The 56354-nt window shown below is 65.1% G+C and carries 50 protein-coding genes, 1 tRNA gene and 1 pseudogene (1 of these 52 running past the window's edge); 34 read left to right on the top strand and 18 right to left on the bottom strand.

What is annotated here, in order from left to right; genetic code table 11:
* Positions 1-602, bottom strand: partial view of a DNA-processing protein DprA gene (gene dprA / locus I6F09_RS03885; protein ID WP_225187494.1) — the 5' portion only. The gene continues 541 nt to the left of window position 1, outside the view; the window shows 602 of its 1143 coding nt (coding positions 1-602); the start codon lies at positions 600-602; its stop codon lies off the left edge, out of view.
* Positions 603-693: 91 nt separating this feature from the next.
* Here dprA and I6F09_RS03880 point away from each other — a divergent pair, with 91 nt between their 5' ends.
* Positions 694-1938, top strand: a complete 1245-nt coding sequence (locus I6F09_RS03880) for an amidase (RefSeq protein WP_036025548.1) — start codon at positions 694-696, stop codon at positions 1936-1938.
* Here the strand turns inward: I6F09_RS03880 and I6F09_RS03875 are convergent.
* From I6F09_RS03875 to I6F09_RS03860, 4 genes are all read right to left on the bottom strand, one after another.
* The gene (locus I6F09_RS03875; protein ID WP_225125092.1) at positions 1930-3120 is read right to left on the bottom strand and encodes a patatin-like phospholipase family protein; all 1191 of its coding nucleotides are present in this window, start codon (positions 3118-3120) and stop codon (positions 1930-1932) included. The genes I6F09_RS03880 and I6F09_RS03875 overlap by 9 nt on opposite strands.
* Before the next feature lie 310 nt (positions 3121-3430).
* Positions 3431-4027 (bottom strand): glycerol-3-phosphate 1-O-acyltransferase PlsY, encoded by a 597-nt coding sequence (gene plsY, locus I6F09_RS03870; RefSeq protein WP_036015094.1) that lies wholly within the window; start codon positions 4025-4027, stop codon positions 3431-3433.
* Between the two features lie 47 nt (positions 4028-4074).
* Positions 4075-5376: a dihydroorotase gene (locus I6F09_RS03865; protein ID WP_036015131.1), complete on the bottom strand. Its 1302-nt coding sequence runs from the start codon at positions 5374-5376 to the stop codon at positions 4075-4077.
* 5 nt (positions 5377-5381) lie between these two features.
* Positions 5382-6329, bottom strand: coding sequence for an aspartate carbamoyltransferase catalytic subunit (locus I6F09_RS03860; protein WP_036015092.1), 948 nt, complete (start codon positions 6327-6329; stop codon positions 5382-5384).
* Positions 6330-6554: 225 nt separating this feature from the next.
* Between I6F09_RS03860 and I6F09_RS03855 the strand changes: the two genes are divergently transcribed.
* The 4 genes from I6F09_RS03855 to I6F09_RS03840 are packed head-to-tail and all read left to right on the top strand — an operon-like array spanning position 6555 to position 11114.
* The gene (locus tag I6F09_RS03855; protein WP_225187493.1) at positions 6555-7901 is read left to right on the top strand and encodes a caspase family protein; all 1347 of its coding nucleotides are present in this window, start codon (positions 6555-6557) and stop codon (positions 7899-7901) included.
* Entirely contained in the window at positions 7898-8662 is a 765-nt protein-coding gene (locus I6F09_RS03850) for a M15 family metallopeptidase (protein ID WP_225187492.1), read from the top strand. The genes I6F09_RS03855 and I6F09_RS03850 overlap by 4 nt, the downstream gene beginning before the upstream one ends.
* A 20-nt stretch (positions 8663-8682) precedes the next feature.
* The gene (locus I6F09_RS03845; RefSeq protein WP_225140113.1) at positions 8683-10326 is read left to right on the top strand and encodes an acyl-CoA dehydrogenase family protein; all 1644 of its coding nucleotides are present in this window, start codon (positions 8683-8685) and stop codon (positions 10324-10326) included.
* A 23-nt stretch (positions 10327-10349) separates the two neighbouring features.
* Complete coding sequence (locus I6F09_RS03840; protein WP_225140112.1) at positions 10350-11114, top strand: type II CAAX endopeptidase family protein; 765 nt, start codon at positions 10350-10352, stop codon at positions 11112-11114.
* Between the two features lie 129 nt (positions 11115-11243).
* Here the strand turns inward: I6F09_RS03840 and I6F09_RS03835 are convergent, their stop codons facing one another.
* Together I6F09_RS03835 and ruvX are read right to left on the bottom strand one after the other, a co-directional pair.
* Positions 11244-12167 carry an AEC family transporter gene (locus I6F09_RS03835; protein WP_225187491.1) on the bottom strand — a complete coding sequence of 308 codons (924 nt, stop codon included), beginning with the start codon at positions 12165-12167 and terminating at the stop codon, positions 11244-11246.
* Between the two features lie 3 nt (positions 12168-12170).
* Positions 12171-12662, bottom strand: coding sequence for a Holliday junction resolvase RuvX (gene ruvX / locus I6F09_RS03830; protein WP_036025537.1), 492 nt, complete (start codon positions 12660-12662; stop codon positions 12171-12173).
* 47 nt (positions 12663-12709) lie between these two features.
* Between ruvX and I6F09_RS03825 the strand changes: the two genes are divergently transcribed.
* Positions 12710-12925, top strand: coding sequence for a hypothetical protein (locus I6F09_RS03825; protein WP_036039246.1), 216 nt, complete (start codon positions 12710-12712; stop codon positions 12923-12925).
* 58 nt (positions 12926-12983) lie between these two features.
* Here the strand turns inward: I6F09_RS03825 and I6F09_RS03820 are convergent, their stop codons facing one another.
* Together I6F09_RS03820 and I6F09_RS03815 are read right to left on the bottom strand one after the other, a co-directional pair.
* Complete coding sequence (locus tag I6F09_RS03820) at positions 12984-13919, bottom strand: cyclase family protein (RefSeq protein ID WP_036025535.1); 936 nt, start codon at positions 13917-13919, stop codon at positions 12984-12986.
* A 200-nt stretch (positions 13920-14119) separates the two neighbouring features.
* Positions 14120-15010, bottom strand: coding sequence for a LysR family transcriptional regulator (locus I6F09_RS03815; protein WP_036025534.1), 891 nt, complete (start codon positions 15008-15010; stop codon positions 14120-14122).
* Between the two features lie 99 nt (positions 15011-15109).
* On the opposite strand from I6F09_RS03815, the gene I6F09_RS03810 reads away from it, so the two are divergent.
* The 8 genes from I6F09_RS03810 to I6F09_RS03775 all read left to right on the top strand — a co-directional run bounded on the left by I6F09_RS03810 (position 15110) and on the right by I6F09_RS03775 (position 23007).
* Entirely contained in the window at positions 15110-16153 is a 1044-nt protein-coding gene (locus I6F09_RS03810) for a nitronate monooxygenase (RefSeq protein ID WP_225148414.1), read from the top strand.
* 118 nt (positions 16154-16271) lie between these two features.
* Positions 16272-17348 carry a nitronate monooxygenase family protein gene (locus I6F09_RS03805; protein WP_036015068.1) on the top strand — a complete coding sequence of 359 codons (1077 nt, stop codon included), beginning with the start codon at positions 16272-16274 and terminating at the stop codon, positions 17346-17348.
* 76 nt (positions 17349-17424) lie between these two features.
* A complete protein-coding gene (gene gatC / locus I6F09_RS03800) occupies positions 17425-17712 on the top strand; it encodes an Asp-tRNA(Asn)/Glu-tRNA(Gln) amidotransferase subunit GatC (protein WP_036025530.1) in 288 nt (95 codons plus the stop codon).
* Between the two features lie 14 nt (positions 17713-17726).
* Positions 17727-17939, top strand: coding sequence for a hypothetical protein (locus I6F09_RS03795; protein WP_109143519.1), 213 nt, complete (start codon positions 17727-17729; stop codon positions 17937-17939).
* Positions 17936-19411 carry an Asp-tRNA(Asn)/Glu-tRNA(Gln) amidotransferase subunit GatA gene (gene gatA, locus I6F09_RS03790; protein WP_225187490.1) on the top strand — a complete coding sequence of 492 codons (1476 nt, stop codon included), beginning with the start codon at positions 17936-17938 and terminating at the stop codon, positions 19409-19411. The genes I6F09_RS03795 and gatA overlap by 4 nt, the downstream gene beginning before the upstream one ends.
* A complete protein-coding gene (locus tag I6F09_RS03785; RefSeq protein WP_085974545.1) occupies positions 19402-19704 on the top strand; it encodes a hypothetical protein in 303 nt (100 codons plus the stop codon). Before gatA ends, I6F09_RS03785 begins: the two co-directional genes overlap by 10 nt.
* Positions 19701-21179, top strand: coding sequence for an Asp-tRNA(Asn)/Glu-tRNA(Gln) amidotransferase subunit GatB (gene gatB, locus I6F09_RS03780; RefSeq protein ID WP_225187489.1), 1479 nt, complete (start codon positions 19701-19703; stop codon positions 21177-21179). The genes I6F09_RS03785 and gatB overlap by 4 nt, the downstream gene beginning before the upstream one ends.
* Positions 21180-22740: 1561 nt before the next feature.
* Positions 22741-23007 carry a hypothetical protein gene (locus I6F09_RS03775; protein WP_036025525.1) on the top strand — a complete coding sequence of 89 codons (267 nt, stop codon included), beginning with the start codon at positions 22741-22743 and terminating at the stop codon, positions 23005-23007.
* A gap of 59 nt (positions 23008-23066) precedes the next feature.
* On the opposite strand, the gene I6F09_RS03770 is transcribed toward I6F09_RS03775, so the two are convergent.
* Positions 23067-25088, bottom strand: a complete 2022-nt coding sequence (locus I6F09_RS03770) for a tetratricopeptide repeat protein (protein WP_225187488.1) — start codon at positions 25086-25088, stop codon at positions 23067-23069.
* A 535-nt stretch (positions 25089-25623) separates the two neighbouring features.
* A tRNA-Ser gene (locus I6F09_RS03765) sits at positions 25624-25716 on the bottom strand.
* 747 nt (positions 25717-26463) lie between these two features.
* Between I6F09_RS03765 and I6F09_RS03760 the strand changes: the two genes are divergently transcribed.
* Complete coding sequence (locus I6F09_RS03760; protein WP_036015052.1) at positions 26464-27993, top strand: porin; 1530 nt, start codon at positions 26464-26466, stop codon at positions 27991-27993.
* 170 nt (positions 27994-28163) lie between these two features.
* On the opposite strand, the pseudogene I6F09_RS03755 reads toward I6F09_RS03760, so the two are convergent.
* Positions 28164-28389 (bottom strand): annotated as a pseudogene (locus I6F09_RS03755) (DUF3551 domain-containing protein).
* 145 nt (positions 28390-28534) lie between these two features.
* Complete coding sequence (locus I6F09_RS03750) at positions 28535-30955, bottom strand: lytic transglycosylase domain-containing protein (protein WP_225187757.1); 2421 nt, start codon at positions 30953-30955, stop codon at positions 28535-28537.
* Between the two features lie 281 nt (positions 30956-31236).
* Between I6F09_RS03750 and dapA the strand changes: the two genes are divergently transcribed.
* From dapA to I6F09_RS03730, 4 genes are read left to right on the top strand one after another with little or no spacing between them, the layout of a single operon-like run.
* Positions 31237-32127, top strand: a complete 891-nt coding sequence (gene dapA / locus I6F09_RS03745) for a 4-hydroxy-tetrahydrodipicolinate synthase (RefSeq protein ID WP_036015047.1) — start codon at positions 31237-31239, stop codon at positions 32125-32127.
* Positions 32128-32180: 53 nt separating this feature from the next.
* A complete protein-coding gene (gene mscL / locus I6F09_RS03740; RefSeq protein WP_036025563.1) occupies positions 32181-32594 on the top strand; it encodes a large conductance mechanosensitive channel protein MscL in 414 nt (137 codons plus the stop codon).
* Positions 32595-32653: 59 nt separating this feature from the next.
* Complete coding sequence (smpB, locus tag I6F09_RS03735; RefSeq protein ID WP_025036727.1) at positions 32654-33127, top strand: SsrA-binding protein SmpB; 474 nt, start codon at positions 32654-32656, stop codon at positions 33125-33127.
* A 4-nt stretch (positions 33128-33131) separates the two neighbouring features.
* The gene (locus I6F09_RS03730) at positions 33132-33725 is read left to right on the top strand and encodes a peroxiredoxin (RefSeq protein ID WP_225187487.1); all 594 of its coding nucleotides are present in this window, start codon (positions 33132-33134) and stop codon (positions 33723-33725) included.
* Between the two features lie 85 nt (positions 33726-33810).
* On the opposite strand, the gene I6F09_RS03725 is transcribed toward I6F09_RS03730, so the two are convergent.
* On the bottom strand, positions 33811-34485 hold the full coding sequence (locus tag I6F09_RS03725; RefSeq protein ID WP_036025518.1) for a uracil-DNA glycosylase: 675 nt from the start codon (positions 34483-34485) through the stop codon (positions 33811-33813).
* A complete protein-coding gene (locus tag I6F09_RS03720; protein WP_036015038.1) occupies positions 34466-35110 on the bottom strand; it encodes an NYN domain-containing protein in 645 nt (214 codons plus the stop codon). Before I6F09_RS03720 ends, I6F09_RS03725 begins: the two co-directional genes overlap by 20 nt.
* A 329-nt stretch (positions 35111-35439) precedes the next feature.
* Here I6F09_RS03720 and rpoZ point away from each other — a divergent pair, with 329 nt between their 5' ends.
* The 13 genes from rpoZ (at position 35440) to I6F09_RS03655 (ending at position 49778) form a co-directional block, all read left to right on the top strand.
* Positions 35440-35832: a DNA-directed RNA polymerase subunit omega gene (gene rpoZ / locus I6F09_RS03715; RefSeq protein ID WP_007603391.1), complete on the top strand. Its 393-nt coding sequence runs from the start codon at positions 35440-35442 to the stop codon at positions 35830-35832.
* A 205-nt stretch (positions 35833-36037) separates the two neighbouring features.
* Positions 36038-38326 carry a bifunctional (p)ppGpp synthetase/guanosine-3',5'-bis(diphosphate) 3'-pyrophosphohydrolase gene (locus tag I6F09_RS03710; protein WP_036015037.1) on the top strand — a complete coding sequence of 763 codons (2289 nt, stop codon included), beginning with the start codon at positions 36038-36040 and terminating at the stop codon, positions 38324-38326.
* Positions 38327-38371: 45 nt separating this feature from the next.
* Positions 38372-39124, top strand: coding sequence for a pyridoxine 5'-phosphate synthase (locus tag I6F09_RS03705; protein ID WP_057029760.1), 753 nt, complete (start codon positions 38372-38374; stop codon positions 39122-39124).
* Positions 39121-39540 carry a holo-ACP synthase gene (gene acpS, locus I6F09_RS03700; protein ID WP_025036721.1) on the top strand — a complete coding sequence of 140 codons (420 nt, stop codon included), beginning with the start codon at positions 39121-39123 and terminating at the stop codon, positions 39538-39540. The genes I6F09_RS03705 and acpS overlap by 4 nt, the downstream gene beginning before the upstream one ends.
* Before the next feature lie 249 nt (positions 39541-39789).
* A complete protein-coding gene (gene lepB / locus I6F09_RS03695; RefSeq protein ID WP_036015031.1) occupies positions 39790-40554 on the top strand; it encodes a signal peptidase I in 765 nt (254 codons plus the stop codon).
* Positions 40551-41372 (top strand): ribonuclease III, encoded by an 822-nt coding sequence (rnc, locus tag I6F09_RS03690; RefSeq protein ID WP_109143526.1) that lies wholly within the window; start codon positions 40551-40553, stop codon positions 41370-41372. Before lepB ends, rnc begins: the two co-directional genes overlap by 4 nt.
* On the top strand, positions 41362-42288 hold the full coding sequence (era, locus tag I6F09_RS03685; protein ID WP_225156967.1) for a GTPase Era: 927 nt from the start codon (positions 41362-41364) through the stop codon (positions 42286-42288). The genes rnc and era overlap by 11 nt, the downstream gene beginning before the upstream one ends.
* Positions 42289-42309: 21 nt before the next feature.
* On the top strand, positions 42310-42690 hold the full coding sequence (locus I6F09_RS03680; protein WP_036015023.1) for a hypothetical protein: 381 nt from the start codon (positions 42310-42312) through the stop codon (positions 42688-42690).
* A 120-nt stretch (positions 42691-42810) separates the two neighbouring features.
* A complete protein-coding gene (gene recO / locus I6F09_RS03675) occupies positions 42811-43563 on the top strand; it encodes a DNA repair protein RecO (protein ID WP_225187486.1) in 753 nt (250 codons plus the stop codon).
* Between the two features lie 101 nt (positions 43564-43664).
* The gene (locus I6F09_RS03670) at positions 43665-43949 is read left to right on the top strand and encodes a hypothetical protein (protein WP_036015015.1); all 285 of its coding nucleotides are present in this window, start codon (positions 43665-43667) and stop codon (positions 43947-43949) included.
* 64 nt (positions 43950-44013) lie between these two features.
* The gene (gene parC, locus I6F09_RS03665) at positions 44014-46272 is read left to right on the top strand and encodes a DNA topoisomerase IV subunit A (RefSeq protein WP_225152477.1); all 2259 of its coding nucleotides are present in this window, start codon (positions 44014-44016) and stop codon (positions 46270-46272) included.
* Positions 46273-46678: 406 nt separating this feature from the next.
* Complete coding sequence (locus I6F09_RS03660; protein WP_225187485.1) at positions 46679-48229, top strand: ABC transporter substrate-binding protein; 1551 nt, start codon at positions 46679-46681, stop codon at positions 48227-48229.
* A 4-nt stretch (positions 48230-48233) separates the two neighbouring features.
* Positions 48234-49778 (top strand): GMC family oxidoreductase N-terminal domain-containing protein, encoded by a 1545-nt coding sequence (locus I6F09_RS03655; RefSeq protein ID WP_225135653.1) that lies wholly within the window; start codon positions 48234-48236, stop codon positions 49776-49778.
* 619 nt (positions 49779-50397) lie between these two features.
* Here I6F09_RS03655 and I6F09_RS03650 read toward each other — a convergent pair.
* From I6F09_RS03650 to I6F09_RS03640, 3 genes are all read right to left on the bottom strand, one after another.
* Entirely contained in the window at positions 50398-50661 is a 264-nt protein-coding gene (locus I6F09_RS03650; protein WP_225187484.1) for a hypothetical protein, read from the bottom strand.
* Positions 50662-50751: 90 nt separating this feature from the next.
* The gene (gene chrA, locus I6F09_RS03645; protein ID WP_225187483.1) at positions 50752-52134 is read right to left on the bottom strand and encodes a chromate efflux transporter; all 1383 of its coding nucleotides are present in this window, start codon (positions 52132-52134) and stop codon (positions 50752-50754) included.
* Positions 52134-52952, bottom strand: coding sequence for a chromate resistance protein ChrB domain-containing protein (locus I6F09_RS03640; RefSeq protein WP_225187482.1), 819 nt, complete (start codon positions 52950-52952; stop codon positions 52134-52136). The genes chrA and I6F09_RS03640 overlap by 1 nt, the downstream gene beginning before the upstream one ends.
* Positions 52953-53146: 194 nt before the next feature.
* Between I6F09_RS03640 and dmeF the strand changes: the two genes are divergently transcribed.
* The gene (dmeF, locus tag I6F09_RS03635) at positions 53147-54106 is read left to right on the top strand and encodes a CDF family Co(II)/Ni(II) efflux transporter DmeF (protein WP_225187481.1); all 960 of its coding nucleotides are present in this window, start codon (positions 53147-53149) and stop codon (positions 54104-54106) included.
* A gap of 288 nt (positions 54107-54394) precedes the next feature.
* Positions 54395-56227 (top strand): tetratricopeptide repeat protein, encoded by a 1833-nt coding sequence (locus tag I6F09_RS03630; RefSeq protein ID WP_225170954.1) that lies wholly within the window; start codon positions 54395-54397, stop codon positions 56225-56227.
* Positions 56228-56354: the final 127 nt, after the last annotated feature.

Here is a 56354-nt window from a genome sequence, read left to right as displayed (position 1 = left end):
GCGGCGAGCAGGTCGCCATGCTCGGGCGGATAGATGCAGTCGTGGCCGCCGGCGAGCACCGCGATCGTGCCGCTCTCGACGCTGGTGCGATGCGCGGCCTGGTCGACGCCGCGGGCGAGCCCGGAGATGACCACGAAGCCGGCTTCGCCGAGCTCGCGCGCGAGCTGGCCGGCAAATTTGAGGCCGGCGCCGGAGGCGTTGCGTGAGCCGACGATCGCGATCATCGGCCGCATCAGGGATTTGGTGTCGCCGCGCACCGCGAGCAGCGGCGGCGCATCGTCGATCATCGCCAGCCGCTCCGGATAGCCGTCCTCGCCGGGCGCGCGCCAGGCGATGCCGAACTTGCGGCTCGCGGCGAGCTCGGCCTTTGCTTCATCCGCGCTGCAGATGCGCGCCGATCGCGCCGCGCCGCCGCGGCGGGCGAGATCGGGCAGCCGCTCCAGCGCGGCGCGCGGGCTGCCGAAATGATCGACCAGCGAGCGGAAGGTGCGCGGCCCGACATTGTCGGAACGGATCAGCCGCAGCCGGTCGATCCGCTCAGCCTCGGTCAGCTCCACGCTTGAATTGATGGCGTCCACGGCGTCTCCTTGCAGGGACAGCATGGAACAACCAGAGGGCGTTGCGCAACAGGGACGTGCGCTTGCACGACCTCGCTGCGATGCTAAAAGCGATGCCAATAAGAAGGATGTTGTCATGATCTCACTCGCCGACCTCCAGCGCCGCATTGAAGCGGGGGAGCTTTCGCCCGACGCCGCCATCGCTCAGTCGCATGCGGCGATCGAAGCCAAGGAGAAGGACGTTCAGGCTTTCGTCCGGCACGACAAATCCGCGAGAGCGCAAGCCTCGGGCCCGCTGCGCGGCATTGCCGTCGGCATCAAGGACATCATCGACACCGCTGACATGCCGACCGAGATGGGCTCGGAGATCTATCGCGGCTGGCAGCCGCGCGCCGATGCGCCGGTCGTGATGATGCTGAAGCGAGCCGGGGCCACCATCATCGGCAAGACCACCACGACCGCGTTCGCCTCGAGCGATCCGACGCCGACGCTCAATCCGCACAATACGGCGCATTCGCCCGGCGGCTCGTCCGCGGGTTCGGCGGCGGCCGTCGGCGCCGGCATGATCCCGCTGGCGCTGGGCACCCAGACCGGAGGCTCGGTGATCCGGCCGGCGGCCTATTGCGGCGCTGCCGCCATAAAACCATCGTTCCGGATGCTGCCGACCATCGGCGTGAAGTGCTATTCGTGGGCCCTCGACACGGTCGGCCTGTTCGGTAGCCGCGCGGAAGATCTCGCGCGCGGATTGCTGGCGATTACCGGCCGCACTGAATTCGACGGCATCGGTCCAGCCAAGGCGCCGCGCATCGGCGTGGTCAGGCAGGAATTTGCCGAAGCCGTGGAGCCGGCGGCAGAGGAGGGTTTGCTGGCTGCGATCAAGGCGGCCGAGAAGGCCGGCGCCCGCGTGCAGATCATCGATCTGCCCGAGGCGGTCAAGGAAGCCTGGCGCATCCATCCCATCATCCAGAACTTCGAGGCGCATCGCGCGCTGGCCTGGGAGTTTTCCGAGCGTCACGACGAGATCGCGCCGCTGCTGCGCGCCAGCCTCGATGAGACGGTCGGACTGACATCGAAGGAATACGACGATGCGCGCCGCATCGCCCGCCGCGGCCGCCGCGAGCTCGGCGAGCTGTTCGAAGGGTTCGACGTGTTGCTGACCTATTCGGCGCCGGGCATAGCGCCAGCCAAGGAGCTCGCCTCGACCGGCTCGCCCCGTTACAACCGGCTGTGGACGCTGATGGGCAATCCTTGCGTCAATGTGCCGGTGCTGAAGGTTGGCGGCCTGCCTGTTGGCGTGCAGGTGATCGCGCGCTTCGGCAATGATCCTGTCGCGCTGACCTCTGCCTGGTTCCTGGAGGACGCGCTGGCGAAATCACGCTAGCGCAGGTTCGGAGGGAGCACGGGCCTGAGCGGGCGCTGAGCCGGCTCTTGCACGTTGTCCAAGCCAACGCTCCGCGGCCTCGCGACCGCTCCGGTGCAGCAGGCGAATGAAGCCGCGGCCGAGATCGGTGGATGAGCGCTGCGCCAGGCCGTCAACGGAGTCTTCCGCCGCGATCCTGGTGAGCCGCAGCGGAGAGGCCATGTGCGACTGCGCCCATTCGATCGCGGAGATCTCGGCATTGAGCGCGGCGTTCGCCGCGATCTGGTCGAGCCGGCGGTCGATCGCGGCGAGCGTGATCGGCACATAGCTGTCGCGCGTCGGCGTGACCTGGACCAGCAGCAGATCCGTTGCCGCGGTGTCCTGCACCAGGCGCAGCAGCGGCGGATTGCCGCCGAAGCCGCCGTCCCAATAGGCCTCGCCATCGATCTCGACCGCACAATGGACCAGCGGAGGGCAGGTCGAGGCCAGCGCGACGTCGGCGGTGATGGCCTCGTTGCCGAAAATCTGCTGCTGCCCGTCGCGGATCCGCGTCGCCGCGATCAGCAGTTTTGGGCACCGCGCATGGCGCAGGACGGAAAAATTGATGTCGCGGGAGACCGCCTGCCGCAGCGGATCGAGATCGAACGGATCGAACTGCCCGGAGCGCAGGGTCGGGCCGAACGCGACCGAGCTTCCCGCCGGCGAAAAGCCGCCGATCAGCATCAGTGAGCGGAACGAGGCCTCGTGCATCAGCCGGACCCAGAACCGGTTCAGCCGGGAGCGTGCGCCTTCACGGCCGCCTTCGGCCAGGCCGCAAGCGAGGAGCAGCGCATTGATGGCGCCGGCGCTGGCGCCGCTGACGGTGTCGATCTCGATGGAGGTCTCTTCGAGCAGGCGCTCCAGCACGCCCCAGGTGAAGGCCGCAAAGGTGCCGCCGCCCTGCAGCGCCAGCGAAAGCTTTCGCGGCGGCCATTGCTCGGAACGCGCCCGCGCGGGCGCGACCGGTGCAGCCTTGGCGACGGCGACATCGAGCGGAGCGTCAGGCTTGACTGCAGGCTCCGGCTGCGGCGCTGGCCGTGCAGCGGGCGCGGGCAGCGGCGCGTCGGACCAGATGTTGGTCGCCGAGAGCAGCCGGCTTGCTGCAGTGCCGGAAGCACCGAGCGAGCCGATCCCGTCATTCACGCCGACAATCTTCTCGCTCATTCTGAGCAACCGCCTAACGCCGTTTCCCGTATCAGGATGACAGGCATGGAACCAGTTCGCTACAGCCTGCCGTGACTCGCAGGAGAATTGCGAACAGGATTTGGCATATAATGCGGAAGGGGTGCGGCGGTATCCGTACTTTTTCCGACCTCAAATTCTTGTTTGAGGCGTTGTCGCGACGCGAACCGGAATCCAATTCGCTCGAAAACGCTCTAAAGCGCGATGCGATTAGGAATCGTCATCACGCTTTAGGTTATTGTTTGAGCATGATCTTTTCGGAAAACCGCTACGCACTTTTCCGGATCATGCTCTAGGCCTTCTCGCCGATCCGGCTTTCCTTGCCCGCTTGCAGGCGCTTGATGTTCTCGCGATGCGCGTAGAACAACAGCAGGGTCAGCACGGCGGCGAGCGCCGACAATGCGAGATGACCGAACCACCAGAGGAACATCGGTGTGATGAACGCCGCCACCAGCGCCGAGAGCGAGGAATAGCGGGTGGTGAAGGCGGTCGCCAGCCAGAGCAGGCAGAACACGACGGCGCCCGGCCAGAACAGCCCCAGCAGGATGCCGATATACACCGCGACGCCCTTGCCGCCTTTGAACTTCAGCCAGACCGGGAAGAGGTGGCCGAGGAAAGCGCCGAGCCCGGCTACCATTGCGGCGTAGGGGCCTGCGATGTAGCCGGCGATCACCACCGCCACGGTGCCCTTGAGCGCGTCGAACAGCAGGGTTCCCGCGGCGAGGCTCTTGCGTCCGGTGCGCAGCACGTTGGTGGCGCCGATGCTGCCGGAGCCGATCGAGCGGATATCCTGGGTGCCCGCGAGCCTGGTCAGGATCAGCCCGAACGGAATCGAGCCGAGGAGATAGCCGATGACGAAAGCCACCGGCAGAAACGGTTCAAGCGCCATGGCGGCATCTCCAAAGGCCCATTCTCCACGTCGAACGAAGCCGCACGTCAGACATGCTCATATACCGTTCGTCCGCCGACAATGGTGCGCACCACCCGGCCTGTAAAGCGGGCCTCGTCGAACGGGGTGTTCTTGCAGGGCGACTTGAGGTCGGCGGGATCGACCACCCAGGGCACGTCGGGGTCGATCACGATGACATCCGCGGGGCTGCCGGCGCGCAGGGTTCCGCCCGACAGGCCGAGCAGCTCGGCCGGGCGGGTCGACATCGCGCGGATCAGCGTCTTCAGCTCGATCTCGCCGTTGTGGACCAGCCGCAGGCCGGCCGGCAGCATGGTCTCGAGCCCGACGGCGCCGGGCGCGGCTTCCGCGAACGGCAGGCGCTTGCCCTCGACGTCCTGCGGATTGTGGTCGGACATGATGACATCGAGCAGACCGGAGCCGATCGCCGCCACCAGGGCGCGGCGGTCGTCCTCGGTGCGCAGCGGCGGCGACAGCTTCAGGAACGAACGGTAAGGACCGATGTCGTTCTCGTTCAGCGCCAGATGATTGATCGAGACCGAGGCGCTGACGGCGAGCCCGGCATCGCGCGCGCGCTGAAGGATGTCGAGGGAATCGATGCAGGTCAGCGACGCCGCGTGGTAGCGGCCGCCGGTGAGGGCGACGAGGCGCAGATCGCGCTCCAGCATCACGGCTTCGGCGGCATTCGGGATGCCCATCAGGCCGAGCCGCGAGGCAAACTCGCCCTCATTCATCACGCCTTCGCCGACAAGATCGGGGTCCTCGGTGTAATGCACGATCAGCGCGTCGAAATCGCGCGCATAGGTCAGCGCGCGGCGCATCACCTGCGCATTGGTCACGCTTCTGGCGCCATCGCTGAAGGCGACGGCGCCAGCGGCTTTGAGCAGGCCGAACTCGGTCATCTCCTGGCCGTGCATGCCCTTGGTGAGGGCGGCCATCGGCTGGATGTTGACGATCGCGGTGTCGCGGGCGCGGCGCATCACAAAGTCGACCGTTGCCGAATTGTCGATCACCGGCGAGGTGTCGGGCTGGCAGATGATGGTGGTGATGCCGCCGGTCGCGGCCGCCTGGCTCGCGGTGGCAAAGGTCTCGCGGTGGCTGAAGCCGGGTTCGCCGACGAAGGCGCGCATGTCGATCAGGCCGGGTGCGACGATCTTGCCGGAGCAATTGACGATGTCGGTGCCCTCGGGGACGCCGGCCGCGCCGATGCCGCGGCGGGTCTCGCGGATGCTGCCGTCCGCGATCAGGACGTCGCCGACGCCGTCGAAATCCCTGGAGGGATCGACGACGCGGGCATTGGCCAGCAGGATGGGGCGGCGATCGGTCAGCATCGGCATCACGCGTTCGGCAGGTTACGGGCGAGCGCTTCCAGCACCGCCATGCGCACGGCGACGCCCATCTCCACCTGCTCGCGGATCAGGGATTGCGCACCGTCGGCGACGGCCGTGTCGATTTCGACGCCGCGGTTCATGGGGCCGGGATGCATCACGAGCGCGTCCGGCTTGGCGTAAGCGAGCTTCTTCTGGTCGAGCCCGAAATAGTGGAAGTATTCGCTCGACGAGGGCACGAAGGAGCCGTTCATGCGCTCGCGCTGCAGCCGCAGCATCATGACGATGTCGGCGCCGTTGAGACCCTCGCGCATGTCGCGCGCGACCTCGACGCCCATCCGCTCGATGCCCGGCGGCAGCAGCGTGGAGGGCCCGACGACGCGGACGCGGGCGCCCATGGTGTTAAGCAGGATGATGTTGGAGCGGGCGACGCGCGAATGCATCACGTCGCCGCAGATCGCGACCACGAGCCCCTCGATCCGACCCTTGTTGCGGCGGATGGTGAGCGCGTCGAGCAGCGCCTGGGTCGGATGCTCGTGCGCGCCGTCGCCGGCATTGATCACGGAACCGTCGACCTTGCGGGCCAGCAGTTCCACGGCGCCGGAGGCGTGATGGCGCATCACCAGGATGTCCGGGTGCATCGCATTGAGCGTCATCGCGGTGTCGATCAGTGTCTCGCCCTTCTTGATGGACGAGGAGGCGACCGACATGTTCATGACGTCGGCGCCCAGCCGCTTTCCCGCAAGCTCGAACGAGGATTGGGTCCGGGTGGAGGCCTCGAAGAACAGGTTCACCTGCGTCCGTCCGCGCAGGACGGTGCGCTTCTTGTCAACCTGGCGGTTGAGCTCGACATATTCTTCGGACAGGTCGAGGAGGCCGCTGATGTCGGCCGCGGAAAGGCCCTCGATGCCCAGCAAATGCCGGTGGCCGAGGACGAAGGTCGATTTCGATGTCATTAAAAGCAGAGCTATAGGGGCGGACGGCGGGGGGAGCAAGCTTCAAATCCCGCCGCCGGACTTATCCACGGCGCTTTGCGGCGCAGGCGGCGCCGCCAGCCGGTGTTCGGGGCAGCCGCTTTGCGCTAGACTCGCAACAAAGGTTGCGTCACGGGCTGGATCATGACGGGCACGCGGTATTTTAATCGACTGGCGCGCAATGTTGCTGCGCTCGCGACCGCGTGCATGGCTGGCCTTGCGACACCGGCTTGGGCCGAAAAACGCGTCGCACTCGTGATCGGCAACGATCTCTATCCGAACCTGCCGGCCGACCGGCAATTGAAGAAGGCCGCCAATGACGCAACGACCGTCGCCGACGCGCTGAGGTCGCTCGGGTTCGACATCGTGCTCGGGACCAATCTTGGCCGCCAGGGCATGATCGACCGGCTTGCGGATTTCACGTCGCGGCTCGAGCCGGGCGATACCGCCGCCGTTTTCTATGCCGGACACGGCGTTGCGATCGCAGGCGTGAACTACCTCGTGCCGAGCGACGTTCCTACCGTGAACGAGGGCGCCGAGGCGCGGGTGCGCGGGGCCTCGATCGCCGAGCCCGACGTGATCGCGGAGCTTCAGGCCAAGGCAGTGCGGGTCGCCTTCGTCGTCATCGATGCCTGCCGTGACAATCCGTTTCCGCGCGCCGCCGGCCGTTCGATCGGGAACACGCGGGGGCTTGCTGACGCCCGGCCCGCGCGCGGGATCTTCACGCTCTATTCCGCAGGCATCGGCCAGACCGCGCTCGACCAGCTCGGCAGCAACGATACGGCGCACAATTCGGTGTTCACGCGGATATTCGTCGAGCAGCTCAAGCGGCCCGAGCTGCATCTCGGCGACCTCGCGGTCGAGGTGCGCGAGCGCGTGGCGGCGCTGGCGCTGACGGCGACGGATGCCGGAGGACAAGCAGCACCGCACGAGCAGACGCCCGCCTATTACGACCAGACGCTCGGCGGACGCATCTTTCTCTGGAATGCGGAATCGTCGAACGGGGCGCCGAAAGTGGCGGGCATGCTGGCGAAGCCGCCGGCAAGGCCTGCGGTCGCGGAGCGCGCCACCATGCGTCCGCCGCGTCCCGCCGCGGCAGGCGAAAGCTGCGCCCGCAGCGGCTTCGAGACCTATTGCGTCAGTTCGATGCTGAAGCCGCAATTCGGCAATTCATACGGCGCAGCGAATTTGTTCGACGCCTCGACGGGGACGGCTTGGGTGGAGGGCGCATCCGGCAACGGCATCGGCGAATGGATCACCATCGAGTTCGAAACCGTGCGGCGGGTCAAGTCGATCCGCGTGCACAACGGCTACCAGAAAAGCCCCGACATCTTCGCCAAGAACAACAGGGTCCGCCAGCTCCGCGTGCTGTTCTCGGGCGGCGAGTCGCAGACCTTCGTCCTCGACGACAAGCTGTCGGCGCAATTGCTGACCTTGCGGCCGCCGGTGTCGGCCTATTGGATGCAATTCATCATCGACGACGTCTGGGCCGGCAACAAATACACGGACACCGCGATCACGAAGCTCCTGGTCAACTCGGATCCGCTGCAATGATCGCAAGAGGCGTGATCGCAGTGCTTGTCGCGCTGCTTGCAGCATCGTATCTCGCCCCCGTGCGGGCGCAGAGCTTGCCCGGTGACTTCGTCTATCTGCGCGATATCGATCCCAGCATCATCCAGGATATCCGTTACGCCACGTCGAACAATTTCGTCGGCCGTCCGCTCGCCGGCTACCAAGCAGGCGAATGCGTGGTGAAGCGCGAGGTGGGGCTGCGGCTGAAAGCGGTGCAGCAGGAGCTGGCGGCGCAAAATCTCTCGCTCAAGATGTTCGACTGCTACCGGCCGGCGCGGGCCTCGCTCGACATGGTCAAGTGGTCGCAGAACGGCCGCGAGACGGCGTCGGAGCGGCGCTACAATCCGAAGATCCCCAAGACCGAGCTGTTCCGCCTCGGCTACATTGCGAGCCGCTCGCAGCATTCGACCGGTGCGGCACTCGATCTCACGCTGGTCGATCTCAGGGCGGACAATTCTGCCAAATATGATCCAGCCAAGACCTATGCGGATTGCACGGCGCCGGTCGAGGCGCGGGCGCCCGAGGGCAGCGTCGACATGGGCACAGGCTACGACTGTACCGACCCGAAGGGGCACACTGCGGCACCATCGATCACTCCGGAGCAGCGCGCCTGGCGCAAGCGGCTGGTGGCTGTGATGGCCAGGCAAGGCTTTGTGAACTATTCGAAGGAGTGGTGGCATTTTTCGCTGCCGGGGGCAGGCGGGGCGGCCTATGATTTCCCGATCCAGCCGCGACGGAACTGATTCCGCGCCGAGGACGCAAAATGACCCAGCCCACATTTGCGACCCACGAGGTCTTCAACCAGTCGCCGCCGTTCGAGGACGTCGATCTTTTCGCCGTGGACCGGCCGCTGGTCGAGGCGGTCAGGGCCAATGGCGGCGCAGCGGCCGAGCGGGAACTGTCGGAGTTCGGCCGGCATTGGGGCTCGGCGGCAATGGCCGATCGCGGGCGCCTTGCGAACGAGAACACGCCGAAGCTGCGCAGCTTCGATGCCAAGGGCAATCGCCGCGACCAGGTCGAGTTTCATCCCGCCTATCACGAGCTGATGGCGCACAGTGCGCATGCCGGCGTGCACAATTCTACCTGGACCGCGGATGGCAAGCCGGCCGGCGATGGCGCTGAGGTCATTCGCGCTGCAAAGTTCTACATGGCTGCGCAAGTCGAGACCGGCCATCTCTGCCCGATCACGATGACGCGCGCCTCCGTCGGTGCCCTGGCGCTGCAGCCCGACTTGCTCGCGCGGGTGATGCCGGTGCTGTCGACCAAGAGCTACGATCCGAGCTTTGCGCCGTGGTGGCAGAAACGCGGCATGACGCTCGGCATGGGCATGACCGAGAAGCAGGGCGGCACCGACGTGCGCGCCAACATGACGCGTGCGGTGCGCGACGGGGACGGCTATCGCATCACCGGCCACAAATGGTTCATGTCGGCGCCGATGTGCGATGCGTTCCTGGTGCTGGCACAGGCCGACGGCGGGCTGACCTGTTTCTTCATGCCGCGCTTCGCGCCGGATGGATCGGTCAACGCCGTCCAGTTCCAGCGGCTGAAGGACAAGCTCGGCAACCGCTCCAATGCCTCGTCCGAGGTCGAATTCACAGGCGCCTATGCCGAAAGGGTCGGCGAGGAAGGCAAGGGCATCCGCACCATCATCCAGATGGTGCAGCTGACGCGGCAGGATTGCGCGATCGCCTCCGTCGGCCTGATGCGCTCGGGGCTTGCGCATGCACTGCACCACGCCCGGCATCGCAGCGTGTTCCAGAAGCATCTGGCCGATCAGCCCCTGATGCAGGCCGTGCTGTCGGATATGGCGCTGCATGTGGAGGCGAGCACGGCGCTGGTGATGCGGCTCTGCCGTGCCTTCGACCGCACGCCGCACGATGCGGCGGAGGCGACTTATATGCGACTGCTCACGCCCGCGATCAAATACTGGACCTGCAAGAGCGCGCCGCCGTTCCTGTTTGAGGCGATGGAGTGCCTCGGCGGCAACGGTTATGTCGAGGACGGCATTCTGGCGCGCCACTATCGGGAGTCGCCGGTCAACGCGATCTGGGAGGGCTCGGGCAACGTGATGTGCCTCGACGTGCTCCGCGCGCTCTCGCGCGAGGGCGAGGCGGCGACGGCGGTGCTGCAAACGCTGGCGGCCGAGACCAAGGGGCTGCCGGGGGCGGGCGAGGCGGCCAGCTTCATCGGCAAGACGTTTCGGCGCGCCGACGGCGAGCGCGTCGCGCGGCTTGCGGTCGAGAAGCTGGCATTGCTGGCCGCGACGGCCGCGCTCAATGGCGTGTCGCCGCGCCAGGCCGAATTGTTTGCCGCGACCCGCCTCGCGACGAACCATGCCAGCATGTACGGCGCGGTCGAGCTCGACAGCGCCGCCGTGCGCGCGCTGCTGGAGCGGGCGCTGCCGTGAGCCTCCAAAACGAAAGCCTCCCGATGCACTCCCTCAATCCCGATCATCCGCCGTTGACCGCGACGCCAGCGACACCGCGTGTCTGGAAGTTTTGGGGCACGGCGCTGTGGGGCCTCTTCATCTTCGTTGCGATGTTCGTCGGGCAGATCGGCGCCGTCCTTCTGCTGGCGGCGCAGCGTGGTCTACCCATGGACCTCGCTTCGCTGCAGGTCGTCGGCCGCGAGCCCCAGACGCTTGCGCTCTCGGTCATCATGGGCTTGCCGGCGACACTGGCCGCCGTCTGGCTCGCCATTCGCATCAAGAAAGCTTCGTTCATCGATTATCTCGCGCTGCATTGGCCGTCCTGGAAGCAGCTGCTGTTCGGCGCCGTCGGCCTCATCCTGATCGTGCTGCTCTGGGAGACGATGTCGCGCGCCCTCGGCCGCGAGGCGACGCCGGGCTTCATGACCGATCTGTTGAAAACGGGCCGCGACAAGGGCGCCGCGCTGCTGCTGCTGGCCGCATTCGCGGTGGCGGCGCCGATGTCGGAAGAGGTTCTGGCGCGAGGCTTCCTCTATCGTGGCTGGTCGGCGAGCTTCCTGCGCGCACCCGGCGCGATCCTGATGTCGTCGCTGGTGTGGACAATCGTCCATCTGCAGTACGACATGTACTTCCTCGCCGAAGTTTTTGCCATCGGCCTGTGGTTCGGCTACATGCGCTACCGCTCCGGCTCGCTGTGGCTCACGATCGTGCTGCATGCGCTGAACAATCTCACCGCGGTGGTGCTGACGATGTGGCTGGGGAGCTAGGCCGCAACTTCGTCATTGCGAGCGCAGCGAAGCAATCCATAATCTCTCCGCCGCGGCAGTCTGGATTGCTTCGTCGCAAGAGCTCCTCGCAATGACGAGGTCAGAGAGGTGCGCTCGGATTGACGAGTGCTAGGCCGCCAGCGCGATCGCGATCGGCATTGTAATGGCTGCAAAGATCGTCTGCAGCGTGATGATCTGCGCCAGCAGCGGGGCGTCGCCGCCCATCTGGCGGGCGAGGACATAGGCGCTGGACGAGGTCGGCACCGCCGAGCAGATCGCCACGATCGCCAGGCTGTTGCCGGAAAGCCCGAACCAGAGACCGAGCCCCATCGCGAGCGCGGGCATCAGCAAGAGCTTGAAAACGACGCCGACGGCTGCGCCGAGGCTTGGACGGAAGAGCCCTTCGAGATGCAATCCCGCGCCTGTGACGAGCAGGCCGATGGCGAGGGAGGAACTGCCGAGCGCGTCTGCAACCTCATGCCAAAGCCTTGGCAGCGGCAGGTGGGTGACATTGACAGTAAGGCCGATAATGCAGGCCCAGATCAAAGGATTGCGCACCAATGTCATGACGATGGCGCGGCCGGATTGCTTTTCCGGCGATGCATAACGAGCGAGCACCGAGACGCTGAACACGTTGACGAGCGGGATGATCGCCACCATCGCAACGGAGGCGAGCGCCAGCCCGACATCGCCGAACAGATTGGCGGCGATCGACAGCGCAACGAAGGTCTGCCAGCGCGTCGCCCCCTGGAAGATCGAGGTGAAGGCGGGGCCGCCGATGCCGAGCCGCGACAGGGCGCGGCGCAATGCGAGGCACAACAGCGACATCGCCAGTGCCGACAGCAGCAGCGCGCCGCCGACGCCGGCGACCGGCACCTTGGAGAGGTCGGCTTTTACCAGGGTCTGGATCAGCAGCATCGGAAACAACACGAAATAGGTCAGCTGCTCCAACCCGTGCCATTGCGTGTCGAGCCGCATCAGGCTGCGCTTCAGCACGATGCCGAGCACGATCAGGATGAAGACCGGCAGTAGCGCCGCGATGACGACGGCCATGGATCAGTCCGGTCCCGGGCTCGTGCGTAGATTGGCAAGGCGATCGAGTGCGCCTTGCAGGATGAAGATCGCGGCGTGCTCGTCGATCACCTCGGCCCGCTTGGCGCGGCTGACGTCCATGCCGATCAGCTCGCGCTCGACCGCCGCGGTCGAAAGGCGCTCGTCCCAGAGACCGATGGGCAGCGCAGTCAATCCGGCCAGATTTCGCGCGAAGGCGCGGGTCGATTGCGCGCGCGGGCCTTCGCTGCCGTCCATGTTGATGGGCAGGCCCAGCACGAAGCCGACCACCTTGCGCTCGGTGGCGATGGCCAGCAGCCTGGCGGCATCCTGCTTGAACTGCTTGCGCTGGATCGTCTCGACTCCGGTCGCCAGCCGCCGGTCCGGGTCGGACACCGCAACGCCGATGGTCTTCGTGCCCAAATCGAGGCCGACCAGCGCGCCGCGCGCGGGCCAGTGGGTTGCAGCATCGATGAGAGGCAGGATAGGAGCCGGCATGGCTTTAGCGCATATCATGCGTCGCGCTGCGGGGTGAACTGATAACCATGGATGCACTGACACTATTCGGCCTGTTTGCCGTGACGGCGATGCTGGTCTGCTATGCCCTGGAGGATCGCAGCCACTGGTTCGTGCTGCTGTTCGCGGCGTCCTGCGCGCTGGGGTCGGCCTATGGCTTCCTGCAAGGCGCCTGGCCGTTCGGCCTGGTCGAGGCGATCTGGGCCATCGTGGCATTGCGGCGGTGGCAGGTGAGGCCGCGGTGACGGAGGGGTGGGCGAGGGGCCTGCCGCGCGGCAAGCGGCTCCTCGCCCGGTTTTCAGCTCAGCGGATCGCGATCGGGTTGATCATGGCCTGCACGGCGCCGGTCCAGCGCGGCTGGCCCAGCACGAACAGGAATTCATAGCCCTTGTCGCGCGCGAGCGCCGCCGTGTCCATGTTCTCGAGGATATAGGTCCCGTTCATCGCGAGCAGAATCTGGTGGACCTCGAACACGGTCTTGCCTTCGAACGGCAACACCTCGAGCCCCCAGGTGTCGGCGCCGACCGCGACGACGCCCTTGCCGGCGAGGTACTTCGCGCCCTCGACGCCGAGGCCGGGCTCGCCGGCCGAGTAGCGCTTGTCGTCCTTGCCGATCAGGCTGAGCCAGCCGGTGTGGAAGATGACGACATCGCCCTGGCGGATCTCGACGTTCTGCTGCTTGGCGGCTTCCTCGATCTCCTTGACGTTGAAGGCGGTGCCTTCCTTCACCACGTCGGTCTTGAAATAGGCGGCCATGTCGAGCAGCACGCCGCGGGCGACCATCGGCGGCACCTTCTCGATGCCGAGCTTCTTCAAGCCATTGGGATCGGCGAAATCGGCCAGCTTGTTGCCGTTGTAGTAGACGTGCTCGACGCCGAGATGGCCGAGCCCGTCGAGCTGACTGCCGATGCCGACCCAGCTGTCGAGGATGTCATCGTTGTAAGTGGCCTTGTTCGGACCGAGACCCGGGGTGCCGGCCTGTCCGGGCTGCACGATGGTGAGCTTGAAGGTGCGCGGCGGGTAGGCGGGCGTCTGCGGCGTGACGGGGATGCCGAGGGCGTAGGTCTTGCCGGTCTTCACCAGCGATGCCGCCTTCACAACGAGCTCGGGCGTCATGTAGTTGGCGGCGCCGATCTCGTCGTTCGGCCCCCATTTCGATTTGGTCCAGTCCTGTGCGCTTGCAGTTCCTGAAATCGCCGACAACGCAGCGACGCAGCACAACACGAGCGTATTGCGCATCAATAGTCCTCCCGATGTTTTCTGCCGGTGTTTGGCTTCGTTTATGGTTTCGCGCTGGCCAGTCACTCATCCTAACGTAGAAGAAGCGCGGGCTTCAAAGCTTTTCGAAGTGCTGCGCTGCGATGGCAGCACGCAGCGCGGATCGATTCAAACGCGATGGATTTGTGACGAATTTCGTGGCGTGGAACGTTGGCGCTCCGTCATGCCGCGATGACGTCCTCGTCCTTCTTCAGGCAATCGGCAAAACCGCTCAGCGCGCTGTATTGATGTCCGGCGCGGCGCTGGATGAAGAGTGTTTCGACACGTGCATGTGACGGGCTCAGCGTGTGGACGGCGACGGCGCCGTTCATCGCGCTGCGTTCCACGACGGCGCGCGGCAGCAGGGTCACGCCCATGTCGGCGGCGACGCAGCCGATCATGCCGTCGAGCGTGCCGAGCTCGAAGCGCGCCGCCGATGGCCAGCCGAATTCGACGAAGATCTGTTCGAGCCGCTGGCGATAGGTGCAGCCGGTGCGGAACACCAGCGCGGTCGGACCCGACTCCGGCGTGCCGGCGCGCAGCTCGGCGAGCGAGGCCCAGCGGCGCGCGCTGACCAGCACCAGCTCTTCGCGGAACGCGCTCGTCGCGGTGAGGTCGTCATGCGTGATGGGTCCAGCGACGAAGGCGCCGTCAAGCGTGCCGTCGAGCACGAGGGCGACGAGGTCGGCGGTCGGCGCGGTGCGCAACGAAAGGCGCACGGCCGGGAAGCGGCGGTGGAAATCGGCGAGCAGCGGCGGCAATCGCACGGCTGCCGTGGTCTCCATCGATCCGATCGCGAGCGGTCCTTTCGGCTCGCCATCGTCGCGCGCGGCGAGCAAGGCTTCGCGCGACAGCGCTGCCATCTTTTGCGCATAGGGGAGGAGGCGCTTGCCGGCGCCGGTCAGCGTCATGCCGCGCGAGTGCCGCTCGAACAGCGGCGTGCCGATCTCCGCCTCCAGCGCCTTCACGCGCTGGGTGACGTTCGACTGCACGGTGTTGAGCTCTTCGGCGGCGCGGGTGATGCCGCCGGTGCGGGCGACGGCGGCGAAGGTCTTGATATCGCTGAGTTCCATGGTGTCGTTTCGCTTTTGAGATGGCAGCGTTCGCAACAATTCAATTTTCGAGAATGCTAGTCGCGCCTAGTCTCGCTGTCCAGATCGGGGAGGAGCCGTATGCCGATGACGACGTCGCTGACCACGCTGCTGGGGATCGAGCATCCGATCCTGTTGGCGCCGATGGATGTCATTGCCGGCAGCCGCCTGGTCGCGGCGGTGAGCCGCGCCGGCGGGTTCGGCATTCTTGGCGGCGGCTATGGCGAACGGGTCTGGCTGGAGCAGGAGACGGCGAAGCTCGCCGACCTCAGTGCACCGTTCGGGATCGGCTTCATCACCTGGAGCCTCGCCAAGCGGCCCGAGCTTCTCGATGTCGCGCTCGCTGCAAAACCAGTTGCGATCATGTTGTCGTTCGGCGATCCCGCGCCGTTCGCGCCCAAGATCAAATCCGCCGGCGCGCGCCTGATTTGCCAGGTGCAGGACGAAGCGATGGCGCGGCAGGCGCTCGATGCCGGTGCTGACATCCTGATTGCGCAAGGCACGGAGGCGGGCGGTCATGGCGCTTCGCGCACCACTGTCGATCTCGTGCCCGCCATCGTCGATCTCGTCGCGGGGCGCGTTCCAGTGGTGGCGGCTGGCGGCATCGCGGATGGGCGCGGCCTCGCGGCCATGATGATGCTGGGCGCGAGCGGCGTGCTGCTCGGCACGCGCTTCTATGCCAGCCAGGAGGCCGACGGTGCGGAGGAGGCCAAGCGCCGCATCTGCGCGGCGAACTCCGGTTCGACCGTGCGCGGCATCCTCTTCGATCTCTCCCGCAACAATGTCTGGCCGGCGCCGTTTACCGGGCGGTGCCTGGTCAACGATCATGCCAAGCGCTGGATCGGCCGCGAGGTCGAGCTGATGCAGAATGTTGCCGCAGTCGCTTCCGAGTATGCGGCAGCAAGGGCGGCGGGCAATTTCGATGTCGCGGCCGTGATCGCCGGCGAGGCGGTTGGGTTGATTCATGATATCCCACCGGCGGCGGAGATCGTCGAGCGGATTGCGGCGGAGGCGGAGCAGTTGCTGGCAGGACGCCGGAATTCAGCGAGAGGTGTTCTTCCTTCTCCCCTTGTGGGAGAAGGTGGCGCGCAGCGCCGGATGAGGGGTTCTTTCCGCGGAGAGTGAAGTCAAATCTGAGAGGTCTGCTTCCGCGGATGCAAACCCCTCACCCGTCTCGCCGCTATCGCGGCGATCCACCCTCTCCCACAAGGGGAGAGGGAAGAGCGAATGCGAGGCAAGCATCATGTGGCCTGACCGTCGACTGATCGATCTCTTCAAGACCGAATTTCCGATCGTGCTGGCGCCGATGGCTGGCGTGATGGATGCGGAGCTGGTGATTGCGGCTGCGCAGGGCGGGGCGCTGGGGTCGCTGCCGTGTGCGATGATCTCGCCGGAGAAGGCGCGCGAGCAGGTTGGTCTCATCCGCCAGCGCGTCAAGGCGCCGGTCAACATGAACTTCTTCTGCCACACGCCGGTCGAGTTGACGCGCGAAGCCGAGGCGCGGTGGAAGCAGCGGCTCGCGGGGTACTATTCCGAGCACAGTCTCGATCCCTCCGCGCCGATCGCGGCTGCGAACCGCGCGCCGTTCGATGCAGCGTTCTGCGAAGTGGTCGAGGAGCTGAAGCCGGAGGTCGTCAGCTTCCATTTCGGCCTGCCGGAGCAAGCGCTGCTGCGGCGCGTCAAGGCGGCGGGTTGCCTCGTCATCTCGTCCGCGACGACGGTTAAGGAGGCGGTCTGGCTGGAAGAACACGGCGTCGATGCCGTGATTGCGCAAGGTGCCGAGGCGGGCGGCCATCGCGGCATGTTCCTGACTGACAAGATCGCCGAGCAGCCCGGCACCTTCGCGCTGGTGCCGCAGGTCGTCGATGCCGTGAAGGTGCCGGTGATCGCGGCGGGCGGCATCGCCGACGGACGCGGCATTGCCGCAGCCTTCGCGCTCGGTGCCGCCGGCGTGCAGATCGGCAGCGCCTATCTGCGCTGCCCGGAATCCAAGCTCAGCGCGGGCGGCCGCAAGGCGCTTGCCGAGGCGCGGGACGATTCCACCGTCATCACCAATGTCATGACCGGCCGGCCTGCGCGCGGGGTGCAGAACCGGCTGATGCGCGAGGCCGGTCCGATCTCGCCGGATGCGCCGCCGTTTCCCCACGCCGCGACGGCGCTGGGGCCGCTGAAAGCGGCTGCCGAAAAGCAGGGCAGGGTGGATTTCACCAATCTCTGGGCAGGGCAGGCCGTTGCGCTGGGCCGCGAGCTTCCCGCCGCCGAATTGACCCGGGATCTCGCCAAATCGGCGCTGGGGCGCATGAAGGCCCTCGCCGGATAGGGGGAAGCGCCGGTTGCGGCGCAAAACCGGCCTCTGCTATACGGCACATAGGTTTTGCCGTAAGAGGCCTTATATAATGTCCGTCGACGCCGCTACCGTCCGCCGCATCGCGCATCTGGCGCGCATTGCGGTTTCCGAGGGCGAGGTTCCGCATCTGCAGGGCGAGCTCAACGCCATGCTCGCTTTCGTCGAGCAGCTCTCGGAGGTCAATGTCGAGGGCGTGGAGCCGATGACCTCGGTCACCCCGATGCAGATGAAGAAGCGGCAGGACGTGGTCGACGACGGCGGGATCGCCGACGATATCGTTGCCAACGCGCCCGCGACCGAAGGTCACTTCTTCCTGGTGCCGAAGGTCGTTGAATAAACAGGTTAGGTCCGATGTGCCTGCTTTGCGACGATGAGAAGGCCTATCAGGCCTACATGAACTACCTCGACAAGATGGAGCGGCAGGGCAAGGCTGCCGACCCCAATGTCGCCGTCAATGCCGTGCTCGACGAGCTCGAGGCGGCCGCGAAAGCCGCCGCCAAAAAGGACGACCCGGCCGACGACAAGACCCTGTCTCCGTTCTTCTGCAGCCCGATCAATAAATGACCGATTTGATATCGCTGACGCTCGCCGAGGCCCGCAAGGGTCTCGCGGCAAAAACTTTCACGTCGCTCGAGCTGACCGATGCGCATCTTTCCGCGATCGAGAAAGCGCGCGTGCTCAACGCCTTCGTGATGGAGACGCCGGATCAGGCGCGCGCCATGGCGCGCGAGGCGGACAGCAAGATCGCCAAGGGCGATGCGGGCCCGCTCGCCGGCATCCCGCTCGGCATCAAGGACCTGTTCGCGACCAAGGGCGTGCGCACCACGGCGTGCTCGAAGATCCTCGGCAATTTCGTGCCGACCTACGAGTCCACCGTCACCTCGCAACTCTGGCGCGACGGCGCGGTGATGCTCGGCAAGCTCAACAATGACGAGTTCGCGATGGGCTCGGCGAACGAGACCTCGTGCTTCGGCCCCGTCGGCAATCCCTGGCGGCGCGAGGGCAGCAACACCACGCTGGTGCCGGGCGGCTCGTCCGGCGGCTCGGCCTCGGCCGTGGCGGCGCTGCTCTGCATGGGCGCGACCGCGACTGATACCGGCGGCTCGATCCGCCAGCCGGCCGCGTTCACCGCGACCGTCGGCATCAAGCCGACCTATGGCCGCTGCTCGCGTTGGGGCATCGTCGCCTTTGCCTCCTCGCTCGACCAGGCGGGCCCTATCGCGCGCAGCGTACGCGATGCCGCGATGCTGCTGCGCTCGATGGCCGGCCACGATCCCAAGGACACGACGTCGGTCGATATCCCCGTGCCGGACTACGAGGCGGCGATCGGCAAGTCCGTGAAGGGCATGAAGATCGGCATCCCCCGGGAGTATCGCCTCGACGGCATGCCGGCCGAGATCGAGAAACTGTGGAGTGAGGGCGCGGCGTGGCTGAAGGCGGCCGGTGCCGAGCTGGTCGAGGTGTCGCTGCCGCACACCAAATACGCGCTGCCGGCCTATTACATCGTGGCGCCGGCAGAGGCCTCGTCCAACCTGGCGCGCTATGACGGCGTGCGCTACGGCCTGCGCGAGCAGGGTAAGAACATCATTGAGCTCTACGAGAACACCCGTGCGGAGGGATTTGGCGCCGAGGTGCGCCGCCGCGTCATGATCGGCACTTACGTGCTCTCGGCCGGCTATTACGATGCCTATTACCTGCGCGCGCAGAAGGTGCGCACGCTGATCAAGAAGGATTTTGAGGACTGCTTCGCCAAAGGCGTCGACGCCATCCTCACCCCGGCGACGCCGTCGGCGGCCTTCGGCATCGGCGAGAAGGGCGGCGCCGACCCGGTCGAGATGTATCTCAACGACATCTTCACGGTGACCGTGAACATGGCGGGCCTGCCGGGCATCGCAGTTCCCGCCGGCAAGGACGCGCAGGGCCTGCCGCTCGGACTGCAACTGATCGGCCGTCCGTTCGACGAGGAGACGCTGTTCTCGCTCGGCGAGGTGATCGAGCAGGCCGCCGGCCGCTTCACGCCCGCGAGGTGGTGGTGAATGTCGCCGATTTCATCGCGAGCATCAGTGGCGCGGCGCCCGCGCCGGACCTGAACGCGCCGCTCGCCGGCCTGTGGTGGGCGGCGAAGGGCGACTGGGACCGCGCGCACAAGATCGTTCAGGACGAGAGCAGCCGCGAGGCCGCCTGGGTGCATGCCTATTTGCACCGCGTCGAAGGCGATCTCGGCAATGCCGGCTATTGGTACCGCCAGGCCGGCCAGCCGGCGGCAAAGGATTCATTGGAAGCGGAGTGGGAGCGGATCGCTGCCACGCTGCTCGGGAGCAGGACATGAGCACGGCCACGCACAAGCTTCTCAAGGGCTCAACTGGTGACTGGGAGATGGTCATCGGCATGGAGATCCATGCCCAGGTGACCTCGAACGCCAAACTGTTCTCGGGCGCGTCTACCGCTTTCGGCGGCGAGCCGAACAGCCACGTCTCGCTGGTCGACGTCGCGATGCCAGGCATGCTGCCGGTCATCAACGAGGAATGCGTCAGACAGGCTGTCCGGACCGGGCTCGGCCTCAACGCGCAGATCAACCTGCGCTCGGTGTTCGACCGCAAGAACTATTTCTATCCGGACCTGCCGCAGGGCTACCAGATCAGCCAGTACAAATCGCCCATCGTGGGCGAGGGTGAGGTGATCATCGATCTCGACGGCGGCAAGACGGCCACCATCGGTATCGAGCGGCTGCATCTGGAGCAGGATCCCGGCAAGATGCTGCACGACCGGTCGCCGTCACTGTCCTACATCGATTTCAACCGCTCTGGCGTGGCGCTGATGGAGATCGTCTCGAAGCCTGATATCCGCGACGCCGAGCAGGCCAAGGCCTATGTGACCAAGCTGCGCTCGATCATGCGCTACCTCGGCACCTGCGACGGTGACATGGAGAAGGGATCCCTGCGCGCCGACGTCAACGTGTCCGTGCGCAGGCCCGGCGCGCCGCTCGGCACCCGCTGCGAGATCAAGAACATGAACTCGATCGCCTTCATCGGCCAGGCGATCGAGTATGAAGCGCGGCGCCAGATCGAGATCCTGGAGGACGGGGGCGAGATCGAGCAGGAGACGCGCCGGTTCGATCCCAACAAGGGCGAGACGCGCTCGATGCGGTCGAAGGAAGAGGCGCACGACTATCGCTACTTCCCCGACCCCGACCTGTTGCCGCTGGAGTTCAGCCAGGACTTCGTCGACGCGCTGAAGGCGAAGCTGCCGGAGCTGCCGGACCAGAAGAAGGCGCGCTTCGTCGCCGATTTCGGCCTGTCGGCCTATGATGCGAGCGTGCTGGTCGCCGAGCGCGAGAGCGCGCTGTTCTACGAGACGGTGCTCGACAAGCTTGCTAGTCGCGCCCGCGACGGCAAGATGGCGGCGAACTGGGTGATCAACGAGCTGTTCGGCCGTCTCAACAAGGAAGGCCGGGATATTACGGCTTCGCCCGTCGATGCCGCGCAGCTGGCTGCGATCGTCGACCTGATCGGCGAGGGTACGATCTCGGGCAAGATCGCCAAGGATCTGTTCGAGATCGTCTGGCAGGAAGGCGGCGATCCCCGCGCGCTGGTCGAAAGCCGCGGCATGAAGCAGGTCACGGATCTCTCTGCGATCGAAAAGGTGGTCGACGACATCATCGCGGCCAATCCCGACAAGGCGGCGCAGGTGAAGGACAAGCCGCAATCGCTCGGCTGGTTCGTCGGCCAGGTGATGAAGGCATCCGGCGGCAAGGCCAACCCGCAGAGCGTCAACGACCTGCTCAAGTCCAAGCTCGGCGTCTGAGCCTCACGTTCGAGCGAGGTGACGGACACGTTTCGTCACCTCGCTTTCGGCTCCCGGTGCGACGCTCTCGCGCATCCTCGACGGCAAACTTCATCCCGATCGACGGCGATGCGGCGGGCGAATCGCCGCCGCGCGATTCGCCCGAAACGGCGGTTTGAACGCGCTCCGGCGAGCGCCTGCGCCGTTAAGCATGAAAATATTTTCGTTGCCAAAAGTCGCGACTCAGAGTCCGCGAAGCGCCTTTGCGAGACGACCGCACGATTGTCGATGCGCATCGCTGCGTTGGTCGCGCGCGATGCACGCGCGCGAAAAAATACTTGCTGCATAGTGTTTTTGTGCAGTCGCATCGTTCGCGAATGTCGACGATGCGCGCGCTCTGCATGATCGCAAGTGCACGTCGTACGAAGCGCCTGCGTCGCGCCCGCCAAGCGCAGGCGCCTTGCTGCGTCAACACTTCTTTAAGCGAGAAGCTGTTTTTTTCTTCGTGTTGGTGTATTCGGGATGAAGTGCATTCGATCCCCGAGTGCACGCAGCGATTAAAGCCATCTCACACATCGGAGGGCAACATGGCCAAGAAAGCGAAGAAGGCGAAGAAGGCGAAGAGCGCAGTGAAGAAGACTGCGAAGAAGACCCGCAAGGTCGCGAAGAAGAAGAAGTAACTTCGCTTCTGAAGTTGCCGGCTCCAGATAGCCGGCACGTCATCAGCGCCTCCTAGAGGTTCTGGTCGACGATAGAGGGTGTCGGCGAGACATCAGGTCAACGGTCGGACCGTTCTCTTTCGCGGTCCGGCAGAAGAAACGAGTTTTCTTCGTTCGGTGCGGTTCTCCTCAAACGGGCTCCGCAATTTCACGACAGGCCTTCGGGCCAAAGTGGAATCTGGTCCTGACGTGTTCGCCGACGCCCTCATTCCCTTGAAGCCGGGGCATTGCCGGCATTCCTCTCCCTCACATCGTTGATTTGACCGCGTCGCGTCCGAGCGCGCTTCTGTCATGCCGGCTTGGCTTGGAGAGGCAAGGCGGCCCGTGGCGTGATCGCGCGCCGTTTCGCCCAGCGGTGTCGCCGCCCGGCTCCGACGGGCCGATCCAGCACGCGCGGCTTGTCGTGGAACGATTGCGGCCGCTGGAATACTGGGTCACCCGCCTGCCACCTTCGCCGCTTCGGCGGCCCGAGACCGCATACCGTGGAAGCCTTGGCGTAGCGAGGGCGCGGGTGACGCCAGTTGAAGAAAAGCAACCACATGACCTGCGCCACCGCGCGCGATGGTTATCGATGTCCTGAAATCCCAGGGTAAACCGAATCTGACGAATGACAGAAGTCCCTGCGAATCATGGACTTCTTGAATTCTCGGCGCAGGAGGCGCGCGCCCGCGTTTACGTCTGCTTCATCGCGATGCTTAAACTGCCATTCAAATTTGCCCGCCATCATCGCCTTCAACAAGCCGGCTAACGGCGATGGGGAAGAGTTGAATAGTGCACGATCCCGGGAAGGGTCATGCACATCAGAGGTTGGACGGGAGCCGCGCTCGGCGGACGGGGCGGCATAAGAACAAAGGGGATGCGTGATGTTTCAGGGTACTTTCGATCTGGAGACGGCAACGCCGGTCGATGCGAGCGCGCTCTCGGACGTGCTGTTCGAGCGCGGGATCTATTGGGCGAGCGGCCGCTCCGGCATCGTTGATCTCGTCGCCGCGCACAAATGGTTCAATCTCGCCGCGCTGAAGGGCCGCAAGGACGCCGTGGCGCTGCGCCAGGAAATCGCCGGGCAGATGTCGGAGGCCGAGATCTCCGTCGCGCAGCGCGAGGCGAGAGCCTGGGTCTGCGCGCACTGAGCGTCACTTCGCTTGGGAACCGGACCTTGACCGGGCGGCGCCACCGCGCCGAGGCGGCTTCAGGTCGAGGTTTGCACGGCAAACGAGGCCGGCGCTTCGCCCGCGCAATGCCTGCGCCAGATTTCGTCGAATGCCTTTTCGATATCCCGCGTCATGCGGACAGTATCGAAAAGCGGCCAAGTGGTCCGGCGCGCCGCCAGCTTGCTCCTGAGCGCGACGCGAAGTTCGGAATCGTGCGCGATTCGAAGTGCCAAAGCCTCATATTCCTCCAGTGATCGCGTCACCAGCTCGGGAAGGCCTACGGCGTTCAGGAGACTGGCTGCAACGCGTCCGGCAAAAGTGGTCCCAAGGCACGTCAGGACCGGCAAGCCGGCCCAGAGGGCGTCGCTGGCCCCGGTGTGGGCGTTGTAGGGCAATGTGTCCAGGAACAGATCGGCGACCTGGTGCCGCGCCAAATGCTCCTCAGCAGGGACGCGCGGAGCGAACACGATTCTCTCGGCGACAATCCCCCGCGCAACGGCTTCGCGCTTCAGATTCTCCGTGGCGACCGGGTCACCATCTAGCAGCCAAAGGACGCTTCCGGGGGTCTTGTCGAGCAGCCGCATCCAGACGCCGAACAACGGGGGCGTGATCTTGGGGCTTCTGTTGAACGCGCAGTAGACGAACGCATCGTCCGCCAGTCCGAGCTGGCTCCGGCTCGGTGGATTTGACGGGAGCGGTCGCTTCGCGTCGGTCGCCTGGTAGCTATTGGGAAGATAGATCACCTTCTCGGCGTAATAAGTCTGCTCTGCTTCGGGGATGACGATCCGGTCGGCCATGAGATAGTCGACATAGGGGGCGCCCATCGTGCCGGGAAAGCCGAGATAGCTGACCTGGATAGGAGCCGGCCGGCGCGCAATGATTTTCGGCCGCGCACCGGCGGTGAAGCCGCCGAGATCGACGAGAACCTCGATCCCGAGCTGGCCGATCAGCTTGACGACGTCCTCGTCGGCGAGATCGCTGACATCTTCAAAACGTTCGAATGCGGCCCTCAGGCGGTTGCGCATCTGGCTGTCGTCGTCGGGCCCGTGGGAGATAGCGGTGACGTCGAAGCGCTCGCGGTCGTGCGCCTCGAAGATTCCGGCCATCAAATACGCGGTGGCATGACTGCGAAAATCGGCCGACATGTACGCGACCCGGAGCCGGGACGCCGGTCTCGGCGTTCCGGGCCTGGCGGCACCCCCGTCGGGGGTCACCTTGGCGACATAGGCCTTCGCGCAGGTCAATTGGCGTGCAGGCGATGAGGAGACATGAAAGAAGGTGAAGGGGTCGACCGGCACGCCTGCCTCGGCAGCGTCTTCCATGGTGGCCTGTTCACGTTCGAAGCTGCTCCAGTCGGCGCGCTTCCGCTTGCAAGCAACGAGGTTGCTCAGCGCAAACGGGAACGTCTTATCAAGTGCGACCGTTCGTTCCAGAGCCACGATCGCTTCGTCGTCTCGCCCCAGCTGGCCAAGAACCTCAGACAACGCGAAATGGTTCTGTGGGTCGGCCGGTGCAAGCTCGATGGCGCGGGCGTAGCTGTCACGCGCTTCCTCGAGTCGACCAAGCTGCTGCAACGCGCTGCCTCGGTTGGCGAACGCGGCGCTCGACGGTGCGATCGCAATGGCGCGATCAAACTCGGCTATGGCGTCGCGAACCTGCTGCCGTGCAATGAGGATCGCTCCGCGATTGAGATGCGCGTCCGCGAAGTTCGGAGCCAGGGCGATTACTTTCGCAAGCCAGACGAGCGCATCGTCCGGCTTGTCCAGCGCGCGCAGCACGTTGGCATAGTTGAAAAGAACGTCGGGATTGCCGGGGTCGACGCGTGCAGCCTTCTTCAGCAAAGGCTCGGCATCCGCAAAATGGCCGCGCTGGGCGTGCAACAGCCCCAGCATATGGAGCGCGACGGCATGCGTTCTGCTTCCCTTCAGAATGGTCGTGTAGGCCCGTTCCGCTTCCGACAGATTGCCCGAACGGTGCGCCGCAATTGCCTGGTCCAGAATAGCTGACGGATGGAGTGAGGAGGGGGCCGAGGCTCCCTTGTTGCGGCCTTGTTGCGACATGCAATGGGTTCTCGACCCGACGTAGGGGGGTCTGTGCTCGGGCGAAATGGTGCAAAAACTCTAGTCACCTTTGCCGGCGAGAACAACGGCCGCGCCGCCTGCGCTCATTCGCACGGGCGGACGCGCTTGCGCTGGAGCAAGTTTCTTCTTCATGGCGTCGCCTAGAATCCGACGGCATGAGCAACCAGGCTACGAATGGACGATGGCTGCCGATTCAGATCGCTCCCGACGAGTGCGACCTGGAACTCGGGCGTCTGCACAAAACAGGTATTGTGCCATGGTCCTTTCCATGCCGGCGTAAGGGCGGCATCTGGTTCAATGTTTGGGCCGATGAGGCCGTGCTGATAGCGCCCTCGCATTGGCGGGTCTGGCGATCCGGCATTTAGGTGGTGGCTCACATATATAAGGAGCGCGCGAATCGCGCGGGCTCGCCGCCCTCATCCTTGTGCGGAACTTTCGTACCGGCGTCGCCCATCGCCTTCCGCTGGACGCGCGCAGCGACCTTGATTCTGCTTCCGGGGATTCTGCTGCCGGGTGGCGGAGAGGGAGGGATTCGAACCCTCGATACAGCTTGAGACCGTATGACGCTTTAGCAAAGCGTTGCCTTCAGCCACTCGGCCACCTCTCCGGTGCGAGCCTTATGCATCTATTTGCTCGGGCTGGTCAATTTGGAAGCGCGTGTTTTCGCTCGAATATTCCCAGTGATTTGCGAAACGAGACGGGTTTGCGCTCGGATCAGGGCGTGGCGCTGATTTTTCGAGGAAATTCAAAGGTGCAAAGAAGGACTAGCACCTCTGCGTCCTCGCTCGCCGAGCTGTCCGGCCCGATTATCCCGCCAGCGTGACTTCCATATAGAGAGTGATGGCGAGCCCCGGACGGCGGAGGTATTTGCAGGCTGCCTGCGTCAGATTGCGCGGCGGGGAGGCGGTCGATGCCTGCCCATTGAGTCTCCTTCTGATTCCACGATTCGAGCGCCTCAAAGCTGGCTCAAGCCGAGCTCTCGCGCGCGGCGCCTCATGTGCGGAACTTTGATGGCATTTGGAACCGCTTCGAAAACTTCAATGTAAACAACGTGTTACGAGAGCGGTTTGATCACATCTGCGTGTTATTTGTGCAACACCCGTTGGAAAACACGCTGCACCGGCCCGTTTCGGAGCGTTCTCTTGTTGTGTGTGCAAGGACGTTCGGTAATTGTGACTGAGCGACGGAGGGGGGCATCCCGAGGTCGTCCCGTTTAGGTCATTCGCTTAAGTCCCTCGCGTTCATGCGGGTGTGTCCGAAGACGCGAAGGGGCCGAAAGCGGTGATTTAGAGGGGGTTGGGGAATTGGCCGTCCGGTCAGTGACCTTCCCTGAAGAGCAACTTGGAGGTTTAACATGAAGTTGGTTAAGAGCCTTTTGCTCGGCTCAGCGGCGGGTCTGATCGCCGTGGGCGGAGCTCAGGCAGCCGATCTCCCCGTGAAGGCCAAGGCGGTCGAGTACGTGAAGATCTGCTCCCTGTACGGTGCTGGATTCTACTACATCCCGGGCACCGACACCTGCATCAAGTTCGGCGGCTATCTGCGTGCCGACATGCTGTTTAACACGAACAGCGACTACGGCATTGGCCAGGGTGCTCCCGGCGGCGCCAACAACCGTCTGGACAACTACTACCAGACCCGCGCTCGTTTGGACTTCACCATCGATACCCGCACGGCAACCGAGTACGGCGTGGTCCGCACCTACGCCGATACGGTTTTCAGCTGGGATGCCACGTCGGTGACCGGCAGCGCCCCGTCTGCCTTCTCGACCGGTTCGGCTTCGCTCGGCCTCTACCATGCGTTCATCCAGTTCGCTGGTTTCACCTTCGGCCGCACCGTCTCGATCTTCGACGCACCGTGGCAGAGCTATCCGGCTGGCGGTCCCGACTTCCTTCCGGGCGGCAGCAACAACGTCACCGGTGTGAACCAGGTCGCCTACACGGCTGATTTCGGCCAGGGCATCACGGGTTCGGTCGCGTTGCAGGATATGACGACCGCCGCTGGCGGCCAGTCCAACCTCTGGAACGCGAGCGTGACGGGCGTTGCCGGTGCAGTTGGTGGCTTCGCCTCGACTGCGGCTGCGGGCGCTGCCTTCATCCAGGGCATCTACGGTGTCAACGATTGGGGTGGCACGCGCATGCCCGACATCGTCGGTCAGGTTCGTGTCGATCAGGCTTGGGGTCTGTTCCAGATCTCGGCGGCGGCGCACGAACTCCACTCGGCTTATTACGGTACGACGGAGCTCACGGGTCATCCGTCGGACAAGTGGGGCTGGGCGGTGCAGGGTGCCTTGTCGATCAAGAACATCCCGACCGGCGCGGGTGACTCGATCAACTTGCAGGCGGTCTACACCGACGGTGCTTCGCGGTACAACTTCCAGAGCCTGTTCCCGCAGACCATCTTCATCTACGGCGGCAGCGGCATCGCTTATCAGAGCATCGGCTTCGCCGGTATCGCTGATGGCGTGTTCGGTTCCGGTCTCGGTATCGAGACCGTTAAGACCTGGGGCTTCCGCGGTGGTTATACTCACAACTGGTCCCCGAACTGGGCGTCGGGCATCTACGGTGCTTATGCTTCGCTCCGCTACGGCGATCAAAGCAAGGCTCTGATCTGCGCCAACTTCGCTGCTGCTCTGGCCCCCGCCGCTGGCTCGACCTGTAACCCCGACTTCAACCTTGCGGTTATCGGCGGCAACTTGGTCTGGACTCCGGTCAAGGGCCTCGCCTTCACGGCTGACGTGAGCTACGTCTGGCTCGACCAGAAGCACTCTGGCGTTGTCACGGGCGCCAACACGGCCAACCTGGCTGTTGCCAAGCCCGCAGCCACCTACGAGCTGAAGGATCAGGGCAACCTGCAGATGCTCCTGCGCGCTCAGCGCAACTTCTAAGATCGACGTTAAGTTGATCGACGGACCCCGGCAGGAAACTGCCGGGGTTTTCTTTTGAGGCGCGACTTCGTCCGACGTGCGGACCTTGTCGCGTCGCGACGGAATGTCGGCGAAGAGCGATCAGACTACCAGCTCGGCCCCTTCCACTCCCGGAAGGTGTACGATTGGGTTCAAACCGTGCCATCCATCGTGCCCGACGTGGTCGCCATGCACTGGCTGTACGTGGAAAACTGACAGTTGCCTGGATAACCCCGACGCCGCCCCCTGTAGGCAATAGCGGTCCTGGATGCCGGTTGCCTGGGGCTGGGCAGGATGGCGGTTGTTGCCGAAGGCGGGCGGGCTACCGGTCGCGAGACCCGACGTGATCACAGCTGCGAACAGCAAGGCACCGACCACCGCGACATGGCACGTCTTCAGACTCGCGAGGCATAGGCTAACTGGTGCGTGGGAACGCCTGTTCAAATTCATGCCCACGTTGCTGCTATCGACGAATCGTTCCGACGCCTTCCCCACTAGCAACTATCGGCCCATCGACGCGCCGCTACTGCACGCTGACCGCGCCGCGGCGCAGATCGGCTTCGATCTGCAAGCGGGTGCCGCCGCCGAAACGGGCGCGGTAGACTTGAAGGTTTTCCATGATCCGCTGCACATAGTTGCGCGTCTCGGAGAACGGAATCAGCTCGACCCAGTCGACCGCGTCGACCTTGGGGTCGCGCGGATCGCCGTAACGCTCGACCCACTTCTTCACGCTGCCGCGGCCGGCATTGTAGGCGGCGAACGTCATGATGTAGGAGCCGCGATAATCCTCGAGCAGTCCGCCGAGCTCGGCCGAGCCGAGCGTGGCGTTGTAGACGGAGTCGTTCTTCAGCCGCCCCAGGTCGTAGGTTGCGCCGTGGCGCTTGCAGACGTAGCGGGCGGCATCCGGCGTCACCTGCATCAGCCCGTAGGCCTGCGCCGGCGAGACCACCGACGGGTTGAACGCGCTCTCCTGCCGCGCAATCGCATAGATGATGCTGCGTTCGACCTCGGGGCCGATCGGCGTGAACTGAGGGATGCCGTTGACGGGGTAGGCGTAGAAGTCGAACGGGAGGCCGCGGTTGAGCGCGGCCTTGCCGAGCAGCAGCATGCCGCGCGCGTCGCTGTAGCGCTGGGTGAGCTCGCCGAGGCCCGCGAGCGCCTCGGGATCGCCGTTCTCGCCCATGTCGGCGAGCAGCGGTATCGCGAACTCGCGCTCGTCCAGCTCGTAGAGCAGTTGCGCGGCGCGCACGATCTCGAGCCGCTCGGCGCCGCGACCGCGCGGCTGGCTGTTGAGCTCGATCTGCGGCAGGCCGAGCTTTGCGCGCGCGAGCTGGCCGTAATAGCTGGTCGATTGCTCGGCCGCCCGCGCATAGGCATTGCGTGCCTCCTGCTGGCGGCCCATCGCCTCGGCAGCGCGGCCCTGCCAATAGCCGGCACGCGCCAGCGCGGTGGGATTGACGCTGCCGACGCCGATGCGAGCAAAATGCTGGGCGGCGGTCGCGGGATCGTTGAGGAAGCGCAGCGCGATCCAGCCGGCGGTGAACTCCTGCTCGGTCTTGTAGATGTCGCGCGAGGGCAGGGCGGCGTCGCGCGCGATCAGATAGGCGCTGCGGAATTCCTCGGTGTCGATCATCTTGCGGGCCAGGAGGCGCCGCTCGATCCACCATTCGTCGAGATTGTGGAGGCGACCCGGATCCTTCGGCGCCGACAGCATCAGCTGGGCGGCTTCAGTGAACTTCTCCTCGCGGCGCAGCAGCTGGATCTTGCTGAAGATGAAGCCTGGATCGCCGTGCAGCTCGCGCGGCACGGCATCGAGCAGCGCCCGCGCGTTCGGCGCTTTCTTGACCGCGGCGATGCGGGCCTTGGCGAGCGCGACATAGCCGGCGCCGAGACGCTTGGCGGCGCGTAGCGCCGCCTCGTTCTCGCTGCCGTAGAGCAGGTTGTCCATCCGCGCTTTCTGGTCGCCCGGCGTGAGCAGGGCGCCGAACTGGTCGAGCGCGTTGTTCTCGGTGTCCTCCGACATCGGATCGGCGCGCCAGGCGTCCCGCACCAGCCGCTCGGCATTGGCGCGGTCGCCGCGCGCCAGCATCGCCCTGGCGAGTGTGAAGCGTCCCTTGGCGGAGATCGGCGACTCGTTCTCGAACCACGACCACGCGACCGACTCGTCGCGCCTGTCGTCCCACATCGCGGCCTCGAGCCGCCGGCGCAGGAAGGTCTGCGACGGCCAGCTCGGATTGGCTGAGAGGAAGGCGCGATAGCGTTCCACGGTCGCGCCGTTGTCCTCGCTGCGCAGGATGATCCATTCGGCGAGCTTTCGCGCGACCGGATCGGAGATGCCGGCCGCGGCATTGGTGGCGTCGCCGGCCTTGCGCTTGCGCACGAGCTCGATGACGCTCTCCAGGGTGTCCTTGTCAGCCTGCGACGTCGACGACGTCGCAGCGACGGCGGCCGGGATGACCGGCTTGCGCGGCGCTGCATGCTGGCGCGTTGCAGGCGCCAGTATGGGAGCTGCGGCCGGTCTGGCTGGGGCCGGCGCAGTCGGTTTGACGGTGGCAGTCACGGCCGGGGCGGGGGCTGCCTTGGGCGGCGCGCCGCTCGCAGTCGGCGCTGCCTTCGGCGCGGAAGCAGGTGCCGTGGCAACGGGAGCGGTGGCCGCAGGCTTGGGTTTGTCTTTGGGCTTGTCCTTCGCCGGTTCCTTGCTGGCGTTCTTGCCGGCGTCCGGCTTCTTCGCGGCGTCCTTGGCGGGGGTGCCAGGCGTACCCTTTGCGGCCTTCGCGGCGTCCTTGCCGGTTCCCTTGGCTGTATCCTTCGCCGTTTCCTTGGTTGATCCTTTGGCCGAGCCATTCGCGGCGTCCTTGGCTGCTGGCTTGGCGGGATCCTTGGTCTCCGCGGCCGTCTCGTTGGACTTGGCGAATGCGGCACAGTCCATCGACAGCCCGGCCATCAGGCACAATGCCATACCCAGGGATCGCCACGCGGCAGATGCAAAGGAGGTCACGGCGTTTCGTCGCCCCGAATCAGTGAAGTGGCTCAAGACCTAGCTGAATTTGCTTGAATATGCGGAGAAAATACCAACAGCCGCTTACCTCGGGCCGATTTGCACCAGCACCGCGGCAAAATCGCGGCCTAAACCCAGCCTGGCACCGACCCCGGGTCTTTTACCGGCCGGATAGACCCGATATGAAGGGGGCTTGCTCAAGAGATCGCCGCGTACGGAGGAAGTCCATGGCAGCCAAGACGAAATTCCGAGGGTCGTTCACCGCCTTGGTCACCCCGTTCAAGAACGGCTCGCTCGACGAGGCGGCGTTTCGCTCCCTGGTCAACTGGCAGATTTCCGAGGGCACCAACGGCCTCGTTCCGGTCGGCACCACCGGCGAGAGCCCGACGCTCAGCCATGACGAGCACAAGAAGGTCGTGGAATGGTGCATCGCTGAAGCCAAGGGCCGCGTGCCCGTCATCGCCGGCGCCGGCTCCAACTCGACCAAGGAGGCGATCGAGCTCTCCCAGCACGCCGAAAAGGCGGGCGCGGACGCCGTGCTGATCGTCACGCCCTATTACAACAAGCCGACGCAAGAAGGCATGTACCAGCACTTCAAGGCGATCAACGATGCGATCGGCATTCCGATCATCATCTACAACATCCCGCCGCGCTCGGTGATCGACATGTCGGTCGACACCATGAAGCGGCTGTGGGAGCTGAAGAACATCGCCGGGGTCAAGGACGCCACCGCCAGCATGGTCCGCGTGTCGCAGCAGCGCGCGGCGATGGGCGAGGACTTCAACCAGCTCTCGGGCGAGGACGCCACCATCATCGGCTACATGGCCCATGGCGGCCATGGCTGCATCTCGGTGACCTCGAACGTCGCGCCGCGCCTGTGCTCGGAGTTCCACGCCGCCTGGCAGAAGGGCGACACCAAGGCGGCGCTCGCGATCCACGACAAGCTGATGCCGCTGCACAACAACCTCTTCATCGAGAGCAATCCGGCGCCGATCAAGTACGCGATGTCGCTGCTCGGCAAGCTGGACGAGACGCTGCGGCTGCCGATGGTTCCGGTGTCCGAGCCGACGCGGGTTGCGGTGCGCAGCGCGATGGTTCACGCCGGCCTGGTCAACTGACGCATTACCGTTCGGGGGAGCCTTTCATGAGCGTGGAGGAAAAGGGCGCGCGGATGCTCAAGGAGTTCCGCGAGTTCGCCATGAAGGGCAACGTCGTCGATCTCGCGGTCGGCGTCATCATCGGCGCGGCCTTCGGCGGGATCGTCACCTCGCTGGTCGGTGACGTCATCATGCCGATCGTCGGCGCGGTCACCGGTGGCCTCGACTTCTCGAACTACTTCATCCCCTTGTCGAAGGCGGTCACCGCCACCAACTTGGCGGATGCCAAAAAGCAAGGCGCAGTACTTGCTTACGGCAGCTTCCTGACGCTGACGATCAACTTCATCATCGTCGCCTTCGTGCTGTTCCTGGTGATCCGCGCCATGAACACGCTGAAGCGCAAGGAGGAGGCGGCGCCCGCCGCTCCGCCAAAGCCGTCGGCCGAGGTCGAGCTGCTGACCGAGATCCGCGATCTCCTCAAGAAGTGACGCGCCCACTTCATCCGAACTGTTAGAATCCGAGCGCATCTCGATCAGGTTTGCCCGTCATGGCCGATAAGAACGAACGTCCGATCAAGGTGATGGCGGAAAATCGCAAGGCGCGTTTCAACTACGCCATCGAGGACACGATCGAGGCGGGCATTGCGCTGACCGGCACTGAGGTCAAGTCGATCCGCAACGGCAAGAGCACGATCGCGGAATCCTATGCCGATTCCAAGAACGGCGAGATCTGGCTGATCAACGCCACCATTCCCGAATACCTGCAGGGCAACCGCTTCAACCACGAGCCCAAGCGGCCGCGAAAGCTGCTGCTCCACCGCCGGCAGATCAACAAGCTGATCGGCGCGGTCGACCGCGAGGGCATGACGCTGATCCCGCTCAAGCTTTACTTCAACGAGCGCGGCCGGGCCAAGCTGCAGCTGGCGGTTGCGAAGGGCAAGAAGCTGCACGACAAGCGCGAGTCCGAGAAGAAGCGCGACTGGAGCCGGGAGAAGGGCAGGCTGCTGCGGGCGAGGGGATGACGAGATGAATCAACGGAACCTGCTCGAGGTCGACTGGAGCCAGATTCCCGCGCCTTCCGACGATGGCGCCGCCGCGCATCTCGAAGGCATGACGTTGCCGCCGATTGGCCTGCTCGCGACCGACGACACATCGGTCACCCTGTCGGCTTTGCGCGGCCGCACCGTGGTGTTCGCCTATCCCCGCACCGGCGAGCCCGGCAAGATCGCGCTGGTCGACGATTGGGACATGATCCCCGGAGTGCGCGGCTGCACGCCCCAGACCTGCGCCTTTCGCGATCTCTACGCCGAGCTGAAGGCCGCCGGCGCCGCGCATGTGTTCGGCCTCTCGACCCAGAGCAACGACTATCAGATCGAGATGGCGTCGCGCCTGCATCTGCCGTTCCCGGTGCTTTCGGACGAGAAGCTGGCGCTGACGCGCGCCTTGAACTTGCCGACCATGGAGGTCGCGGGCCTGACGCTGATCAAGCGCCTCGCGCTTGTTATCGACGACGCCAGGATCACGCACGTGTTCTATCCGGTGTTTCCGCCCGACCGGAACGCCGGCGACGTGCTGGCCTGGCTCAAGGCAAATCCCGTCAATAAGGCGCGATGCGATTAGGATGAATCGTCATCGCGCTTTAGCTTATTGTTTGAGCATGATCTTTTCGGAAAACCGCTACGCACTTTTCCGGATCATGCTCTAGCTAATCGAGATCCGCCTTCACCTTCGCGAACACGGATCTGAACATGTCTGGCGTCAGCACGCCGGTGTTCGTGTTGTAGCGGGAGCAGTGATAGCTGTCGTAGAGCCTGAACGCGCCGGCCTGATGCACCGCGCCGTGGCCGAAGGGGGCTTGCGAGGCCTTCAAATTCAGCGGCTTGAGCACGCTGTCGTGCGCAATTCGCCCGAGCGCGACGATCGCGCGCAGCTTCGGCATCGTCGCCAGATTGGCCACGAGAAACTGGCGGCAGGTGTTGATCTCGATCGGCAGCGGCTTGTTCTGCGGCGGCACGCAATGCACGGCATTGGCGATCCGGCAGTCGACGAGTTTCAGGCCGTCGTCGGGACGCGCCTGATAGGTGCCCCTCGCAAAGCCGTATTCGATCAGCGTGGCATAGAGCAGGTCGCCGGCATAATCGCCCGTGAACGGCCGCCCCGTGCGGTTGGCGCCCTGCATTCCCGGGGCGAGGCCCACGATCAGGAGGCGGGCCTTGATGTCGCCGAAGGGCGCAACCGGCGCATTGTGCCACGAGGGCTCGCGCGCGCGGTTCGCCTCGCGGAAGGCGACCAGGCGCGGGCAGAGCGGGCAGTCACGGTCGGGAACGATTGTGAGAGGCTGGCGGCTTGACCGGGCCGCCTCACTCCTCGAAGTCGTCATCGCCCCTCGGCGCCGTCGTGGTCGCGCGCTGGAGGAATTGCGGGGCGTGGTGGCGTTCACCACGCTCGCCGCGGTCACGCGGGGCGGGGCGCTCGGACGGATCGCGGCCGAGCTTGGATTGCAGCTCGACGAGGTCGGTGAAGACGTCGGCCTGGCGGCGCAGCTCGTCGGCGATCATCGGCGGCTGGCTGGCGATGGTGGAGACCACCGTGACCCGCACGCCGCGGCGCTGGACGGCCTCGACCAGGGAGCGGAAGTCGCCGTCACCCGAGAACAGCACCATCTGGTCGATGTGCTCGGCGAGCTCCATGGCGTCGACGGCGAGCTCGATGTCCATGTTGCCCTTCACCTTGCGGCGCCCGGAGGCGTCGATGAATTCCTTGGTCGCCTTGGTGACGACCGTGTAGCCGTTGTAGTCCAGCCAGTCGATCAGCGGGCGGATCGAGGAGTATTCCTGGTCTTCGATGATGGCGGTGTAATAGAACGCCCGCAATAACGTCCCGCGGCTCTGAAACTCCTTCAGCAGGCGCTTGTAGTCGATGTCGAAGCCGAGGGTTTTCGCCGTCGCGTAGAGATTGGCCCCGTCGATGAAGAGCGCGATCTTGTTGGTAGGAGAAGGTGACATTCAGTTTGCTCGCGTAGCGTTCGTGATTGATCGTTTTTTGTTGGCGCGGCGACAACAGGCCGCGCAGTTCTAGAGTGCCGCAGAAACCCGTCGAAACCGCAAATCCGGAGAAGTCGGGGCAATCAAGGTATAGTTATGGCGGACTTGCATACACCCCGGGGCCGCCCCAACGGCAGCCCGGAAAACCACCCGTCCCAGCCCCAATGTGGGGGTAGCAGAGCGGTTTGGCGAGGCCAAATCACAAAATGGTCTTGCGAAACCGTCCCGGCCCCTATAACTAGCCCCAATCATCCACATATTTCGTCCCACCCACAACGGAGCGACAGTCCATGGCTCGCGTCACCGTAGAAGATTGTATCGACAAGGTCGACAACCGGTTTGACTTGGTCCTGCTGGCCGCCCACCGTGCCCGCATGATTTCATCCGGTTCACAACTAACGGTTGACCGCGATAACGACAAGAACCCTGTTGTGTCTTTGCGTGAAATTGCCGAGACGACGATCTCGCCGGAGGACCTCCGCGAGGAGCTGGTCCACTCGTTGCAGAAGTTCGTCGAGGTGGACGAGCCCGAGCCGGATACAGTGCCGCTGATCGGTTCCGCGGGGGCAAGCGTCGATGCCGACGACACCGAGGTCGCCGTGGAGCGCATGACCGAGGAGGAGCTGCTGAAGGGCCTGGAAGGCCTCGCGCCTCCCGAGGAGCAGCCCGAGGAAGACGAGTAATTCCTCCATCGCGATCATCTTCTTCTTGTGATCATATCAAAGGCCCGAACGATCGTTCGGGCCTTTGCTTTTGTTGGCCTTTTCGTGGTTACCATAGCGCTGCGGTCGGTGCTTGGCCCTGTCACTGAATTGATCGGACACGAGCGCGATCGGAGTTAGGATGTATGCAGCGGGCCGGCTCAAGCCCGTTTGAAGGCAGGACGGCATGGTATATCGGCGCCGCAGATCCACGCAGATGCAGGCCGCAACCGAATCGGTTGCCGTGGCCCCGACTGCGCCGGTCGCGCGCCCCGCCAGGCCTCGCGCCCGGATGATGCGTCAATATGACCTCGTCGAGCGCGTCAGGTCCTACAATCCCAACACCAACGAAGACCTGCTGAACCGTGCCTACGTCTACGCCATGAAGGCCCACGGCTCGCAGACCCGCGCCTCGGGCGATCCGTATTTCTCGCATCCGCTCGAGGTGGCTGCGATTCTCACCGACCTCAAGCTCGACGACGCCACCATCGTGGCCGCGCTGCTGCACGACACGATCGAGGACACCGAGGCAACGCGGGCCGAGATCGATCAGATCTTCGGCTCGGAGATCGGCGCGCTGGTCGATGGCCTGACCAAGCTGAAGCGGCTGGAGCTGGTGTCGCGGGAGGCTAAGCAGGCCGAGAATCTGCGCAAATTGTTGCTGGCCATTGCCGACGATGTCCGCGTGCTTTTGGTCAAGCTCGCCGACCGTCTGCACAACATGCGCACGCTGGACTTCGTGCCGACGGAATCGCGCCGGCGCATCGCCGAGGAGACGCTCGACATCTATGCGCCGCTGGCAGGGCGCATGGGCATGCAGGAAATGCGCGAGGAGCTGGAGGATCTGTCCTTCCGCACCCTCGATCCCGAAGCCTATTCGGTGGTGATGCAGCGGCTCGACGCGCTGGCTGAGCGCAACCGCAACCTGATCGGCGAGATCGAGGACCAGCTCTCCAACAATCTGCGCCACCGTGGCTTGGGGGCGCGGGTCTATGGCCGGCGCAAGAAGCCGTTCTCGATCTGGACCAAGATGGAGCGCAAGTCGGTCGGCTTCGAGCAATTGTCCGACATCTTCGGCTTCCGCCTCGTCGTCAGCGACGTCGAGGCCTGCTATCGCGCGCTCGGGATCGTCCACACCACCTGGCCGGTCGTGCCCGGACGTTTCAAGGACTATATCTCGACGCCGAAGCAGAACGACTACCGCTCGATCCACACCACGGTGATCGGCCCCGGCAACCAGCGCGTCGAGCTGCAGATCCGCACCGAGGCGATGGACCAGATCGCCGAGCGCGGCATCGCCGCGCACGTTTTCTACAAGGAGGGCGTGGGTTCGCCGACCGAATTCCTCAAGCGCGAGTCCAACGCGTTCGCCTGGCTGCGCCACACCATCGGCATCCTCTCGGAAAGCGCGAACCCGGAGGAATTCCTCGAGCACACCAAGCTCGAGCTGTTCCACGACCAGGTGTTCTGCTTCACCCCGAAGGGCAAGCTGATCGCGCTGCCGCGCCATGCCAACGTGATCGACTTCGCCTATGCGGTGCATACCGACGTCGGCAACAGCGCGGTGGGCTGCAAGATCAACGGCAAATTCGCGCCGCTGTCCTCGGAGCTTCAGAACGGCGACGAGGTCGAGGTGCTGACCTCGGAGGCGCAGTCCGCGCCGCCCTCGGCCTGGGAAACGCTCGCCGTCACCGGCAAGGCGCGTGCCGCGATCCGCCGCGCCACGCGCACCGCGGTGCGCGACCAATATGTCGGGCTCGGCCGGCGCATCGTCGAGCGCCTGTTCGAGCGCGCCAAGATTGAATACGCCGACGACAAGCTCAAGGGCGCGCTGCCGCGGCTCGCGCGCACCTCGATCGAGGACGTCATGGCGGCGGTCGGGCGCGGCGAGATCAAGGCCTCCCATGTCGCGCGTGCGATGTACCCGGATTACAAGGAGGAGCGCATCGCGCGCTACGGCGTCAAGAAGGGCCTTGCCGCCAAGCTCAAGGAGAAGGGGGTCTCCGAACAGTCGCGCAGCCCGGTCGCGATCCCGATCCGCGGCATCAATTCCGACCTTCCGGTGAAGTTCGCGCCGAACGGCGGCGCCGTCCCCGGCGATCGCATTGTCGGCATCGTCACGCCGGGCGAGGGCATCACGATCTATCCGATCCAGGCGCCGGCCCTGAAGGATTTCGAGGAGGAGCCGGAGCGCTGGCTCGACGTCCGCTGGGACATCGAGGATTCCGCTCCGCAGCGCTTCCCGGCCCGCATCAAGGTCGAGAACGTCAATGAGCCCGGCGCGCTGGCGCAGATCGCGACCGTGATCGCCGAGCACGACGGCAACATCGACAACATCAGCATGCAGCGCCGCTCGCCCGATTTCACGGAGACGACGATCGATCTCGAAGTCTACGACTTGAAGCACCTCAGCGCGATCCTGGCCCAGCTGCGCGCGAAGGCGGTCGTCGCCAAAGTCGAACGTGTTAATGGATAGGCGCATCTCGCATGCGCCGTTCCCTCTGATTTCGCGAGTTCTGAAATGCCCGCACCTCCGCTCCGCCTCGGCGTCAATATCGATCACGTCGCAACCGTGCGTAACGCGCGCGGCGGCCGCCATCCCGATCCGGTGCGCGCCGCGCTGCTCGCGATCGAGGCCGGCGCCGACGGCATCACCGCACATTTGCGCGAGGACCGCCGGCACATCCGCGACGAGGACATGGCGCGCCTGAAGGCGGAGATCTCCAAGCCGCTCAATTTCGAGATGGCCGCGACGGACGACATGATGCGGATCTCGCTCGCCACCAAGCCGCACGCGGTGTGCCTGGTGCCGGAGCGGCGCCAGGAGGTGACGACCGAAGGCGGGTTGGACGTGGTCGGCCAGCGCAGCGCGCTCGCGCCCTATATCGCGCGGCTGAGCGAGGCCGGCATCCGCGTCTCGCTGTTCATTGCGGCCGATCCCGCCCAGATCGAGATGGCGGCACGGCTGCGCGCCCCTGTGATCGAGATCCACACCGGTGCCTGGTGCGATGCCGTCGTCGATGGCCACACCGACAAGGCCGAGGCTGAATGGCAGCGGATCGTGGCCGGGGTGAAGCTGGCGAAGGACGCGGGACTCGAGGTTCACGCCGGCCACGGGCTGGACTATGCGACGGCGGAGAAGATCGCGAGCTTGCCCGAAATCATGGAGCTGAACATCGGCTATTACATGATCGGCGAGGCGCTGTTCGTGGGGCTGGCCGAGACCGTGCGTAGCATGCGCGCGGCGATGGATCGTGGCCGGAGTCGGGCATGATCATCGGCATCGGCTCCGACCTGATCGACATCACCCGCGTCGCCAAGGTGATCGAGCGCCACGGCGAGCGTTTTCTCGACCGCATCTTCACCGCGGCCGAGCGTGCCAAGGCGGAACGGCGCGCCAAGAACGAGAAGATGGTGGTGGCGACCTACGCCAAGCGCTTCGCCGCCAAGGAGGCCTGCTCCAAGGCACTCGGCACCGGCATCAGGCGCGGCGTCTGGTGGCGCGACATGGGGGTGGTCAACCTGCCGGGCGGGCGGCCGACTATGCAGCTGACCGGCGGCGCGCTGGCCCGGCTCCAGGCCCTGACACCGGAGGGGTTCGAGGCGCGGATCGACCTTTCGATCACCGACGACTGGCCGCTGGCGCAGGCTTTTGTCGTCATTTCCGCCGTCCCGCTGCCGAAACCTTGATCGCGGCTCGGGCGTTTTGTGATTTTCTTTATAAATCAATATCTTAATCAGTTTTGATGCGATCCTTGATTGCGTGGCCTCCGACAACCGTCTAAAAGTCCGCGAACGCAAATCAGCCTGGGCGAATTCGGCTTTACGCCGGAATTGGCCCTCACTATCAGAATCAGGACAATCTCCTTGCGCCGCGAACCGGTGGGCCGTTCGCGGGAGGAGGGCGCTCTATGATCGCCGGCCGGAATTGAGAGAGCAATGAGCGTGACTTCGGGAACGAAAACTGAGAGCGGCGTCGGCGAAACGATCCGAGTCGTCATTCATGCTCTCCTGATCGCGCTCGTGATCCGCACCTTCCTGTTTCAGCCCTTCAACATCCCGTCCGGCTCGATGAAGGCGACGCTGCTGGTCGGCGACTATCTGTTCGTCTCGAAATATTCCTACGGCTACAGCCATTACTCGATTCCATTCTCGCCGCCGCTGTTCTCGGGACGGATCTGGGGCTCGGACCCCGCTCGTGGCGACATCGTCGTGTTTCGCCTGCCGAAGGACGATTCCACCGACTACATCAAGCGCGTGATCGGCCTTCCCGGCGACCGTGTCCAGATGCGGGACGGGCTGCTCTACATCAACGATACGCCCGTCGAGCGGCAGCGCATGAGCGAATATGTCGGCGAGGACCCTTGCGGCTCGGAAGGCGGCGGCATCTCCCGGGTGAAGCGCTGGAAGGAGACGCTGCCGAACGGCGTGTCCTATGAGACGCTGGACTGCGCCGACAACGGCTACATGGACAACACCAACGTCTACACCGTCCCGGCCGGCCACTTCTTCATGATGGGTGACAACCGCGACAACTCCACCGATAGCCGCTTTCTCGGCCAGGTCGGCTACGTCCCGCAGGAGCACTTGATCGGCCGCGCCCAGATGATCTTCTTCTCCATCGCTGAAGGCGAGCACGCCTGGATGCTCTGGCGCTGGCCGTGGGCGGTGCGCTGGAATCGGTTCTTCAAAATCGTCCGATGAAAGACGAAGCCAAGGACATCGCGATCCAACCGACCGAGGTGCAAGCCGCTCCCGAGGGCGATGCTGCGGCGAAGGCGCCTGCCAAGAAGAAACGGCCGCGGAGCAGCAAGGCCAAGGGCACGAATGCCAACGCGGCGCTCGAGGCGCGGATCGGCCACAGCTTCGCCGATCCAAATATGCTGATGCAGGCGATCACGCATGTCTCGGCCCTGAAGTCCGGGCGCAAGCGAGGCGACAGCTATCAGCGGCTGGAATTCCTCGGCGACCACGTGCTCGGGCTCGTCGTCTCCGACATGCTCTATCACGCCTTCCCGAACGCCGATGAGGGCGAGCTGTCCAAGCGGCTTGCCGAGCTCGTGCGCAAGGAGAGCTGCGCGGACGTCGCCAAGTCGCTCGGTCTCGTCGACGACATCAAGCTGGGCTCGGTCGGCTCCAGTGCCGATGCCCGCCTGCGCAAATCCATCCTCGGCGACATCTGCGAGGCCGTGATCGGCGCCATCTACCTCGACGGCGGCCATGCGGCGGCAGCCGAATTCGTCAAGCGCAACTGGACCGAGCGGATGCACAAGCCGCGCCGGCCCTTGCGCGATCCCAAGACCGTGCTGCAGGAATGGGCGCAAGGCAAGGGACTGCCGACGCCTGTCTATCGCGAGGTCGAGCGCACCGGCCCGCATCACGATCCGCAGTTCCGTGTCGCCGTCGATCTGCCGGGCCTGGCCCCCGCCGAGGGTATCGGCGGCAGCAAGCGCGCGGCAGAGAAAGTGGCAGCGTCAGTGATGATCGAACGCGAAGGCGTCGGCGGCAGCAATGACGGTTGAAGCAAGCGGCGGGGCACCCGGCGCGACGCGCTGCGGCTTCGTCGCGCTGATCGGCGCGCCGAATGTCGGCAAGTCGACGCTGGTCAACGCGCTGGTCGGCGCCAAGGTCACGATCGTCTCGCGCAAGGTGCAAACCACGCGCGCGCTGATCCGCGGTATCGTCATCGAGAACAACGCGCAAATTATCCTTGTCGACACGCCCGGCATCTTCTCGCCCAAGCGCCGGCTCGACCGCGCCATGGTCTCGACCGCCTGGAGCGGGGCGCATGATGCCGATCTGGTCTGCGTGCTGCTCGATGCCAAAACGGGCATCGACGAGGAGGCGGAGGCGATCCTCGCCAAGGCCGCCAGCGTCAATCACGACAAGATTCTCGTCATCAACAAGGTCGACCTGGTCCAGCGCGAGAAGCTGCTGGCGCTGGCGCAGGCCGCCAACGAGCGCATGACTTTCGTGCGGACGTTCATGATTTCGGCGATCTCGGGCGATGGCGTCGACGACATCCGCAAGACGCTCGCGGACATGGTGCCGCCGGGTCCGTTCCTCTACCCCGAGGACCAGATGTCGGACGCGCCGATGCGGCAGCTGGCGGCCGAGATCACCCGCGAGAAGATCTATCAGAAGCTGCACCAGGAATTGCCCTACCAGTCCACGGTCGAGACCGACAAGTGGGAGGACCGCAAGGACAAGTCTGTGCGGATCGAGCAGACGATCTACGTCGAGCGCGAAAGCCAGCGCAAGATCGTGCTCGGCAAGGGCGGCGCCACCATCAAGTCGATCGGCGCCGACTCGCGGAAAGAGCTGATGCAGATTCTGGACGTGCCGGTGCACCTGTTCCTGTTCGTCAAGGTGCGCGAGAACTGGGGCGACGATCCCGATCGCTATCGCGAGATGGGCCTGGACTTCCCAAAAGAATAACCAAGAAAAGATCGGCATTCGATGAGCCTACCCACCAACGTCCAGCGCTTCGAAGCGCTGCTCTATGCATCGTTGATGCTGGACGCCGTCTCGATCGCCGTGCAGGACCGCACGCCCAATGCCGCGGTGACCGAGCAGATGATCATGACCGGGACGCTGCTCGCCGGCGGCATGATCCTCCTGCTGCTCTATTTCGTCCGGCTGGCCGCGCATCATCGCAAGAACTGGCCACGCTGGGTGCTGGCGGCGGCCCTCGTGTTGTCGGTGATCTCGCTCGGCCAGATCATCGGCGAGAAGGGCCTGGAGCTCGACAGCGCCATCGAGATCGTCTCCTGCGCGCTGACGACGATGGGCCTGTATTTCTCCTTCAGCGGCGACGCGCGGGACTGGTTCAACGCGTGAGGCGCCGTAGGGTGGATTAGCGAAGCCTAATCCACCTTTGACGTGCACGGGCGATTGGCGGATTACGCCTTCGGCTAATCCGCCCTACGATTGAACGCCGGAATCCGCTACACTTCCCCTATGGAATGGTCCGACGAAGGCATCGTGCTGGGCGTCCGGCGGCATGGCGAATCCAGCGCCATCGTCGAGCTGTTGACGCGCGCGCATGGCCGGCATCTCGGGCTCGTCCGCGGCGGCGCTGGTTCGCGGATGCGGCCGCTGCTGCAGCCGGGGAACAGCGTCAGTGCGGTGTGGCGGGCTCGGCTCGACGAGCATCTGGGCACTTATACGATCGAGGGATTGAAGCTGCGCGCGGCAACGCTGCTGGCATCGTCCCACGGCGTCTACGGCGTCACCCATCTCGCCTCCGTCGCGCGGCTGTTGCCGGAGCGCGATCCGCATGAGGACATCTTTGCGCTGCTCGAGCATTCGCTCGACGATTTCGACGACATCGGCAGCGCGGCCGTGCACCTGATCCATTTCGAGCTGGCGATGCTCGCCGAGCTGGGCTTTGGGCTGGCGCTGGACAATTGTGCAGTGACCGGCGAGACCACGGACCTGATCTATGTCTCGCCAAAATCCGGCGGCGCGGTATCGCGTGGCGCGGGCGAGCCGTGGCGCGACCGGCTGTTGCGCCTGCCGCCGTTCCTGCGCCAGGGCGAAACCGCGGGCGATCTCACCGAACAGGATCTCCAGGACGGCTTCCGGCTCACCGGCCTGTTCCTGCTCCGCCACGTGCTGGAGCCGCGCGGCCAGGGCCATTCCGATGCGCGGGCCGGCTTCATCAACGCCCTGATGCGGCAGCAGGCGAGGGCGGCGATCCCGGCGCCATGACGTAGTAGCTGCCCAGCCTTGCGCAGTGGCATGCGGTTCCCTGGAACGAAATCGGCCCGCGCGGACTTGGGCTTGAGGTTCCACATCGGGGGACAGCCCAAATGTTGATCAGGGGATTCGCCTTGTCCGCGACGCTGCTTGCGTTCGCGCCCGATGCCATGGCTGGCGAGCCGCAGCCCGGGGCGTTTCGCCGGGCCTCGTGCACGGTGGTGCGGTACTATGTGGCGAAATATTCCGCTGCCGCTGCAGAGACATGGGCGCGGTCGCGGGGCGCGACCGACGCCGAGATCGAGGCCGCCCGCCGTTGCCTGACCAATGCGCCGGCGCCTGCGCAAACACCTGGTCCAGCCCCAACCCAGACCGTCACAGCCGGCTGGGCAGGCTAGTACGTCGCCCACAGGGAACCATTCGATCCTTGCCCGATTCGCTTCCACGGTTTAACCGGGCGGCATGGGAAAACGAATCGTTCCGCCGGAAGAACCGGCTGAAATCCACGAGGTGCCGCTGCGTGAGGCGCTGGAAGAGCGCTATCTCGCTTATGCCCTCTCCACCATCATGCACCGTGCGCTGCCGGACGCGCGCGACGGCCTGAAGCCGGTGCACCGGCGCATCCTCTACGGCATGCGCCTGCTCAGGCTCGACCCCGGCACGGCCTTCAAGAAGTCGGCCAAGATCGTCGGCGACGTGATGGGCTCGTTCCATCCGCACGGCGACCAGGCGATCTACGACGCCATGGTCCGCCTCGCGCAGGATTTCTCCTCGCGATATCCGCTGGTCGACGGCCAAGGCAATTTCGGCAATATCGACGGCGATAACCCCGCCGCCTACCGCTACACCGAAGCGCGCATGACCGACGTCGCGCGGCTTCTGCTCGAGGGCATCGACGAGGACGGGGTCGAATTCCGCGCCAACTACGACGGCCAGTCGAAAGAGCCCATCGTGCTGCCGGGCGGCTTCCCGAACCTGCTCGCCAACGGCGCGCAGGGCATCGCGGTCGGCATGGCGACCTCGATCCCGCCGCACAACGCCGCCGAGCTGTGCGATGCCGCGCTGCACCTGATCGAGAAGCCCGACGCAAAGTCGAAGGCACTGCTCAAGTGGGTCAAGGGCCCGGATTTCCCGACCGGCGGCATCATCGTCGATTCCAAGCAGGCGATTGCGGAAGCCTACACCACCGGCCGCGGCTCGTTCCGCGTCCGAGCGCGGTGGACGCAGGAGGAGGGCGCACGCGGCACCTGGGCCGTCGTCGTCACAGAGATTCCGTTCCTGGTGCAGAAGTCGCGTCTGATCGAGAAGGTCGCCGAGCTGCTGGACCAGAAGAAGCTGCCGCTGGTCGGCGACATCAGGGACGAATCGGCCGAAGACGTCCGCATCGTGATCGAGCCGAAGTCGAAGAACGTCGATCCGGCGCTGATGATGGAATCGCTGTTCCGCCTCACCGAGCTCGAAAACAAGATTCCGCTGAACCTCAACGTCCTGATCAAGGGGCGCATCCCCAAGGTCGTGGGGCTCGCGGAGTGCTTGCGCGAATGGCTCGACCATCTGCGCGACGTGCTGATCCGCCGCAGCAACTACCGCAAGGCGCAGATCGAGCACCGGCTGGAAGTGCTCGGCGGCTTCCTGATCGCATACCTGAACATCGACAAGGTGATCAGGATCATCCGCACCGAGGACGAGCCGAAGCCTGAGCTGATGAAGGCGTTCAAGCTCACCGAGGTGCAGGCGGAAGCCATCCTCAACATGCGCCTGCGCTCCTTGCGCAAGCTCGAGGAGATGGAGATCCGCACCGAGGACAAGAACCTCCGCGCCGAGCTCAAGGGCATCAACGCGGTGCTCGCCTCGGAAGCCGAGCAGTGGAAGAAGGTCGGCGAGCAGGTTGGCAAGGTCCGCGACATGTTCGGACCGAAGACACCGCTCGGCAAGCGTCGCACCACCTTCGCGGATGCGCCCGAGCACGATCTCGCCGCGATCGAGGAGGCCTTCGTCGAGCGCGAGCCGGTGACGGTGGTCGTCTCCGACAAGGGCTGGATCCGCACCATGAAGGGGCATGTCGAGGATCTCTCGGGCCTTGCCTTCAAGCAGGACGACAAGCTCGGCTTCGCCTTCTTCGCCGAGACGACCTCGAAGCTGCTGCTGTTCGCCACCAACGGCAAGTTCTACTCGCTCGACGTCGCCAAGCTGCCGGGCGGCCGCGGCCATGGCGAGCCGATCCGATTGTTCATCGACCTCGAGCAGGAGGCCGCGCCCGTCGCGCTGTTCGTCAACAAGGGCGGCCGCAAATTCCTGGTCGCCAGCCACGAGGGCCAGGGTTTTGTGGTCAACGAGGACGATTGCGTTGGCACCACCAAGAAGGGCAAGCAGGTCCTCAACGTGGACATGCCGAACGAGGCCCGCGCGATCACCGAGGTGACGGGCGACACCGTCGCCGTCATCGGCGAGAACCGCAAGATGCTGGTCTTCCCGCTCGACCAGGTGCCGGAGATGGCCCGCGGCCGCGGCGTGCGCCTGCAGAAATACAAGGACGGCGGCCTGTCCGACGTTGCGGTATTCGACGCCAAGGCGGGCCTGACCTGGAAGGACTCCGCAGGACGCGAATTCTCGGCGACCATGAAGGAGCTCGCCGAGTGGCACGGCACCCGCGCCGACGCCGGCCGCCTGCCGCCGAAGGGTTTCCCGAAGTCGAACAAGTTCGGTCGGGTGATCGGGTAGGGCACTGGCCCCAACTGTCGCCACAACGACGCTGTCATGCCCCGCCTAGTGCGCAATTGCGCACGGGGGCGGGGCATCCAGGACGCCGCGGCTTCTCCGTATCCATCAGCTGTTTCTGGAATACTGGGTCGCCCGGTCAAGCCGGGCGGGCGACAGCGCGTGTTGTGCTCTCTGCTTCTCCACCGTCATTGCGAGCGCAGCGAAGCAATCCAGAATCCCACCGCGGAAAGACTCTGGATTGCTTCGCTGCGCTCGCAATGACGAGCTGCGACAGCCTCGCTCTCCAACTCTCAGTATGTGCATCCTGCAAACGCGTGGCAGCTAGCTATGAGCGCATACGTGTGGGCACGAACATTGCTTTTTCCTGCTGAACGCAAACGGCTGGTCAAAAGGCAAAAACACCCCAATGCTCAAACTGAAGACTTTCATTCCCGCGCTGTTCGGCCTTGCGCTGGTGGCGGCGCCCGCGCATGCGGCGGGCAATCTCGTCGCGGTGCTCGAGGCGGAGATCGTCACGCTCGATCCGCACTTCTCCACGGCCTATATTTCGCGCACGTTCGGCTACATGGTGTTCGACACGCTGTTTGCGAAGGATGCCAAGGGCGACATCAAGCCGCAAATGGTGCAGGACTGGAAAGTCTCGCCCGATGGCTTGACCTATACGTTCACGCTGCGCGACGGCCTGAAATGGCACGACGGCCAGCCCGTCACGGCAGCCGATTGCGTGGCCTCGCTGCGTCGCTGGGGCACCCGCAGCGCACTCGGCCGCCGCATTTTCGCGATCACGGCTTCGCTCGAGCCGGTCGATGCGAAAACCTTCGTGCTGACGCTGAAGGAGCCGTCCGGCCTCGTCATCGACGCGCTCGGCAATCCCGTCAGCCCGGTCGCTTTCATGATGCCCGAGCGCATCGCGAAGACGCCCGGCGACCAGCGCATCACCGAGATCGTCGGCTCCGGCCCGTTCGTCTACAGCAAGGCCGACCACCGCACCGGCGACCGCATGATCCTGAAGAAGTTCGGCGACTATGTGCCGCGTCCCGAGCCCGCGGACTTCCTGGCCGGCGGCAAGCGCGTCAATGTCGACACGCTCGAGGTCCGCGTCATTCCCGATGGTGCGACTGCCGCCTCTGCGCTGCAGGCCGGCGAAATCGATTTCATGCAGTACGCGCCGTTCGATCTGCTGCCGCAGCTGGAGAAGAACACGCGCGTCAAGCTCGTCAACTTCACCGGCGGCAACATGTTCGCCGGCGCCTACCGTCTCAACGCGGCCTCGAAGCCGTTCGATGATCCGGAGATCCGCCGCGTGCTGTGGAAGCTGGTCGACCAGCGCGAAGTGCTGGATGCGCTCGGGCTCGACGCCAAATACGCCACCCCTTGCGCGACCTACTTCACCTGCGGCACCACATACGAGAGCAAGGCCGGCACGGAAGCCGCCGCAAAGCCCTCGATCGAAGCGGCGAAGGCTGCGCTGAAGGCGACCAAATATGCCGGCGAGCCCGTCGTCGTGATGCAGGCCAACGACCTCGAAGCCCCGCGCGTTTCGGCGCAGGTGCTCGCCGAGCGGCTGAAGGCTGCAGGTTTCAACGTCGATCTGCAGGTGATGGACTGGGCGAGCGTGCTGGCGCGCCGCGCCAAGAAGGAGGGCTGGAGCGTCTATGGCGTCCACGCCGGCGGCTTCGACCTCGGCTCGCCGCTGACCAATGTCATGGTTGCCTTCAACTGTGCCGACTTCACCGGCTGGCAATGCGATGCGCGTATCACCCCTCTGATGGAAGCCTTCGCCAAGGCGCCGGCCGAGGCGGACCGGAAGAAGATCGCGGGCGAGATCCAGGCCGTCATGTACGATCAGGCGCCCGGAATCCCGTGGGGCCAGTTCGCGCAGCCGGCCGCCTATCGCGCGACTTTGCGCGGTCTGATACCGTCCGCCATCCCGGTGTTCTGGAACGTTGAGAAGTAGCGCGATGTACGATGTCATTGTTGTCGGCGGCGGCTCCGCCGGCGCCGCCGTGGCCGCAAGGCTCTCCGAAGATCCCGCACGGCGGGTCCTGCTGCTCGAAGCGGGGCTCGATTGGCGCGCCGACGAGGCGCCCTGGGAGGTGAGGACGCCGAATCCAATCCCGATCATCCACAAGCGCGAGTACCAGGAGAAATGGCAATGGCCGGATCTTCTGACGCGCCGCGTCGCTGGGCAGGAGCCGCGCTTCTACTGGCGCGGCAAGGGGCTCGGCGGCTCGTCGATGATGAACGGCCAGATCGCGATCCGCGGCGTTGCCGATGCGTTCGACGAATGGGCGGCCAATGGCTGCACCGGCTGGTCGGCGAAAGAGGTGATGCCGCTGTTTTCGGTGATCGAGGACGATCTGGAATTCGGCGATGTCGAGGGCCACGGCCGCGGCGGGCCACTGCCGGTCTACCGCGCGCCTTTGCAAAAGTGGGGTCCGATCGACCGCGGCTTGCGCGATGCGGCACTTGCGAGCGGCTATCCCTGGTGCGCCGACGTCAATGGTCCGGACGGCGAGGGCGTTGCGTGCTACCCCATCAACAGCCGCGACTTGCGCCGCATCACCACCAACGAGGGCTATCTCGAGCCCGCACGCGGGCGCGCCAACCTGGAGATCCGCGGGCATGCGCTGGTCGATCGCGTGCTGATCAGCGACGGACGGGCGACCGGTGTCCGCGTTCATGTCGAGGGGCAGGGCACCCAGGAGATCAGCGCCCGCCAGATCGTGCTGTGCGCCGGCGCCATCCACAGTCCGGCGATCCTGCTGCGCTCGGGCATCGGGCCGGCCGAGGAGTTGAAGGCAATGGGGATTGCTGTCACGCGCGATCTGCCGGTCGGCCGCCATTTCTTCGACCATCCGCTGTTTCGCGCCACGATCCAGCTCCGGGACGAGCTTCGTCCCACCGATCCGGATACGCGCCACACCAATTGCTGCGTGACCTATTCCTCGGGCCTCGCCAATGGCGGCAAGCGCGACATGATCCTGATCGCCTTCAATCATCGCGGCATCGGGAACCCCGGAGCGATCGGTGCAGGGCTGTTCAACGCCTATTCGCGCGGAACGCTCAAGCTGGCCTCGACCGATCCTGCAATCGATCCGGTCGTCGAGGAGAACATGCTGGCCGATCCGCGCGACATGCTACGCATGATCGATGCGGTGAAACGCCTCGCGGTCATCACATCGCAGCCGGCGCTGTCAGGCATCGCCGACTGGATCAGGCTCGCTGACACGGATCTGACGCTGCCGCAGGCCGCCAGCCTGCCCGATCACGAGCTCGAAGCGGTGCTGCGCCGCGAGACGGGCGACATCCAGCATGCCGCCGGCAGCTGCCGTATGAGCGGCTTGGACGACCCGGATGGCGTGGTCAACCCCGACGGCACCGTGAAAGGGATCGGCGGCCTGCGTGTAGCCGACGCCTCGATCATGCCGTCCGATTGCCGCGCCAACACGCATTTCACGACGGTGGTGATCGGGGAAGCGATCTCGCGGATGATGATGCGGTAGCCGGCAGCCGGGATTCAAGGCGCATTGTGTTGAGTCATGCGCGCGTCGCGAAAGATGGGCGAGTGGCGGACCCAGATTCAATTCAACGTTGCGCGACATCGTTCCTGCCAATGTTGAAAGCCTCCGACGAATATCATCAGGAACGTTTGCGCGCGGCTTCGATTGGCATGTCATCGTCAATCGGAGTTTGAACAATGCGAAAGACAATCTTCTCAGTGGCCATGTGTGCGTTGCTTGCTGGCGCGTCGATCGGGTTCGCCCATGCGCAGGCGGGCGGAGGTGCCGGAGGCGGGGCAGGCGCAGGTGGAGCGGGCGGCGCGGGTGCGGGCGCTAGCGCCGGGGCCGGAGGAACCAGCGGCGGAACGAGCGGCGCGGCGGGTGGAACAGGAGCGGGCGATGCAGGTACCGGCAGTTCGACGGGATCCAGCGTAGGCTCCGGCGGCGGCAGTGGCGCGGGTTCCGGCCAGGGCGGTCCTCAGACCATCCGCCCGGGCGGCACAAACGATCCAACCCGACGCTAACAAACGTCGGCGCTTACGACGTGAATAAGGGAAGGCTGCAGGGTTCGACTCAGCAGCTTTCCCGCGGCATCAGCGAGCCGGCCCAAGGTGGAACGGGTCTATGGACTGAACAAGCTGCGGAGAAACCGCTCCTTTTCGCCGGGCGCATAACCTTGAGAAGCGCCGAAATAAGGTTCAGTGGCGCCAGGATGAGCTGAGGTTTCCGGCGGCGGCGCGTAGGCGAAGCCCGAAGCTGGACCGGACGGGACCATACCCTGACCGGAATGGACAATCGCGTGCCGCCGGTGTGGATGACGCGCCTGTGCGGCGTCGGCAGCGCCGACCAAGGTGATCAGAAAACTGAAAACCAGAAGGAAACGCATCGCTGTTTCTCCAAACGCCCCCTGCCTAGGTGGCGTTCGGCCGCGGCGTTCCAACTCATCCTGGACTCACGATTAGTCACGTCCCTGGCATCAGATCACCCCGGCCATCCGCAACGCCACGCCCGCCGCGCAGCTGCCCGCCAGCACCGTCAGCATGCCGAGCTTGAACCGGAAGATCGCGGTGGCCGCCGCGATCGCCAGCACCAGCGCCGGCACGTCGACGCTCCTCAGCACCGGCATGTCGAAGTTCAGCGGAAACGCATGCACCGGCACGGTCTCGCGGAACAGGATGTGCAGCGCGAACCAAATCGACAGGTTGAGGATCACGCCGACCACGGCGGCGGTGATCGCGCTGAGCGCGCCGGCGAGGCCCGCGTTGCCGCGCAGGCGCTCGATATAGGGCGCGCCGACGAAGATCCAGAGGAAGCAGGGCGTGAAGGTGACCCAGGTCGCGAGCAGGCCGCCGAGCGTGGCCGCGAGCATCGGCGACAGGCCGCTGGGGTCGCGATAGGCCGCCATGAAGCCCACGAATTGCAGCACCATGATCAGCGGGCCCGGCGTGGTCTCGGCCATGCCGAGACCGTCGAGCATCTCATGCGGCTTGAGCCAATGATAATGCTCGACCGCCTGCTGGGCGACATAGGCCAGCACCGCATAGGCGCCGCCGAACGTGACCAGCGCCATCTTCGAGAAGAACAGCGCGATCTGGCTGAATACGTTGGCCTGGCCGAAGGCGATCAGCAGCGCTATCACCGGCACCAGCCAAAGCGCCAGCCACAATGCACCGACGCGGATCGCGCGCGCCGTGTCGGGGCGGACGTGATCCGGTACGGCCTCGCCGAGCATGCTGTCGATCGCTGCGCCGCCGCCATGGCCGTGATCGGCCGGCGCGAATTCCGGACGGCCGCTTCGGGCGCCGGCATAACCGATGAGGCCAGCGGCGATGATGATGATCGGGAAGGGGACCGCGAAGAAGAAGATCGCGACGAAGGCCGCGGCCGCGAGCGCGATCATGATGCGGTTCTTCAGCGCGCGCTTGCCGACGCGCACTACCGCCTCGACGACGATGGCGAGCACGGCCGCCTTGAGCCCGAAGAACAGCGCCTCGACGAAGCTGACATTGCCGAAGGCGGCATAGATGTAGCTGAGGCCCATGATGGCGATGATGCCGGGCAGGATGAACAGCCCGCCCGCCATCAGCCCGCCGGCGGTGCGATGCATCAGCCAGCCGACATAGGTCGCGAGCTGCTGCGCCTCAGGTCCCGGCAGCAGCATGCAATAGTTCAGTGCGTGCAGGAAACGGCCTTCGGAGATCCACTTCTTCTCCTCGACCAGGATGCGGTGCATCACCGCGATCTGGCCCGCGGGCCCGCCAAAGCTCAGGCAGGCGACACGGAGCCAGACGCGGAAAGCTTCGTTGAAGCTGATGCCGTGACCGGCACCAGCTCCCGCTTGATCGGCGCGAAAGTCCATTACGCCTTCACCTTGTTGGTCGGCCAGTTGTGAGTCTCGGTGGTGGCGTCGCGGCACCAGCGGTAGAAGGCATCATAGAGCAGCATGCCGGCCTCGAGCTGCTCGAGGTCGTCGTCATACATGCGCGACAGCCCGAGCGAGGCCGCGAGCAGGCCGGGCGCCTCCGGCGCGAGGTCGGGTCGCGCGGTGTCGGCGCCGCGCACCAGCGTCGCGAGGCGCAGCAGGGGCGGAGTCGCGATGCCGAACTCCTCGATCATCACGTCGAAGGTGCAGAGTTCGCCGCGGTGGCTCCAGAACACGTTCTCGATGTCGAAGGGCGCTGCGCCGAACCGCTCGCCGACGGCGACCACCTCGGACGGCGCGACATAGAGGAACACTGCGCCCGGATCGACGAAGCGGCGGATCAGCCACGGGCAGGCGATGCGGTCGACCTTCGGCCGCGCCCGCGTCACCCAGACGGTGCGACCCTTGGCATCGCGCGGCGGCAGCTTGCGGGCGTCGACCAGCGGCAGCTGGGCCGCCTTCCAGCCCTCGAAGCCGCCCTCCAGCGTTTCGGCCTGCGCGCCGAGCTGGCGTAACCAGGCCGCGGTGCCTTGCGCGAGCTTCTCGCCGTGGAGGCAGGAGACTACGGCGCGGCGGCCGGCGAAGGCGCCGCCCCAGTCCGCCACGTTGTCGTGGCCGAGCTTGATGGAGCCGGGAATCAGCCGCCGGTCGGCGGCGAAATCCTGCTCGGTGCGCACATCGATCAGAACAGGCGCATTCGCCGTGCCGATCAGCCGTGCCATTTTGTCGGATGAGATGGTCGTGAATGTAGACATGATGCGTCCTCGAGAACCAAACGGGACGCGATGCTTGGGCCTGTCGCCTCGTGGGGAGATCGCTCAAATCCCCATGGCGCAGATTACAGCGAAACTAAGAAGCACTGTCAATCCGCGGGACGATTGGTCCTTAGAAAATTGGTGCCTGCCGTCTATATTGGAGGCCAACAGAGCTGAATCTTCTGGAGAATTCGATGCATTCCCATTCCATCGAACAATGGACCCATGACCACGCCTTCCTGGGCGAGAAGCACGACGACAACGAGCGCCGCACCTGGTTCGTGGTCGTGCTGACGCTGGTCATGATGGTCGGCGAGATCGTCGCCGGCTCGCTGTTCGGTTCGATGGCGCTGCTCGCCGACGGCTGGCACATGGGCACCCATGCGGCGGCGCTCGGCATTGCCGCCTTCGCCTATCGCTTCGCGCGGCGGCATCTGGGGAATGCGCATTTCACCTTCGGCACCGGCAAGTTCGGCGATCTTGCCGCCTTCGCCAGCGCGATCATCCTCGACCTGATCGCGGTCGAGATCGCCTATGAGAGCGTGCTGCGCTTGATCAATCCGGTGCCGATCGTCTACGGCGAGGCCATGGCCGTGGCTGCTCTCGGCTTGGGCGTCAATCTCGCCAGCGTGTGGCTGCTGCGCGACAGCCACGATCATCACCACGGCCATGGCCATGCGCATGATGACCACGCCGAGCATGACCACGAGCGCGATCATCACCACCATCAGCACGACAACAACCTCCGCGCGGCCTATGTCCATGTCATGACCGATGCCGCAACCTCGGTGCTGGCGATCGCAGCGCTCGGCCTGGCCATGTATTCCGGCTGGGTCTGGGCCGACCCGGCGGTGGGTCTGATCGGCAGCGCCGTGATCGCGAGCTGGGCATTCGGCCTGATCAAATCATCGGGTGCGGTGCTGCTCGACGTGCGCGCCGACGAGAAGCTGGAGCGGGTGATCCGCGCCCGCATGGAGGTCGGTGAGGATCGCGTCACCGACCTGCATCTCTGGCAGGTCGGCCCCGGCCATTGTGCCGTGCTGCTCTCGGTGGTGTCGGACAAGCCGAAGCAGCCGGCCGTCTACAAGCGGCGGCTCGCCGGGCTGAAGGGCCTCAGCCACGTCACGGTCGAGGTCGAGACCTGCCCGCATTAGCGGTGAGTGAACGTGACTTCGCGCAGGACGAGAAGAAGTTTGCGTTTTCATTTTGAGTTGTCGCGATTGCGACCCACCCGGGCGTTTCGCAAATCGTGATCTGGTTCATAACCGAGCGGCCAGCTGCGCAGTATGGATTGACGTGCGCTCGATGAGGACGTGCGTGCGCTGAGTTCGCAACTGCCGGGCAAGGTCCGGTCAACATCAAGGTAGTGAAGCAGTACCGGCCTTAAGGGCCATTCACCTGAGAGCCCGGTCAGCGGAGGCCGGGCTTCGGAGAGACGAGCAATGGGCCTCGTGCAGCAGGACACCGTGGTCCTCTTGGTCGACCTCGTCGAGTCCGTGCGTCTGATGCGGGAGCATGAGGCGTCCGCGGTGCGTCGATGGACCGACTTCGTCCAACTTGCCACCGGCCAAATTCTGCCGCGTTATCGCGGCGGCCTCGTGAAGAGCCTCGGAGACGGGCTCATGGCCCGCTTCGAATCCGTGCGTGATGCCGTCAATGCCGCCGCCGAAATGCACCGGAGTATCGCCGTTCAGAACACCGGGCGGCCTGAAGATCAACACTTCCAGCTTCGTGCGGGGATCAACTCCTCCACCGCCTGGAGTGACGGCACTGACATCTATGGCACCGGCATCAACCTCGCAGCCCGGCTCGCAACTCTTGCCGGTCCCGGTGAAACCATCGCCAGCGAGGCCGCGCATGAGCAACTGGCGACAGCTCTTGCCAGCCTGGCCAGTCCGGGGGAGACGATTGGCAGCGCTGCGGCGCGCGACGAGCTGACGCACGGAGTGGATGCGCTGTGCGAAGATTTGGGCGACTGTATCCTCAAGCACTTTGACAAGCCGGTTCGCGCCTACCGCGTTGGTCCGGCCAGTCCACACCCAAGCCTCGCAGCTCGGCGAGACTATGGAACTCCCATGGAGCCGACGATCGCCGTCATCCCCTTCGACGCGCGCAAGGACGCGGAGGAGCATCTCGACGTTGGTAACCTGATCGCGGACAGCGTGATCTGGTGCCTCTCCAGATCGGCGAACCTCAAGGTGATCTCGCGTCTGTCGACCAACATATTTCGCGGCAGGGTCAGCGATGTGGCGGAAGTATCGGCGCATCTCGGTGCCACCTACATTCTCAGCGGCAGCTATGTGGTCGATGCGGACCGGATTCTGGTGACGGCGGAGCTGTCCGCGGCGCGAACCAATCAAGTCGTCTGGACCGACCGCCTGAGCGGCAATATCGGCGATCTGCTGCAGCCGGAGAGCGAACTGGCTCACCGCATCGCCGCTGCAGTGCATCTGTCGGTCTTCGATGCCGAGGTCGAGCATATCCTGACCCAGCCGTTACCGACGCTAGAAAGCTACTCGCTGCTGCTTGGCAGCATCCGCCTGATGCACCGGTCGAGCAGGGAGGAGTTTCTCCAGACCCGGACGGTGCTGGAGGAACTGATCAATCGCCACGGCCGAATAGCTGCCCCGCGCGCCTGGCTCGCCAACTGGTACATCCTGCGCATGACGCGCGGCTGGTCCGAGGACCGCAAACGCGAGGCCGCCGAGGCCTTGAGCGCCACTCGCGCGGCGCTCGACCGTGACCCGTCCGACGCGCTTGCGCTTGCGACCGAAGGCTTCGTCTATTGTCACATGTTGAAGGACCTGGACGCTGCCCGAAAGCGGTGCGAGCAGGCCGTCGATGCCAACCCCAGCCACGCGTTGGGCTGGCTCTACCGGGGCACCGTCGACGCCTTCAAAGGCGACGGCGAGGCAGCCGTGGACGCAACGCGGCGCGCTCTGAAACTCTCCCCGCTCGATCCGCAGCGGTATTATTTCGAGTCCCTGGGCGCCACGGCGCTTCTATCGGCGCATCGATACGACGAGGCGGAAGAGCTCGCGCGCTCATCTCTCATTCTCAATCGCATGCATCCGTCTACGTGGCGGGTCCTCGCTATCGCACTCGTTTCGCAAGGACGGGTCGTGGAGGCCCGCGAAGCCTTGGGCAAGATGCGCGAGCTCGAGCCGCATTTGACCCTAGATCGATACATCGGGCGCCTCCCCAATGCGAATCTCGAAACAGGCAGGCACTGGGCTCGCTGCCTCGAAGTGGCAGGACTACCGACGACAGGCTGACTAACCTCATACCGACTTGTTTTCATAAGGAGGCAGGCAATGGCTCAACTAGGCGGGGCGGGAGGAGCAGGCGGTGCAGGTGGTGCTGGCGGAGCCGGCGGCGCAGGGGGGGCAGGAGGTGCAGGCG

This window comes from Bradyrhizobium sp. IC3195, from assembly GCF_020193585.1.
GTDB lineage: Bacteria > Pseudomonadota > Alphaproteobacteria > Rhizobiales > Xanthobacteraceae > Bradyrhizobium > Bradyrhizobium yuanmingense.
The sequence above is the reverse complement of the archived record's forward strand: the minus strand, read 5'-3'. Positions and strand labels throughout refer to the sequence as shown.

Excerpts from the sequence above, each read along its gene's own strand:
- plsY (WP_036015094.1), bottom strand. The coding sequence starts at position 4,027 with ATGGCGCTTGAACCGTTTCTGCCGGTGGCTTTCGTCATCGGCTATCTC.
- mscL (WP_036025563.1), top strand. The coding sequence starts at position 32,181 with ATGCTCAAGGAGTTCCGCGAGTTCGCCATGAAGGGCAACGTCGTCGAT.
- I6F09_RS03865 (WP_036015131.1), bottom strand. The coding sequence starts at position 5,376 with ATGCTGACCGATCGCCGCCCCATCCTGCTGGCCAATGCCCGCGTCGTC.
- I6F09_RS03725 (WP_036025518.1), bottom strand. The coding sequence starts at position 34,485 with ATGACGACTTCGAGGAGTGAGGCGGCCCGGTCAAGCCGCCAGCCTCTC.
- parC (WP_225152477.1), top strand. The coding sequence starts at position 44,014 with ATGGGAAAACGAATCGTTCCGCCGGAAGAACCGGCTGAAATCCACGAG.
- dapA (WP_036015047.1), top strand. The coding sequence starts at position 31,237 with ATGGCAGCCAAGACGAAATTCCGAGGGTCGTTCACCGCCTTGGTCACC.
- I6F09_RS03640 (WP_225187482.1), bottom strand. The coding sequence starts at position 52,952 with ATGTCTACATTCACGACCATCTCATCCGACAAAATGGCACGGCTGATC.
- I6F09_RS03680 (WP_036015023.1), top strand. The coding sequence starts at position 42,310 with ATGAGCCTACCCACCAACGTCCAGCGCTTCGAAGCGCTGCTCTATGCA.
- gatC (WP_036025530.1), top strand. The coding sequence starts at position 17,425 with ATGTCCGTCGACGCCGCTACCGTCCGCCGCATCGCGCATCTGGCGCGC.
- smpB (WP_025036727.1), top strand. The coding sequence starts at position 32,654 with ATGGCCGATAAGAACGAACGTCCGATCAAGGTGATGGCGGAAAATCGC.
- acpS (WP_025036721.1), top strand. The coding sequence starts at position 39,121 with ATGATCATCGGCATCGGCTCCGACCTGATCGACATCACCCGCGTCGCC.
- I6F09_RS03670 (WP_036015015.1), top strand. The coding sequence starts at position 43,665 with ATGTTGATCAGGGGATTCGCCTTGTCCGCGACGCTGCTTGCGTTCGCG.
- I6F09_RS03650 (WP_225187484.1), bottom strand. The coding sequence starts at position 50,661 with ATGCGTTTCCTTCTGGTTTTCAGTTTTCTGATCACCTTGGTCGGCGCT.
- rpoZ (WP_007603391.1), top strand. The coding sequence starts at position 35,440 with ATGGCTCGCGTCACCGTAGAAGATTGTATCGACAAGGTCGACAACCGG.
- I6F09_RS03770 (WP_225187488.1), bottom strand. The coding sequence starts at position 25,088 with ATGTCGCAACAAGGCCGCAACAAGGGAGCCTCGGCCCCCTCCTCACTC.
- I6F09_RS03720 (WP_036015038.1), bottom strand. The coding sequence starts at position 35,110 with ATGTCACCTTCTCCTACCAACAAGATCGCGCTCTTCATCGACGGGGCC.
- era (WP_225156967.1), top strand. The coding sequence starts at position 41,362 with ATGACGGTTGAAGCAAGCGGCGGGGCACCCGGCGCGACGCGCTGCGGC.
- I6F09_RS03760 (WP_036015052.1), top strand. The coding sequence starts at position 26,464 with ATGAAGTTGGTTAAGAGCCTTTTGCTCGGCTCAGCGGCGGGTCTGATC.
- I6F09_RS03860 (WP_036015092.1), bottom strand. The coding sequence starts at position 6,329 with ATGACATCGAAATCGACCTTCGTCCTCGGCCACCGGCATTTGCTGGGC.
- rnc (WP_109143526.1), top strand. The coding sequence starts at position 40,551 with ATGAAAGACGAAGCCAAGGACATCGCGATCCAACCGACCGAGGTGCAA.
- I6F09_RS03795 (WP_109143519.1), top strand. The coding sequence starts at position 17,727 with ATGTGCCTGCTTTGCGACGATGAGAAGGCCTATCAGGCCTACATGAAC.
- I6F09_RS03825 (WP_036039246.1), top strand. The coding sequence starts at position 12,710 with ATGGATGCACTGACACTATTCGGCCTGTTTGCCGTGACGGCGATGCTG.
- I6F09_RS03815 (WP_036025534.1), bottom strand. The coding sequence starts at position 15,010 with ATGGAACTCAGCGATATCAAGACCTTCGCCGCCGTCGCCCGCACCGGC.
- I6F09_RS03850 (WP_225187492.1), top strand. The coding sequence starts at position 7,898 with ATGATCGCAAGAGGCGTGATCGCAGTGCTTGTCGCGCTGCTTGCAGCA.
- I6F09_RS03630 (WP_225170954.1), top strand. The coding sequence starts at position 54,395 with ATGGGCCTCGTGCAGCAGGACACCGTGGTCCTCTTGGTCGACCTCGTC.
- I6F09_RS03855 (WP_225187493.1), top strand. The coding sequence starts at position 6,555 with ATGGCTGGCCTTGCGACACCGGCTTGGGCCGAAAAACGCGTCGCACTC.
- I6F09_RS03705 (WP_057029760.1), top strand. The coding sequence starts at position 38,372 with ATGCCCGCACCTCCGCTCCGCCTCGGCGTCAATATCGATCACGTCGCA.
- I6F09_RS03840 (WP_225140112.1), top strand. The coding sequence starts at position 10,350 with ATGCACTCCCTCAATCCCGATCATCCGCCGTTGACCGCGACGCCAGCG.
- I6F09_RS03655 (WP_225135653.1), top strand. The coding sequence starts at position 48,234 with ATGTACGATGTCATTGTTGTCGGCGGCGGCTCCGCCGGCGCCGCCGTG.
- recO (WP_225187486.1), top strand. The coding sequence starts at position 42,811 with ATGGAATGGTCCGACGAAGGCATCGTGCTGGGCGTCCGGCGGCATGGC.
- ruvX (WP_036025537.1), bottom strand. The coding sequence starts at position 12,662 with ATGCCGGCTCCTATCCTGCCTCTCATCGATGCTGCAACCCACTGGCCC.
- I6F09_RS03750 (WP_225187757.1), bottom strand. The coding sequence starts at position 30,955 with ATGGCCGGGCTGTCGATGGACTGTGCCGCATTCGCCAAGTCCAACGAG.
- gatA (WP_225187490.1), top strand. The coding sequence starts at position 17,936 with ATGACCGATTTGATATCGCTGACGCTCGCCGAGGCCCGCAAGGGTCTC.
- chrA (WP_225187483.1), bottom strand. The coding sequence starts at position 52,134 with ATGGACTTTCGCGCCGATCAAGCGGGAGCTGGTGCCGGTCACGGCATC.
- I6F09_RS03805 (WP_036015068.1), top strand. The coding sequence starts at position 16,272 with ATGTGGCCTGACCGTCGACTGATCGATCTCTTCAAGACCGAATTTCCG.
- gatB (WP_225187489.1), top strand. The coding sequence starts at position 19,701 with ATGAGCACGGCCACGCACAAGCTTCTCAAGGGCTCAACTGGTGACTGG.
- I6F09_RS03775 (WP_036025525.1), top strand. The coding sequence starts at position 22,741 with ATGTTTCAGGGTACTTTCGATCTGGAGACGGCAACGCCGGTCGATGCG.
- I6F09_RS03730 (WP_225187487.1), top strand. The coding sequence starts at position 33,132 with ATGAATCAACGGAACCTGCTCGAGGTCGACTGGAGCCAGATTCCCGCG.
- I6F09_RS03835 (WP_225187491.1), bottom strand. The coding sequence starts at position 12,167 with ATGGCCGTCGTCATCGCGGCGCTACTGCCGGTCTTCATCCTGATCGTG.
- lepB (WP_036015031.1), top strand. The coding sequence starts at position 39,790 with ATGAGCGTGACTTCGGGAACGAAAACTGAGAGCGGCGTCGGCGAAACG.
- I6F09_RS03880 (WP_036025548.1), top strand. The coding sequence starts at position 694 with ATGATCTCACTCGCCGACCTCCAGCGCCGCATTGAAGCGGGGGAGCTT.
- I6F09_RS03845 (WP_225140113.1), top strand. The coding sequence starts at position 8,683 with ATGACCCAGCCCACATTTGCGACCCACGAGGTCTTCAACCAGTCGCCG.
- I6F09_RS03810 (WP_225148414.1), top strand. The coding sequence starts at position 15,110 with ATGCCGATGACGACGTCGCTGACCACGCTGCTGGGGATCGAGCATCCG.
- I6F09_RS03710 (WP_036015037.1), top strand. The coding sequence starts at position 36,038 with ATGGTATATCGGCGCCGCAGATCCACGCAGATGCAGGCCGCAACCGAA.
- I6F09_RS03820 (WP_036025535.1), bottom strand. The coding sequence starts at position 13,919 with ATGCGCAATACGCTCGTGTTGTGCTGCGTCGCTGCGTTGTCGGCGATT.
- I6F09_RS03660 (WP_225187485.1), top strand. The coding sequence starts at position 46,679 with ATGCTCAAACTGAAGACTTTCATTCCCGCGCTGTTCGGCCTTGCGCTG.
- dmeF (WP_225187481.1), top strand. The coding sequence starts at position 53,147 with ATGCATTCCCATTCCATCGAACAATGGACCCATGACCACGCCTTCCTG.
- I6F09_RS03875 (WP_225125092.1), bottom strand. The coding sequence starts at position 3,120 with ATGAGCGAGAAGATTGTCGGCGTGAATGACGGGATCGGCTCGCTCGGT.